The sequence below is a fragment of the Afipia sp. MLSD5-FHT05B12 genome (genome assembly GCF_058793355.1).
Genome location: NZ_JBXAFS010000011.1, coordinates 56,806 through 109,888, shown reverse-complemented (window position 1 = coordinate 109,888; position 53,083 = coordinate 56,806). Strand labels below are relative to the sequence as shown.

Genomic DNA, 53,083 nt, shown 5'->3' with positions numbered 1-53,083 from the left:
CTGATGCTGATGCGGAACGAGCGACTTGCCGGACTTCAGACCCGGTTCGACGATGCGAGCAACATTCTGACGATCAGATACAACAACACTGAAGCCGCGCGCGGCAACCTCGAAACGCCCGAAGGCCGCGCGGCCATCGAGACGTTCTTCGCGGACAATTTCGCAAGCGATCTGAGGGGGCCGCCGAAGATCCTGTCAGCTCCCGGCCACAGTTTCTCGGATGTCGCCGCCAGGGTCGTCTCGATCATCAATCTGGCCAGCGTATCGGCTATCGAGACCATCACCGGACAGCCGGTTCATCCGCTGCGCTTTCGCGGCAATCTCTATGTCCGCGGCTGGCCCGCGTGGCAGGAGTTCGATCTCCTGGGAAAAGAACTGACGATCGGCGATGCGCGGCTGAAAGTCGTCAAGCGGATCGTCCGCTGTGCCGCCGTCAATGTCGATCCGGTCACAGCCGAGCGCGACATGAACATTCCGCAGGCGCTGATGCAAATGTTCGATCACGCCGATTGCGGCGTCTATGCCGAAGTGATCACCGGCGGCACGATTGCCGCCGGCGATACAATCACAGAACTCAGCTCGACGGCATGACGTAGGCGTAGATGCGCCCGCGCGAATAGCTTGCCTCGGCGACGCGGTGGCCGTGGTTGCCCGAGATCACGATCGGATTGCCCTTGGCGTCGATGCCGCTGACGATGCCGACATGACCGCCACGGCGGCCACGCGACATCACCGCGATGGCGCCGACCTGCGGGCCGGAGATGCGCTGGCCGTAGCCCGCGAACGAACGCGCCATGTCGGAGCCGGTGCCTTTGTGGCCGGAACGCTCAAGAACCATGTTCATGAAGCGCGCGCACCAGAGGCTGGAGCGGCCTGTCGGATTTCCGCTGCCGATATAACGCCGCGCTTCGGCGACAACATTCGATCCTCCGAAGCCGCCACCGAAACCACCGAAACCCTGCGAAGCTGACGCTTCCGCAGCCGCTGCGTAACGCCCGCGCCGCGCATGATGGCGAGTGCGGTGGCCGTAATGCGTCTTGGCATGATGCTTGGAATGGTGAGCGTGAGTGTGCCGGCTTGCGCCGTGATGCGGCCTCGCCGAAGCCGGAGTTGCCAGTGCGACGATTGCCACCGAACACAGCGCCAACGCGGCGCCTCGAAGTGGCAGGCGAAGTTTACGCGATACAGTCATCCATTAGTCCTCGTGACACCCCCTGTGCCCATCGTTCGCACGCGAACGACATACCGCAGCGCAAAAAACGGGAGGATGTGACGAGAGCAAGACGCGATAAGGCACTCGCGGATTCATTTCGCGGCGATAGCGCGATCATTTCGTGGCGAGAATGCGAACATACACGGCCACATTGGAACCGCGAATGTTAATCGCGGCGCGTGAGCAGGAAGACACCCTGTTCGCCGAACATGTTCCAGAACCACCACGGCGCATTGAGCCGCAGCGGCCGGCCATAAAGATCGAGCGCGACGGCCCGCTCCATCTTGACGTTGATCTCGTTACAGAGCTGCACGAAATCCTTGATGGTGCAGAAATGGATGTTCGGCGTGTCGTACCATGTCGCCGGCAGATTATCGGTGCGCGGCATCTGGCCCTTCACCAGCAACTGGAGGCGCATTTTCCAGTGGCCGAAATTCGGAAACGACACGATGGCGCGGTGGCCGATGCGCAGCAGGTTTTCAAGCACCACGCGCGGCTGGCGTGTCGCCTGCAAGGTCTGCGACAGGATCACGTAGTCGAACGCATCGTCGGGATAATTGATCAGGTCGGTGTCGGCGTCGCCCTGCACCACCGCGAGGCCCTTGGCGACGCAGCGGTTGACGCCCTCGCGCGACAGTTCGATGCCGCGCCCGTCAACACCGCGCGTCTCCAGCAAACGAAGCAGATCGCCTTCGCCGCAGCCGACATCGAGCACCCGCGAGCCGGGCTCGACCATCTGCGCGACTAAAAGATGATCGGCGCGATAGCCGTTCTCGGTGACGGGAAGAACCGCGGTCGGCCGGAACGCCTGATCCTGAATTGTCATCTTGGCGCTCCTACCTGCTTGCCGAGGTCAGGCCGTGCGCCGACGCAGCCGATTCCAGGAATGCGCGGGAAATCTCGATGAACTCCGGCACATCCAGCAGGAACGCATCGTGGCCCCTGTCGGTCTCGATTTCCGCGAACGACACCCGCGCGCTGCCGGCATTCAGCGCATGCACGACCGCGCGCGCCTCCGATGTCGGGAACAGCCAGTCGCTGGTGAACGACACCACGCAGAAGCGCGTGCGCGTGCCGCGCCAGGCTTCCGCCAGCACGCCGTTGTGATCGGCGGCGATGTCGAAATAATCCATCGCGCGCGTCAGATAGAGATAGCTGTTGGCGTCGAAACGCTCGACAAATGACGAACCCTGATGACGCAGATAGCTCTCGACCTCGAAGTCCGCATCGAACGAGAACGTCGGCACCTCGCGATCCTGCAAGCGGCGGCCGAACTTGCGATGCAGCGCCGCGTCGGAAAGATAGGTGATGTGCGCGGCCATGCGCGCAACGCCAAGCCCGCGGTGCGGATGGGTGCCATCCTCAAAATAGCGCCCGCCGCGCCAGTCCGGATCGGCCATCACAGCCTGACGGCCGAGTTCGTGGAATGCGATGTTCTGCGCCGAATGCCGCGTGCTGCACGCCACCGCCAGCGCGGAGAACACGCGCTCCGGATAGGCCGCGGTCCATTGCAGCGCCTGCATGCCGCCCATCGAGCCGCCGACCACGGCGAACAGTTTCTCGATACCCAGATGGTCGAGCAGCATCGCCTGCGCCCGCACCATGTCGGGAATGGTGATGACGGGGAAATCCAGACCCCACAATTTGCCGGTCGCCGGATTTGTCGACGCGGGCCCGGTCGACCCCATGCAGCCGCCGATCACGTTGGCGCAGACGACATAGTAGCGATCGGTGTCGATCGGCTTGCCGGGGCCGACCAGCGTTTGCCACCAGCCGGGCTTGCCCGTGACCGGATGCACGTTCGCGACATGCTGATCCCCGGTCAGCGCATGGCAGATCAGAATGGCGTTGGAGCGATCGGCATTGAGCTGGCCATAGGCCTGATAGGCAATCTGGAACGGCGCGAGATCAATGCCGCAATCCAGCCGCAGCGGCTTGTCCACACCGAACAGCGCGACCAGCGACGACGGATGATCCGCCTCGTGCGCACGCTCGATAGACGCCTTATCACTCTTCAACGGTTTGACATTAACCATCTTGCTACTGGCCTCCTCAGCAGGTCACGAAAGACCAACATCGGAAATCAGGCCACAAAAAACCCGGCCTGAAACGAGGTTCGGCCGGGATCACTTACATCCCCGGCCTGTTTAGCGAGTTGTTTAACGTGGCTGCAAGCCGGCCGGCTCAAATGACCACGGAATGGCTAAGTTACTAATCACGAACGGCCTTTTCGTCAAGCTGCACCGCGATATCACATGCCTCTTCTGCCGCGGCTGGAGGCCGGAATTGCCAATGTTTTCTTTGCTTTCAGGCGCTCTCCTGCCTATCAATGCGGCCATCACATCCCCGCTTTCGATGAATTCCAGGCGGCCTTTGCGCCGCAATCAGCGTTCGGACCCAGGTTGAACCGATGACCAAGCAACCGCCATCACTGCAGGACCTGCGCCGCGAAATCGATTCCATCGATGAGCAGGTGCATGAGCTGCTGATGAAGCGCGGCGACATCATCGATCGCCTGATCTCGGTGAAGAAGACGCAGGAAGTCGGCTCGGCGTTCCGGCCCGCGCGCGAGGCCGACATGATGCGCCGTCTGGTGCAGCGTCATCGCGGCATCCTGCCGCTCGACACCGTCGAGAGCATCTGGCGCGTCATCATCTCGACGTTCACCTACGTGCAGGCGCCGTTCTCGGTGCATGCGGATCTATCCATCGGCGAATCCGCGATGCGGGATTCGGCGCGGTTTCATTTCGGTTTCACCGTTCCGTTCGTCGCGCATTTCAATGCCGAAGCCGCGGTCGAAGCCGTTGCCAGATCCAAGGGCGATCTCGCGCTGATCTCGGCTGTCAGCAGCCGTCTGCCATGGTGGATCGCGCTGGAGCCCGCAGCCGCGCCGAAGATCATCGCGCGATTGCCGTTCGTCGAGCGCGCCGATCATCCCGCCGCGCTGCCGGTGTTCGTGGTCTCGCGCGTCGCTGCCGACGCCATGGTCACCGAAGTCGGGATGTGGAGCGTTCGCGTCTCCGGCTGGAGCGCGGATGTGGCGCGGGCACTTTCGCCGTTCTCGGAAATCATCGCCGTCCCCGACACGGCATCCGACGGCGCGGCCTTGCTGATCTCGGTTCCGGGCCCGGATGGCTTAAAGAAAATCACCGCTGCGCTGATCGCAGCCGGAGCGTCGGTGCGTTCATCGGCTCTCGTCGGGAGCCATGCAACGCGCTATACGGTGCCGCCGACCACTGCGTCCAAATAGTCTTCTTTCGGAGTTCAAGTTGATGTCCCGTCCTGTGCCGAAGCCAGGCATTCTCGATATTGCGCCTTACACGCCGGGCAAGAGCGGCGCCGGGCTGACCGGCCGCGTCTTCAAGCTGTCCGCGAACGAGACCCCGCTCGGGCCGTCGCCGAAAGCCATTGCCGCCTACAAGGCCGCCGCCGATCATCTGGAGGATTACCCGGAAGGCACCTCGCGCGCGCTGCGCGAAACCATCGGACGCACCTATGGACTCGATCCCGACCGCATCATCTGCGGCGCGGGCTCCGATGAACTGCTGAACTATCTGGCGCACACCTATCTCGGCCCCGGCGACGAGGCGATCCACACCACCCACGGCTTTCTGGTTTACCCGATCGCGACCATGGGCAACGGCGCCATCAATGTGATCGCGCCGGAGAAGAACTACACCGCGGACGTCGACGCGATCCTCGGCGCGGTGACGCCGCGCACCAAGATGGTGTGGCTCGCCAATCCGAACAACCCGACCGGCACCTATGTTCCGTTCGACGAGGTCAAGCGGCTGCGCGCCGGATTGCCGCCGCATGTGCTGCTGGTCATCGATGCGGCCTATTCGGAATACGTTTCGAAAAACGATTACGAGGCCGGAATTGAAATGGTCGCGACCACCGACAACACGGTGATGACGCGCACCTTCTCGAAGATTCACGGCCTCGCATCGCTGCGTGTCGGCTGGATGTATGGCCCCGCCAACATTATCGATGCGGTGAACCGCATTCGCGGCCCGTTCAACGTCTCGACGCCCGCGTCGGACGCGGCGATCGCATCGCTGGAAGACGCCGAGCACCAGAACAGGTCCCGCGCGCACAACGACACGTGGCGCACCTGGCTGACCGATGAAATCGGCAAGCTCGGGCTTGAGGTGACGCCGAGCGTCGCGAACTTCGTCCTGATCCATTTTCCGCAAACGAAGGGCAAGACCGCTGACGATGCAGACGCGTTCCTGACCAGGCGCGGCCTGATCCTGCGCGCGCTGAAAAACTACAAACTGCCGCATGCGCTGCGCATGACCGTCGGTACCGAGGAAGCCAACCGTCTCGTGGTCGCGGCGCTTGCCGAATTCATGGGGCAGAAATGAGCGTCGCGCCTATGTTCGGGCGGATCGCGCTGATTGGCTTCGGCCTGATCGGCGGCTCGATCGCGCGTGCGGCGCGCGCCCAGGGGCTTGCAGGCGAGATCGTGGCAACGGCGCGCTCGCCCGCGACCCGCGCGCGCGTGCAGGACCTCGGCATCGTCGATCGCGTGGTGGAGACGAACGCGGAGGCCGTTAAGGACGCTGATCTCGTTATATTGTCTATCCCGGTCGGCGCCTGCGGGCCGGTCGCAAAAGAGATTGCGCCGCATCTCAAGCCCGGCGCGATCGTCTCCGATGTCGGCTCCGTCAAGGGCATGGTGCTGCGGGACATGTCCGCGCATCTGCCGAAGACCGTGCATTTCATTCCGGCGCATCCGGTGGCGGGCACTGAACATTCCGGCCCCGATTCAGGCTTCGCCGAACTGTTCATCAATCGCTGGTGCATCCTGACGCCGCCGCCGGACGCCGATCCGGCCGCTGTCGAGAAGCTCGCGGTTTTCTGGCGCGCGCTCGGCGCCAATGTCGAGACCATGGCCGCCGATCATCATGACCTCGTGCTCGCCGTCACCAGCCACCTGCCGCATCTGATCGCCTACACCATCGTCGGCACCGCCGACGAACTGGAAGATGTGACGCAGGCGGAAGTGTTGAAATTCTCGGCGGGCGGTTTCCGCGACTTCACCCGCATCGCCGCATCCGATCCCACCATGTGGCGCGACGTGTTTCTCGCCAACAAGGATGCCGTGCTGGAAATGCTCGGCGCGTTTCAGGAAGATCTCTCGAAGCTGACCCGCGCGATCCGCCGCGGCGACGGCGAGGCGCTGTTCGATCACTTCACGCGCACGCGAGCGATCCGCCGCGGCATCGTCAATCTCGGCCAGGAAACCGCCGATCCGGATTTCGGCCGCAAGCACGCGAACCTGCCGAAGCCGGCGGAAAAGTAATTTACCCCCACCCCGGCGCTATAGCGCGTCGAAGACGCGCGTAAACGCGCTTATGGCGCCGACCCTCCCCACAAGGGGGAGGGATAAAAGCATCGTTGACCAACCGCGCGCGCTATCCCTCCCCTCGATGGGGAGGGTGCGTAGGCGGCCTCTGGCCGCCGTTCTTAGAATAGAACGCCGATGCTTTGCATCGGCTATGCCAAAGGTCAGCCGGGTGGGGTGATGGCCGATAAACAACCTCCAAGATGGCGTTTTGACTTGCCTAAAACAGCGGTGCTGTCTGCGCGATCCGCAAAGGGCCGATGGAAATCACGCCCTCGGTGAATTTCAGCGGAAACGCCCGCGCCGGCTTGCCTTCGAGGGTCGAGGCCTGACCGAGCATGTTGATGCCGGCGACCACGCCGGCATTGGCGTTCTTGCGCGCGACATTGCCGAGGCCCGGAATCATCCGGTCGAGCGCGCCGATCACCTTGTTGACGTCCTGCGCGCTGATGCCGGGCGCGATGCGATCGACAGATGATTGCGGCACACCCTCCATCAGGAGCTTGTCGATGCCAAGCTGCGAGACGACCCGCTCGAGCCCGGCGACCGTCATGGTCAGTTCGCCGTCGAGATAACCTGTCGGTGTCAGCGCGAGCGAGCCTGCGGCGACCGCGATGGTCTCGCCCTGCTGCACGCGCGACTGGGTGAAGTCGAGGCGGCCGCCGGCGGCCTGAATTTCACGAAAACGCTCCGGCCAGGGTTTCGGCGCGAAGTCCTTCAGGCCGCGCAGCAGCGCGCGGATGTCCGCGTCGAACGGCTCGGCGAGAATCGGATGCAATCCTTGCAGGCTTCCCGCCGTCACCTGAAACGCGGTTTCCACCACCGGGTTGTTGGACAATGAGCCTTCCAGCAGGCGCGTGTGCAGTTCGAGATGCTTGGCGCGCAACAAAGGTGTCTGCACTGAAGCGTTCATGCGATCGAGCGCCGGATCGTCGAACACCAGCGAGACGCGCTGCGGCGTAGGCAGACCGGAGGCGCTGGCGCGGCCGGTGGTCCAGCCAGCGACAAAGGACGGCGCCTCGCCTCGGCTTGCGACGGTGGCAGGTCCGGTGAATTCGGCGATGATCTTCGCCGGATCGTAAACCTGCGCGACGACCAGAATATCCTTCAGCCGTGCGGTGAGCTGGGTCTGGTCGGCGGTTTGCGACGTCAGCGTCACCACCGGACTTTCGCAGCGAACCTCCATGCGGAACGGAAATCCCGCGACGGAGCGGTTGGCGCACTCGTAGGCGCGGCCGGACTTCGCCTCGCGCGTGCGCCATTCATCGAATTTCTCGTCGACATGAGACGCGGCATAGAACCAGAACCCGCTCCACGCCGCGGCTGCGACAAGGACAAGAACCGGCATTACGAAAACGGGCCAGAGACGGCGGCGAGGTGCGATGGGAGATGTCGGCATGGCAGGAGCTAGAACACCGGAATCAGGCAATTGAAAGATGCACCTTTCGCGCAAATCGCCTTGAAGTCCATAAGCTTGAGGCTCCTCAGGTTGCGCGCACGATGGTGGACTGGTAGGCGTGATCCATCAGGTGACGTCGCCATGGCTGCAAAAATCCTTTCAGAATCCGAGTTTCCCGAGGGCGACCTGTGGGTGTTCGGCTATGGATCGCTGATCTGGAAGCCGGGCTTCGCCTTCCTTGAGCAGAAGCCGGCGCGGCTGATCGGCGAGCACCGTTCGCTCTGTATCTACTCGATGGTCCATCGCGGCACGCCGGAAAAGCCGGGCCTGGTGCTCGGCCTCGATCGCGGAGGCGCCTGTCAGGGCGTCGCGTTCCGGGTGGCCGCGGCCGACAGAAAATCAACCGTCTCTTATCTGCGCGAGCGCGAGCAGGTCACCGGCGTCTATCGCGAGGTCATTCGTTCCGTCTGGCTTCAGGGCGATGCCCGCCAGAGGGTCAGCGCGCTCGCCTATGTCGCCGACCGCAGCCACGATCAATATGCCGGACGGCTGACCATGGACGAGCAGCTAAAACTGGTGCGGCAAGGTCACGGCGCCTATGGGCCGAATGACGAATATGTCATCGCGACGGTGACCGCGCTGGAAGCGCAGGGCGTTCGCGACGCGCCGCTGCATCGTCTCGCGGCGATGCTCCACGGCGAAGGCGCCCTGCATCGCCACACCTGATCGATACCTTCAGGATCGGACGGACGCGGCGACCGGCGCGGAAAACCCGATCAAGCGGACCTGCTCCTCGCGCCCCGCCTTCACCAGCCGATCGGTCGCCTCTTCGATCGCGGCTTGCAGGCGCGCGGTGAAGTCGTGCCGTTTGAGACCCGGCGGAATTGGATCAAGAAACTCGATCACGAGCGTGCCGGGGTAACGCAGGAAGGTCCGGCGCGGCCAGAACAATCCGGAATTGAGCGCGACGGGAATGCAGGGCACACCGGCCTCGCCATAAATCAAACTGACGCCGTTCTTGTAGTCCGGCTGTGCGCCGACGGCGCGCCGCGTTCCCTCGGGAAAAATCAGAAGCTGGCGGCCGCGCCGGATTTCCTGGGCGGCGCGCCTGGTGATGTCGATCAATGTGCGTCCGCCGGCTTTGCGATTGACGCCGATCATACCGGCCTTGCTGAGATACCAGCCGAACAACGGAAGCCAGAGCAGCTCGCGTTTCAGGATATAAAGCGGCTGATCGAAGAATTGCAGCAGCGCGAAGGTTTCCCAGGCCGACTGATGTTTCGATGCGGCGATCAGCGGGCCTTTCGGGATCTTATCGAGGCCGCGATACTCCACCTTCGTGTTGCAGATGATCCGCATCCACCAGATGCTCGTCTTGCCCCAGTTGGTTGCGATCCAGACGATACCCCAGCGCGGCATCGCATAGGTCGGAAGGCCGAGCAGCACCCAGAAGACAAGGTTCAGATAGAAAACGATATTGTAGAGCAGCGAACGCAAAAAAACCGAAACCATCGACAAACCCGCCCAGAGTGCAAATATCAGAAGCTGACAGCTAGTTAGCAGACACGGTGTGCGGCTTTGAGGGTGACGGATTCAGCGCACCGGCCTCCGGCATGCCGCCCTGCCCCACGCCGCCGAAAGCGACCCGCGTCTGCGCAAAAAGATACTTGGCGTATTCCGATAGCAGGAGCCGCAAGGCAGCGCCACTCGTCCACCACGGCTCTTCGCGCCATTTGTCGCCGACCACGGCAAACGGAACCAGTTCGATGTCCGGCATGGCGTGGGACAGTTCGACGATCGCGCGCGGCATATGATAGTTCGATGTCACCACGATCAGGGAGCGAAAACCGCGCTCAACCGCCCAGCGCCGCGTCTCCGTCGCATTGCTGCGGGTATTGACCGCTGACCGGTCCAGATCGACGCAGCAGGTGAGCAGACGCTGGCTGTCGGGCAGCGTGCGCTGGATGTCGCTGTAGCCGTTGGTCGGATGCACCCCGGAGATCAGCAGCCGGCGGCCGTATCCCACCGACAGCAATTCCAGCGCGTCGGAGACCCGCGACGAACCGCCGGTGAGGACCACGATGCCGTCGGCATTGCGCGACGGCTTTTCTTCGGCGGGCGGCACCCGCGACAGGAAATCGACGAAGCCCAGCCCGATAAAAAGAAGGATTCCGGCAACAGCAAGCATCACAACACGATGGCGCAAGCGCCCGTGCGTCGGCGTGGCATCGCGGTGGTGTGTGGTCTCGGGCAATCTCAACTCGCTCAGGCGCAGATCACGTTGTTGCGCAGGTTCCAGTCTATCTCAAAATCCGGCGTGGCTGTGGCCTCAAACCCCGCCAACACCATGTTTTGACGGGCTGTCAGCCAGTGCCGTCCCCCGCCTGAAAACACAATCAATCGATCTCTTCAAGGGTCGCAAACAGCGTCCGCCGCGAGGCCCATGCCGTGACCGCGGCGATCATCAGGGTCTGGGCAGCCAGCACCAGATAACCCGAGGCCGGCAGCGCGAACGTCCCCAGCAGCGCCGCGAACTGATCGCCCACCGGCGTCCCCGAGAACCAGCTTGCGATGGATTCCGAGAAGCCAAATGTCAGCATCGCCGCCAATCCGCCGATCAGACCGCCCTCGAGACCGAGCCGCAGAAAATGGCGCAGGAAACGGTTGGCGATATAGCGATCCTGCGCACCGACGAAATGCAGCACCTCGACGATCGGCCGGTTGGCCGCCATCGCACCTCGTGTGGCGAACGACACCGAGATCACGGTCGCCACAATTACAAGAACAAGAATCCCGGTGCCGGCCAGAACAATCGCGCCCGTCATCGATCGCATACGCTCGATCCAGGCGCGATGATCGTCGATGGTGGCGGACGGCGCCGCCTGGGCGACACTGCGGCGCAAGACCGCAAGGTCCGGCACCGAACCCGGCGCCACACGCACGACGATCACGCGCGGAACGGGAAGATCGTCAAGCGACAGTCCGGTGCCCAGCCAAGGCTCCAGAAGCCGCGCCGACTCAGCCTTGCTGAACGGCCGCACTTCCAGAATTCCGGGCTGCGCCCGTGCCGCCTCCGTGACGCTGCGGACGTCGCGCTCGATGTCGCGGCCCGGTGAGGGCCGCAACTGGATGGTGAGCTCGCTGGATACGTCGGACTGCCACTCGGCCGCCGATGCGCGCACCAGCAGCACCGCTCCGGTCGTCATCGATGCGAGATACGTCATGATGGCGACGACCGCGATCAACGCGCGCCCGGAGATCGAACCGCGCGGAACGATCGGCGACAGGTTGCGCGCATGCGCCGCGACTTCCGACGTGCTGTCGCCCAGATCCATCACGGGTTTGCGGTCGTCAATCATAGATGTGCAGCCGCGATTCATGCAGCACCATGCGCCGCGCCTCGTACTGATCCATCAATGCGATGTCGTGGGTGGCGATGATGACAGCGGTACCGGACTTGTTCAATTGAATGAAGAGACTGAGCAGCCGCCGCGCCAGCGAGGGATCGACGTTGCCGGTCGGCTCATCCGCCAGCAGCAGCTGCGGCCGGGCGATCACCGCGCGCGCAATCGCCGCGCGCTGCTTCTCGCCGCCCGACAGGATCGGCGGCAGCGCATCCATCCGCTTGCCGAGACCCACCCAGTTGAGCAGATCGATGACTTCCTTGCGGTAGCTGGATTCGCTGCGGCCCATGACGCGGAACGGCAGCGCGACGTTTTCATAAGTCGTCATGTGATCGAGCAGCCGGAAGTCCTGCAACACGATGCCAATGCGCGAACGCAGTTCGGCGCGCGCATCCTTGTCGAGCAGCGAGACATCCTTGTCGAACAGATTGACCAGACCCCGCGTCGGCCGCAGCGACAGGAACAGCATGCGCAGCAGCGAGGTCTTGCCGGCACCGGACGGCCCGGTGAGAAACTGGAACGAGCGGGCGGGGATCTGGAAGGTCAGGTCGCGCAGAACCTCCGGGCCAAGCCCGTAGCGCAAACCGACATTTTCGAACCGGACCAATCTCAGCTCCGTTCGACAAGACCGATGGAGATACCGTCCCGGGCGCCCCGTCCGGCCGGCAGCCGCAGGGGCGGATGCCATAAAACGCTTTTGCGGCCGTTATGGTTTCCGATTCGTTAACGGACGCCAGATAGGTTCTGGTGGTCCGATTCTGGCGCGTTGATTCTGGCGATTCCATGCATATCGTTTGCCCCCATTGTACGACATCCTACGCGGTCGATCCGGCCAATTTCAGCGCGGCGGGGCGCCGTGTGCGGTGCGCCCGCTGCCAGGAAGTCTGGCTCGCCGTGCCGCAGGAACTGGCCTCGGCCATGTCCGGATACGAGGTGGAAGAAGTCCCTCCCCATGATGATTTTGAAGCGCGGGACGGCGGATCGGGCGATTGGCGCAACAATGATATGCCGCATGTCGAAAGCCCGTCCATTTCCAGCGAGTGGTCCGAGCCTCCGGCTTCTCAACAAGCAACTGACCAGAACTGGACTGCATTGGCCCAGCAGGAGGCCATGACCGAGACAGGCCCGGCCAAATCCTCCCGGATCAGGAAAATCGGCTCATCCGTCGCACCGTTCCTGAAATCCGCGAACTGGGCGAAAGCCCTCCCCGGCGTCCTGACCCTGCCGACGGCCTGCATGGCGCTCGGCGCGGTGGTGTTCGCCCTGCTTGCCTGGCGCGCCGATGTGGTGCGCGCGATGCCGCAAACCGCTGCGTTCTTCAAGATGATCGGCATGGGTGTGAACCTGCGCGGTCTCGCCTTCGAGGATCTCAAGATCAGCACCGAGACGGTGAACAACAAGACGGTGCTGCTGATCGAAGGAGCACTCGTCGATATCGCACGCAAGTCGGTGGAGATTCCGCGGCTGCGGTTCATCGTGCGCGACGCCAATGGCGCGGACATCTATGCGTGGAATGCCGTGCTGGAGCAGCCCGTGCTCAATCCCGGCGAGCGCGCCTGGTTCAAGACACGGCTGGCGTCGCCGCCGGCCGAAGGCCGTGAAATAGCCGTGAGATTCTTCCACAAGCGGGATATCGCGACCGGAGGAACCTGAATGCCCCGTGTTTTGATCGCCGACGACGAGGAGTCGATGCGCCTGCTGGTGGCGCGTGCGATCGCCATGGACGGCCATGAAATCGTCACCGCCGAGGACGGCGCCGAGGCACTGGAGATCCTGAACCGTGACGAGGGTGCGTTCGATCTTCTGCTCACTGATATCAAGATGCCGGTGATGGACGGCATCGCGCTGGCGCTGGCCGCCGCGCGCGACTTTCCGCGCCTGACGATTCTCCTGATGACCGGCTTCGCGGACCAGCGTGAGCGGGCGTCCGGGCTGGAAGCGATTATCCACGACGTCATCACCAAGCCGTTCGCGGTGGCGGACATCCGCACCGCGGTCGCTGACGCATTGGCGTCGCGCGACGACTAGGTCACTCCGCCAGTTGCGAGACGGTGTTGCGCGGACCAAGCGTCAGCCGCGTCAGGATGAAAGCCGCGACCGCGCAGACGGCAATCGTGGTCACCATCGGCAGCGCCGTTCCATCGAAGAATGCGCTGGCAACGACGATCATCACCGCGCCCGTGATCATCTGCAACGTCCCGCCCAATGCCGACGCCATGCCGGCGATGGGGCCGTGATCTTCCAGCGACAGCACCATGGTCGAGGGAATCACGAGCCCCAGCCAGGCATTGGCGATGAACAGCATCACAACCAGCACAGCGAGGCTGTCGACACCGGCAGCGGTCACCGCAAACAGGGCAACCGTTGCCACCGCGAAGCAGGTCACGGCGACCGACACCACGCGCGTGATGCCGAAGCGCGAAGCCAGATATGCGCTGAACTGGGAGGCGCCGATGAAGCCGATGGCATTCACCGAGAACGTCAGGCCGTACTGGGTCGGCGTCAGCCCGAAGTGGCCGATGTAGATGAACGACGAACTGGCGAGGAAGGCGAAAAAACTCGCCATCCCGAAACCGCCGATGAAGGTCAGTCCAAGGAAATGCCAGTCGCGGAACAGTTCGCCAAAACCGCCCAGTACGCTGCGCACGCTGACCTCGACCCGCTCTTCTGGCAGCCGGGTTTCAGGAAGCACGAAAGCGACCAGCAGGAACGACAGGATGGACGCGATGGTCACGGCGGCGAACACCGCGCGCCAGCCGAACGGCACGATCAGGCCGCTGCCGACCAGCGGAGCCAGGATCGGCGAGACGCTGAACACCAGCATGACCAGCGACATCAACCGCGTCGCATCGACGCCGGTGTGGAGATCGCGGATCACGGCACGCGGTATCACCATCACCGCCGCCGCGCCGAGGCCCTGCACGAAGCGGAAGAAGATCAGCCACGCGATGCTCGGCGCAAGGCCGCAGCCGATGCTGCCGAGCGCAAAAACCACGATCCCGAAGTAAAGCGGCGGCTTGCGGCCCACCATGTCCGAGACCGGTCCATAGACGATCTGGCAAACCCCGAACGCCACGAAGAACGCCATCAGCGTCATCTGGGTGGCCGCTGTGGACGCCTGGAGATCCGATGCGATTGCCGGGAGCGCAGGCAGATACATATCGATGGCGAAAGGCCCGATCGCGGACAGCAGACCCAGAACGATCGCGTTTTTGGCAAAGCTGGAAGACGTAGAGCTGGAAGACATGGCGTGACATATCCTGAATATTCTTGTCGATTGTGTGAGCAGACGCGCGATCAGGTCACGCGGCTGGCATGCGAAGTTGTTGTGGCGGTCCGCGAAAAATGGTCAATGCCATGGAGAGCGCTGATGGCGTCAATCAAGAAACGGGACCGGACATGACCAAGGAACAACGGAAGGTGGCGCTGGTGACGGGCGCGGCGCGCGGCATCGGACTTGCCGCGGCGAAACGATTTCTGGCGGAAGGCTGGCAGGTCGTGCTGCTCGATATCGAAAAAGACCTGCTCGCCCAGACCTTCAAGGCGCTCGCCGCACCCGATACCACACTGGCGATCCATTGCGACGTATCGGATGCCGACGCGGTCGCCGCTGCATTCAGGCAGGCCGTCCAGCACTTCGGACGGCTCGATGCGCTGGTCAACAATGCCGGCATCGCCATCTTCAAGCCGCTGCTGGAAACGACGCAGGCCGACTGGGACCGCGTGCTGGCGGTGAACCTCACAGGACCGTTTCTCTGCACGCAGGCGGCAGCGCCGCTGATGCGGGAGACCGGCGGCGGCGCGATCGTGAACATCACCTCGATCTCGGCGCTTCGCGCCTCGACGCTGCGCACCGCTTACGGCACGAGCAAGGCCGGCCTGGCGCATCTCACCAAGCAATTCGCGGTGGAGCTTGCCACGCTCGGCATCCGCGTCAACGCTGTGGCGCCAGGCCCGGTCGATACCGCGATGGCGAAAGCGGTTCACACACCCGCCATCCGTGCCGACTATCACGACACCATTCCGCTCAACCGCTATGGCCTTGAGGAAGAACTCGCGGAGGCGATCTTCTTCCTGTGCAGCGACCGCGCCAGCTACATCACCGGACAGATGCTGTGCGTCGACGGCGGATTCGAAGCCACGGGCATTGGTCTCCCGACGCTGCGCGGCGAAGGCCGTAACGGCTGAGAACAGGTCACGTCCCCTATTCCGGGCGTTGAGCCGCTTATGCGGCCGCATCCCCCATGTGCATCGCTCCGCGGCTGGCTGTTCGCCGCGGACGGCCAGCCTCGATCCGGGATTGCCCCATGCCATCGGTAATATCCACGACCTGCTTCTGATACTCGGCAAACATCGCGGTCGAGATCCAGTCTTCGTAGTGATCCTCGGTGTCAAACACGCTGATGAGCAGAGCCGAGTTTCCATCGATGTCGCGATAGACCCGGCCACCGTGAAAGCCGGGAACGCGATCCGCGAATCGATTCCGCGCCGCCTCCAGCAGGTCCGCCAGTTCGTCGATCTTTCCCGGCTTTGGCGTGAAACTGTTGATGAGCACGAACGGCCGCGGCGGGCTGTCCTGCGATTGAACCCGATCCTGATACTTCGCTTCTGGCATGTTTCCATCTCTGATTGTCGGTCACTCACTGCATGGCAACGCTTGCGGCGGCGATGAGGGCAGCCTAAAACCTCAACCATAGTTGAGGTCAAGCAACGATGAAGCAAAACAGGCCGGCCGGAATTGCACGGGACCTGAGCGTCGGCGAGGTGGCGGAACGCTGCGGTGTCGCCGTCTCCACCCTTCATTTCTATGAATCGAAGGGACTGATTACGAGTTCGCGCAATCGCGGCAACCAGCGGCGCTATCCGCGCGCGGTGTTGCGCCGTGTCGCCGTCATCAAGGTGGCGCAGAGTACCGGATTGCCGCTGGCGACAATCCGCAATGCGCTGGCGTCGCTGCCTGACGGACGCGTCCCCACCGTCAAGGATTGGGCCAGACTGTCGGCGGCGTGGCGCGCCGATCTCGACGACCGGATCGCCACATTGACCCGCCTGCGCGATCAGTTGACCGGCTGTATCGGATGCGGATGCCTGTCGCTGAAGACATGCCCCTTGCGCAATCCGGGCGACAAGGCGAGAGAGCGGGGTCCGGGCGCGAGGTTGTTTGATCGATAGCGTGGACACCGCATCGCTCCGTTACTTCTCGGCGACCGCCTTCATGCTGGTCAGACCCTGTTGAAACTGACCGCCGACCATGCGGTCCATCTTGAAGACCATGTGCATGATCTTCGCCATGTAGGGCGCCGGACCATGCATCGCCCAGGTGACAGTCGTCGTGCTGCCCAGCGGCCGCATGGTGAACTCGGCGATGTTGTGAGCCTCGAACGGACTGAAGAAATCCAGTTTGATAACGACCTTCGACGATGGTGTTGCATCGAGGATCTCCATGCGGCCATGGCCGATGTTCTTGTTGCCGCTCCACTCATACACCGAGCCCTTGCCGCTCGGCGCGCCGCTGAAGGTCCGCTGCATGGCGGGATCAACATGCTCGTAGGGCGACCATGATCCCCAGTTCCTGTAGTCGTTGATCAGCGGGAAGATCTTGTCCGCGGGCGCGTTGATATCGATCGAGCGCTCGATCCGGAATGTGTTCGGCCGCAATGCGGCGAGGGCAAGAACGATAGCGATCACAATCGCGAGGAAGATGGCAATGTACATCAGGGTGGTCATGTCACTCTCCGTCTCAGACAGGATTTGAATTCTGGCGTCAGCGCCGCCAGGGGAAAATCAGACGCAGCCGCTCGTCGCGCAGGTAGAGCCCGCCCCAGAGCAGGACGCCGAGATAGACGCCAAACAGCGTGTGGCTGAACAGCGGGCTGCCGGCGCGAACATGCACATAGATCGCGCCGCCGAGATATCCGGTCAGCAGAATCGCGCCCAGTACCGAAGTCCGCGGATACGCATAGAGCAGCGTGCCGAGCAGCGTCAGCACGCCGAGAGTGACCGCGAGATGTGTCGGAATACCAAGCTGACGCGATGTCTCGATAACGATATCGAGCGGGATCAGCTTGATGGCGCCGTCGAACAGCAGGAACAGAACAACCAGACCGCTGAGGATGCGTCCGGTCCACTGCGCGGTCGCCGAAATCGGAACGAGTTCATTCATTGCAATCTCCCGTTGGATCATCCCGCCTTCGCCGGCAGTGGATGGCCAAAACTCCAGCCGTGACCGAACGGATCGCGCACCTCGCCGTAGCGCGCGCCCCAGAATGCATCCCACGGCTGCACGATGACTTTCGCGCCGGCATCCACCGCGCGTTTGACGGCCTCGTCGCAATTGGGGACTTCGAGATGCAGCAGGAAGCTGGAGCCGCCGAGCTCTTCGGGGGCCATGGTCTTGCCGTCGCCGTGACCGCTGTTACCGCGAAGCTCGGGAAAATCGTCCATCAGGAAGACGGTCGCGCCGTTGATGATGAGATGGGCGTGCATCAGGCGCTTGCCGTCCTCGGAGGGCATCCGCATCACTTCGGTCGCGCCCAAGGCCTTCTTGTAGAATGCGATGGCGTCGATCGCGCCCAGGACAACGAGATGCGGAACGAGCGGCGGCAGCGGCGGAATTTGTTCGGTCATGAATAGCTCCTCGGCTTCGGGTGTCTTTTAAATTGATGTCTTCAGATCGATTTCGCGGCAGCGCCGCCATCTCTATTTCCGGTGCGGCGCCCGCTTTTCTTTCCTCGGATGCCTCGGTTTTTTCGGCGCCATGGCCTTGCTCTTTTCCGCCGCCTGCAAGGTGCCGAGATATTCCTCGAGGCGATCCAGCCCCGCCTCCCAGAAGCGGCGATAGCTCTCAAGCCAGTCGTCGACTTCCTTGAGCGCCGCCGGTTCGATCTTGCACGGACGCCACTGCGCCTCGCGGCCGCGCGTCACCAGACCGGCATGCTCCAGCACTTTCAGATGTTTCGAGACCGCGGGCATGCTCATGGCGAACGGCTCGGCGAGTTCCGTGACCGAGGTCTCGCCAAGCACCAGCCGCGCAAGGATGGCGCGGCGGGTGGGATCGGCGAGCGCCGCGAACTTGATGCTGAGCGGGTCCATCGGCGCTTTCATATAACCATTCGGTTAAATAACCTTTTGGTTAAATACAACCGTTGCCTGAAACTGTCAAGCGTTCCTGATTCAAGAATCGGATGGGTTTCCGGCGGCCGACGGGACGTGAGCGGCGGCGCGCCTGAGCCTCAATAATCCTTGAGCAAACGCTCGATGTAATCGAGCTCGATCTGCGGCCGCTGCGGGTCCGCGAGACGGCGGCGCAGCTCTTCCAGGATACGCCGCACGCGCTGCACATCGATCTCGCCGGGAATCTTCACGGTGAGATCGTCACTCCACTCACGGCCGTTGAGCGGCCGCCCCAGCGGGTCGGTGGTGTTGCCGCTGTTCTGCTGACGGCCCATGCGGTTGCCCGGTCCGCCATCCTGCCCTTCGCCGGGCTGCATCGACTGCGCGAGATTTTGCGCGCCCTTGCGCAGGGCTTCAAGCGCACGGCCCTGCGAATCGACGGCGCTGTCGGCATTGCCCTGTCCAAGCTGGCTGCCCGCATCGCCCATCGCCGAATCGGCGTCGCCAAGCGCGTCGCCATCGTCCTGCTGGCCGTCCTGTCCCTGACCCGGCTGCTGACCCTGGCCCGGCTGGCCTTTATCGCCGCGCCGGCCCGGCATCATGCCGTTCTTCTTCATGTCGTCGAGCAGCTTGCCCAGCCGGTCGCGCAGCGCCTGCTGGTCCTGACGCAGCCCATCCATCGGATTCTGGTCGCCCTGCTCACCGCGGCTGCGGTCGCGGCGGGAATCCTGGCCCTGCTTGAACGTCCTGTCGCGCAACTGCTGCTGCTTGCGGATCATGTCGCCGAGTTCGTTCAGCGCCTGCTCCATATCGCCATCGCCCTGCCCCGGCTGCGCCATCTGCAGGTTTTCCAGCATCTGCTGCATCTGATCGAGCAGCGCCCGCGCGGCATCCTTGTCGCCGGAGCGCGACAGCCGCTCCATGCGATCGATCATGTTCTTGAGATCCTGCTGGCGCATCACCTTGGCGTTGGGATCGAGCGGCCGCGCCAGTTGCTGCGGATTGTTGCGCAACTGTTCGGCCAACTGGCGCATGAAGTTGTCCAGCGCCGCGCGCAGATTGTCGGTCAACTTCTTGATCTCTTCGTCGCTGGCGCCGCGCTCCAGCGCGTCCTTCAAGGCGTCCTGCGCGGCGCGCAGCGCTTTCTCGACATCGCTGATGTTGCCGTCCTCGATCGCCACCGCGAGCGCCCACAGGTTGTCGACGGTCTCGCGCATGGCCTCGCGCGAACTGGCGTGACCAAGCTGGGACGCAATGCTGCGCAAACCGAGATAATGTCCCAGCTCCGGCGAAAACGCCTCGGGTGCGATCATCAGCGCATCGAGCGCGATCAGCACCAATGGCTTCTGGTTGGCATCGAGCGCCAGATTGCGGCGCTGCTCGATCAGCGCGCGCGCCAGCGGTTTCACGAACAGCCGCTCCGGCAGCCTCATGTCGAATGGCTCGCTGCGCCCCTCGTTGCCGGCTTCGTCCTTCGCGGTCAGCGTCAGCGTAACATCGGCGCCGGCATAGGGATTTTCGCTGAGATCCTTGACGGTCTGGCCCACGCCGTTGCGGGTACGCACGTTCGGCAATCCGAGCGTGATCGACGGCGGATCAAACAGCGGCTGCGGTCCGGCGCTGTCGTCCCTGGCGTCATCCTGCTTCCCGGCGCGAGGCGCGAACTGCGCGCGTGCTTCGGTCACGCCATAGTCGTCTTCAAGCTTGTAGGACAGCAGCAACGCGCCCTTGGCCTGCCGTTCGGGATCCTTGGCGAGGGAGATACTCGGCGCACGATCCGGCATCGCCCTGAACGCCCATTGCGGCTGGCCCGATGGCGAGCGGACATGCGCGGTGCCGTCGCCTGCAATGGTGAAGTGCCGCTCGCTGGTGCCTTGCGGCGCGTTCGCGGCCGCCGGAACTTCCGTCACGCCACCGGCCGCGGAAACGTCGAGCCTGCCACCGCTGGAACGGACGATCAGCGTGCTACCCGCCGGAACAGCGACAGGCCCCATCTCTGATGGAGGTGCATCCTTGTTCAAGGAGTTCGACAGGATGATCGGCGGACGGCTGGTGTAAGGTGGCGGCGTCACCCACGCATCGACGCGAACATTCGCCGCGGTGAAAGCGCCGTCCCAGTCGAACGCCGCGACAACGCGGGCCAGACGATCGTTGCCGGCGGCGATGAAGGTCGCGACCATCAGCACGACCACCAGCGCGCGCAGCGCCCAGGGATCGTGAAGCGCGAGACGTGGCGACGGCAGACCGGCGCGGATGCGCTTGATCGACGCCAGCGTTCGCGCGTGCTGCTCCTGCCACAGCGCCTGGGTAATCGGGTCCTGCGACTTCAGCGTATCGGTCAATGCGGTCGCGGGGCGATGGGGAATTCCAGTTCCGCGATCAAGACGACGCAACGCATCCTCACGCGTCGGCCAGCGAAACCGGGCCGCCGGAACCAGGGCCGCAATTGCCAACAGCACAAAAACCGCGAAGGCGACAATGCGCACGGAGAAGGGAAACGCGACCCACAGCCCCGCCCATGACGCGGCCAGGAAGAGACCCGTCACCGTCAGCAATCGCGCGAGGTGCGGCCAGCCGCGCTCCCATGCGACCGCAAGCCGCGCCCGCCGCAAGGCCTGCGCGAGTTGAAGACGCCGGGCCTCCTCGGCAGTGCGCGGACGCTCGGATGGGTCTGGGGTCGGTCCGTTCAACAGGCTCTCCAGATTCAATTCAGTGCAGCCCAGTGATCCGGTTCTGGCAAAGCGAACGTCGGATACGGGACATTAGCACAGCGGCGGCAATGAGGCATGGTCTCAACGCCCTACCCACATGCAAAGCTGCGGCCAAACAGCCGAGCCGCCGCCGGAAAGCCGGGCTTCCGTTTCACAAAAGCGTGACGCCGAGGCACAGTTCCCGGTCTTGGCAGCACGTTGTTGCAAGCTACCTCACGCGCAGAACAAACCCGGAGACGCCAAATGAGTCCCAACGCCGGAAAGGCATTCGCCGGATTGCTGCGATCGCTGATCTTGATCGCAGCGCTGTTTTTCATCCCGGCGTGGTCCCTGAGATTCTGGCAGGGCTGGGTCTATATCGCGATCATGGGCGCCGCCTCCGCCGCCATCATCCTGTATCTCGCGAAATACGACGACGCGCTGATCGGGCGGCGGCTCAGGGCCGGTCCCTTTGCCGAAAAGGAAAGAAGCCAGAAGATCATTCAGACGTTCACATCGGTGGCGGGCATTGTTCTGTTTCTGGTGCCGGGTTTCGACTATCGCCGGCAATGGTCGCACGTTCCAATCGCGCTGGTCTCGATCGGCTTTACCGGCGCAGTGCTCGGTTTCTTCGTCATCTTTCTGGCGTTTCGCGAGAATCGCTTCTCATCGAGCATCGTCGAGATCGCCGAGGACCAGAAGGTGGTCTCCAGCGGACCTTACGGTGTTGTCCGTCATCCGATGTATGCCGGCGCGATTGTGCTGTTTCTCGCCACGCCGCTGGCGCTCGGCTCCTGGTGGGCGTTCATACCGGCGATCATCCTGAGCGCGATGATCGCCGTGCGCCTGATCGATGAGGAGAGATTTCTCGTCACCCGTCTGCCGGGCTACGACGCCTACCGTTCGAGCGTGCGGTACCGGCTGGTTCCGGGAGTGTGGTAGGGACTGGCGGGCGCCGTCCGCTCTGCTCATCAGTTGAGCTTCGCTCCGGCAGAGTCCACGACCCTGCCCCAGCGCTCGTAATCGGCGCGGATCGTCTGCGTGAAAGCCTCGGGCGTGGAAGTCGTGACGCTCAGGCCCTGCGCTTCAAGACGCTCGCGCACATCCGGCAGTTTGCTGATACGGATCACTTCCGCATTCAGACGCTGGACAATGTTCGCCGGCGTCGCCGCAGGCACGACGAGACCGAACCAGGAGTCGACAACGAAATCGGACACACCCGCCTCAGCCGCCGTCGGCACATTCGGAAGCAGCGGCGAGCGCTCGCGACTGGTCACGGCCAGTCCCTTGACCTTGCCATCCCTGATCTGGGGCGCCAGCACGGTCAATGTATCGAAGGCGAGGTTCACCTGATTGCCGAGCAGGGCATTGATCGCGGGCGCGCTGCCCTTGAATGGCACATGCAGCAGATCGGTTCCGGTCAGGCTCTTGAAGAGCTCGCCGCTCAGATGGCACAGCGTTCCCGGACCGCATGACGAATAAGTGAACTTGCCCGGCTCCTTCCTGGCCGCGGCGACAAGATCCTTCAGGCTCGACACCGGCGCATCCGGACTCGCCGCGACCACGTAGGGCACCGAGGCCAGCAGCGACACCGGCGTGAAACTCTTGAACGGATCGAAATTAATCGCGGTGTTCACGTGCGGCAGGATGGTCAACTGTCCCGCGGGAGCAAGCGACAGCGTGTATCCGTCAGGTTCGGCCTTGGCGACAAAGTCAGCGGCGATCGCCGTGCCGGCACCGGCCTTGTTCTCCACCACAATGGACTGGCCCAGCGCCTCGCTGAGCTTGTCGCTGTAGATTCGGGCGATGGTGTCCGCCGCACCGCCCGCCGGGAACGGAACGATCAGCTTGATCGAACGGCTCGGCCAGGTATCGGAAAAAGCCACCGTACTGACACTGACAAGCAAGCTGGAAGCGGTCGCGACCGCGACAAGAAGCCGATTAAATCCAAAGGAGCGCATGACGAAGTTCCCTGTCATCCGATCAGGATTCGTCGTGCGTCCCCTGTGTCCGCGTCACCCAAGAGCGAGGCGAAACACAGTCCGAGACAGTACTCCCGCTGCATTCTCGCAGCGAAAGGCGCGCTGATGACCTGACCGGCAGCGCAGCCGCTTCAAGAGAGCGGAGCGCATCGATTAAGGCCTAAAGATCGTCTCACGACGGCCTTTCAGCAATGAAATGCTATTGCGAAATGATATCGCGCTCTGGTCGATCCATCTCGCACCAGAACAGCGATGAGAAGATAATTTTCAGCTTCGGGAAGTGCCGCTCGCGAAATTTACAGAGGCTGCCCGGACGGAGCGTTTATGTCGCTACAGCCACGGCGCGGTGCGATCCATCGCGATCAGCGCTTCGGCGTCGATGCGAGGGCGCACCACGGCATACTCGCTGCCCTTGACCAGCACCTCTGGCACCAGCGCGCGGGTGTTGTAGGTGCCTGACTGCACGGCGCCATAAGCACCTGCCGTCATGATGGCGAGCAAATCGCCTTGCTTCGGCTCCGGCAGATTGCGGCCGACTGCAAGATAGTCGCCCGTCTCGCAAACCGGGCCCACCACATCCGCTACCAGCACCAGCGCGTCGGGCGCTGCGGCACGCACCGGCATGATCTGATGATAGGCCTCATAGAGCGTTGGACGAATCAGGTCATTCATCGCCGCATCGATGATGACAAAATTGCGCGCATCGCCGTGCTTCACGTAAATCACGCTCGACACCAGGATGCCGGCGTTGCCGACAATCATGCGCCCCGGCTCGAACATCAGCGTACAACCGAGATTGTGCGTCACGCGCTTGACCATCTCGGCATAAGCGACGGGCTCTGGCGGCGCGACACGGTCCTCATAATAGGGCACACCAAGACCGCCGCCGAAATCGACATGCGAAATCGTGTGGCCGTCCCCGCGCAGCACGGTGACAAATTCGGATAGCAGACGGAACGCCGCCTCCATCGGGCCGAGATCGGTAATCTGGCTGCCGATGTGCATGTCGACGCCAGTGACCTCGATGCCCGGCAGTTGCGCTGCGCGTGCATAAACCTCACGCGCCCGCGCGATCGGGATACCGAATTTGTTCTCCGACTTGCCGGTGGAAATCTTCGCGTGCGTGCCGGAATCGACGTCCGGATTGACGCGAATCGAGATGCGCGCGGTACGTCCCATGCCGGATACGATCCGGGACAGCGCCTCAAGCTCGGGCTCGGATTCGACATTGATACAGAGAATGTCGTGCGACACCGCAAGCTGCAGCTCGCCGGCGGTCTTGCCGACACCGGAAAACACAATCTTGTTCGCCGGAATGCCCGCCGCCAGCGCACGCTTCAATTCGCCGCCGGACACGACGTCTGCCCCAGCACCAAGTTTCGCCAGGGTGCGCAGCACCGACTGATTGGAATTCGCCTTCATCGCGTAGCAGACCAGATGAGGCGTTCCGGCGAAGGCATCGGAGAACACGCGGTAATGGCGCTCAAGCGTGGCGGTCGAATAGCAATAGAACGGCGTTCCCACCTCATCGGCGAGGCGGGCCAAGCTCACGTCTTCGGCGTACAGCACGCCGTTGCGATACTGGAAATGATTCATACTAGCGATCCGGTTCTGACATTCGTATCATAAGTTTCCGCAGGCACCCTTTACGAATGTCAGAACCAAAGGATCGCTAGAATTATTATTGCTAGTGTCCTTTCGTATCCGACGTTCGTAGGGAAAGCGCTGCGGGCTGAAACGAACGTCGGATACGGGACACTAGATCAGTCCAGAATCGCGTCGAGCGGAATCCGTTTTTTCTCTCCGCGCGGCGCAAGCGGCACGTTGGCGCTGCCGGGCGGCCGATAGACCTCGTTCTGGAGGTTCGCCGCCGAATTCCGGTCAGTCGTGGCGAAGTCCGAGTTCTGCGGGTTGGTCTGATCCGCGGATGCACCCGGAGGCGCGTCGAGGTAAGCCTTGCGGCCGCAGCCGGCAAGCGCGCACGACAATGCGATCAGCCCGACGGCTGTCAGCTTCGAGAAGGAGCGATTCGAACGAGAAGTCACGCGCTGGTGTCCCTGAAATTGCGCGCCACCATACAAAGAAGGTGCCGCTCTGGCGAGGCCCGCGAATTACCAATTTTTCCGGAGCATTTCCGGCAAAGTGGAGGCCGGTTTGCCGTCAGAAATGCTCCTAACTCATAATTGCGCGTATTCTATCGCAAAACCGGTGCCCACTTTTGCGGAATACGCGCGATCAGCCCGAATTTTGCTCTTTTTCAAGCCGCTTGAGCCAGTCCTTGGCCTGCTTGCGCACGTTATCCGGCGCGGTACCACCGTAGCTGGTGCGGCTCTCCACCGACGCCTGCACCGACAGGACATCGAATACCGACGCGGTGATTCTGGGCTCAACCGCCTGCATCTCCGCAAGCGGCACCTTGTGCAACGCCAGCCCCTGCTCCGACGCCTTCGCCACGATGCGGCCGGTCACATGATGCGCGTCGCGGAACGGCATTTTCAGCGTGCGCACCAGCCAGTCGGCAAGATCGGTCGCCGTCGCATAGCCTTCGCCGGCCGCGACCTTCATGCGCGCTTCTTCCGGCACGAGATCAAGCGTCATGCCGGTCATGGCGCGGATCGCAAGCGACAGCGCTGCGAAGGCTTCCATCGCGCCCTGCTTGTCTTCCTGCATGTCCTTTTGATAGGCGAGCGGCAGCCCCTTCATGACGATCAGCAACGCCGTGAGCGAACCGATGACGCGGCCGGTCTTGGCGCGCACAAGTTCGGCGGCATCCGGATTTCTCTTCTGCGGCATGATCGACGAGCCGGTGGTGAACTTGTCAGACAGCGACACCAGCCCGACCAGCGGCGATGTCCAGATCACGATCTCCTCGGCAAAGCGTGACAGGTGAACCGCCGCGATCGCCGACGCCGACAGCGTCTCCAGCACGAAATCCCGGTCGGAGACGGCGTCGAGCGAGTTCGCCATCGGGCGATCGAACCCGAGCGCGCTCGCGGTGGCGTGGCGGTCAATCGGGAACGATGTCCCAGCCAATGCGGCAGCGCCGAGCGGACTTTCGTTCAGCCGCTTGCGGGCGTCCGCGAACCGGCCGCGGTCGCGCGACGCCATTTCCGTGTAAGCAAGCAGATGATGACCGAATGTCACGGGCTGCGCGGTCTGCAAATGGGTGAAGCCCGGCATCACGGTATCGGCGTGCTCGATGGCGCGATCCACCAGCGCGCGCTGAAACGCGGCCAGCGCCCTGTCGATGTCGTCGATGACATCGCGCACATACAGCCTGAAGTCGGTCGCAACCTGGTCGTTGCGCGAACGTGCCGTGTGCAGACGGCCGGCCGCCGGCCCGATCAGTTCGCCGAGGCGGCTTTCGACATTCATGTGAATGTCTTCAAGCGCGCGCTTGAACGAGAACGAGCCCTTGCCGATTTCTGACAAAATCGTGTCTAGACCGCCGGTGATGTTTTTTGCATCGTTGGCCGTAATGATGCCTTGAGCGGCGAGCATGGCTGCGTGAGCCTTGGACGCGGCGATATCCTGGGCGTAAAGGTGCTGATCGACGTCGATCGAGACGTTAATCTCCTCCATGATCGCGTCGGGACTTTCACCGAAGCGGCCGCCCCACATCTTGTTGCTCATATTCTGGTACTCACGCGTTCCTGCTCAGAAATCCAACCGCCAGCCGAAGCTTCCGTCAGACGAGACCTCATGCCCGACATCGATCCATCGACGCCCAAGTTGCCCCGCAGGAATGCTTATCGCATTCGAATGACCGTCGTTTCCGTCATTATAGCGGCCGCAGCGGGAATGGGTGGGGTATACGGGATCGGCGGGTTCATGCGCAATGCGCAAGCGCAGGCCCAATGTGCGCCCGCGGTCGATCTGGCCAGGAAAATCGCACCTTTTGCCAAGGGTGAGGTCGCTGCATTAACCATGGCCACGGCTCCGCTTCAGTTGCCCGATCTCGCTTTCGAGGATTCCGAGGGCAAAACGAGAAAGCTGTCGGAGTGGAAGGGCCGCACCGTCCTTGTCAATCTATGGGCGACCTGGTGCGTCCCGTGCCGCAAGGAAATGCCGGCGCTCGACAAACTGCAGGAGACGCTCGGCGGCCAGGACTTCGAGGTGGTCGCGATCAATATCGACACCCGCGATCCCGAGAAGCCGAAGACCTTCCTCAAGGAAGCAAACCTCACCAAGCTGGCTTATTTCCATGACCAGAAGGCGAAGGTGTTTCAGGATTTGAAGAGCGCCGGCCGCGCACTTGGAATGCCGACCTCCGTGCTGGTCGACGGTGCCGGATGTGAGATCGCCACCATTGCCGGCCCCGCTGAATGGGCCAGCGACGACGCGCTGAAGCTCATCAAGGCCGCCACCGCGAAATAGCGCCGCAGTTCCATCTGACGCCGCCCTCTTGACGCCATCCTGGGCGCGCTTATACTTAACCGTATGGTTTACTATTCGACCGACCGTCTGAACCGCGTTTTTGCCGCCGTCGCCGACCCGACACGGCGCGCGCTGCTGGCGGAACTTGAAGGGCGCGAGAGCGTCACAATCAGCGAACTCGCGAAACCGTTCGCGATGTCCCTGCCCGCCGTGATGAAGCATCTCGATGTGCTGTCGGACGCCGGGCTGATCACCAGGAGCAAGACAGGCCGCACGGTCACGTGCCGCCTGACCGCGGCGCCGATGGAGCAGGCAATGGAATGGCTCAGCCGCTACCAGCGATTCTGGACCGCGCAACTCGATCGTCTCGCCGCTTTTGTGGAGAAGGATTTATGCTCACCCAGCCCAGCCTCACCCTCGCCCGACGGCTCAAAGCCCCAGCCTCCAAAGTCTTCGAAGCGTGGACCGACCCCGAGAAGATCGTCCAGTGGTTCGGACCCGGACACACCATAGGCGACAGCGTCAAAGCCGACATGGATGTGCGTGTCGGCGGCCACTTCCGGATCAACTTCAGCACCGATGACGGTCAGTCGCATCAGGTCGGCGGCAAGTATCTCGAAGTGACGCCCTATCAGCGCCTGGTCTTTAGCTGGGCGTGGCACTCGACGCCGGAGCGCGTCTCGCAGGTGACCGTGGTGCTGCGCGAGGAAGGCGACGTGACGCTGCTCACGCTGACCCATGACAAGTTCTTCGACGAAGCCGCACGCGACGGCCACAAGCGCGGCTGGACCGGAACGCTCGACAAGCTTGAGAAGTTTTTCACCTGAGATCAACAACGCTGCCGGCGCCCAACCGCAGGCGGCAATCGTGGAAACCACCCAAGGAGTTTTGAAATGCAGTATGTCGATGGATTTGTGTTGCCGGTCCCGAAGAAGAACATCAAAGCCTACACATCCCTGGCCAAGACCGCCTGCAAGGTCTGGCTTGAGCACGGCGCGCTCGACTACCGTGAATGCGTCGCCGAAGACGTCAAACCCGGCAAGCTGACGTCGTTCCCGCAGAGCGTGAAACTGAAGACCGGCGAGACCGTCGTCTTTTCCTGGATCACCTACAAGTCGCGCAAACATCGCGACAAGGTCATGGAGAAGGTGATGAAGGACCCGCGCATCACAGCGATGATGGACCCGAAGAAAATGCCGTTCGATACCAAGCGCATGTTCTTCGGCGGCTTCGACACTATCGTCACGGCCTAACGCAACATCCACCCATCTCTGACAACGGAGTAGATTCATGCAAGCGATCGTGCCCTGCCTGTTCTTTGACGGAAAAGCAGAAGACGCCGTCAACTTCTACAAATCCGTATTCAAGTCCGCGAAAATCGGCCACATCACCCGCTATGGCGACAACATGCCGATGCCGAAAGGCTCGGTGATGACCGCGGAGATCGAGATCGAGGGACAGAAGTTCCTCGCCCTCAACGGGCCGCCGATGTTCGCGTTCACGCCGGCGATCTCGTTCATGGTCAATTGCGAAACCCAGCAGGAAATCGATCACTACTGGGACCAATTATCCGCAGGTGGCGAGAAGCAGCAATGCGGCTGGCTCAAGGACAAGTTCGGCATGTCGTGGCAGGTGGTTCCGGCCGTGATGGAGCATTTGATGAGTGGAGCATCGGCAGCGCAGACGCAGAAAGTGATGGAAGCTGTGATGCGGATGACGAAGCTCGACATCAAAACCTTGAAGCAGGCTTATGACCAGGCGGCCTAGTACCGCTCACCTGCACGAGTGCCCTGGCCGGAATGACGGCAACATCATTCCGGCCCAAGGGGGCGCAACCAATCTCTACACCCGCGCGTTTCATTGCGCGTGGGCGCAAGCCGAAACCATCGTGATGCAAAGGAGCGCAGCCATGTTGAAAGCAAGCCATGCATTCAGCGGCTTCTCGGCCAACGATATCGGGAAGGCAAAGGAATTCTACGGCCGCACACTGGGACTAGAGGTCTCCGAGGACCACGGGATACTGAACCTGCATCTTGGCGGCGGCGCCAACGTGCTGATCTATCCAAAGGCCAATCACGCACCCGCGACCTTCACCGTTCTGAACTTTCCGGTCGATAACGTCGACAAGGCGGTCGATGAGCTTAGCAAGCGCGGCGTCCGTTTTGAGATCTACAACGAGCCGGAATTCAAGACCGACGCGAAGGGCATTTCCCGCGGCAATGGCGGCCCGACCATCGCATGGTTCAAGGATCCGGCCGGCAATATCCTGTCCGTGCTCGATACCAATGGCATGATGTAACGAGGACATCACCATGACGCTTCACGGCCATTTCCACTGGAACGAATTGATGACGCCGGACCCGGAGCGCGCCAAGCAATTCTATCAGAAAGCCATCGGCTGGACCTTCGAGGGGATGCCGATGGAGGATGGCGCGACCTACTGGGTGGCCTATGCCGATGGTGAAATGGCCGCGGGAATCTTTCCGACCAACCGCCCCGCGTTCGACGGTGTGCCGGAAGGCTGGATGTCCTATCTGGCTGTCGACGATGTCGATGCGCGGGCGAAGGCGGCGGTTGCAGCCGGCGCGCAACTGATGCGGCCGATTTTCGATGTGCCGCAGGTGGGCCGCATTGCCATCCTGACCGAACCGGGCGGCGCGGGCATCGGGTGGATCACACCGGTCGATTGAATGGCACTAAAGCGCGTATTCTAGTCGCAGAACGGGGCCACTTCTGCGGAATACGCGCGGGTCAGACTGAAATATCGAGATTGCCGCCGACGCCCGGCGCATTGTTCGCGGCGGGCTGGAGCAGTTGCAGCACCGACTTCTCCGAATCGATGTTCTGCTTCAAGACGCTGGTCGCGATCTGCTGCTGGGTGTTGGCAGCCTGCATAGCCATCATGCTGCTGACGATACTCATCACATCCATGGAAAGGCACGCTCCGCGACTCAAGCTGAGATGAACCTAGTCCGAGGCGGTTAACAAATTTTAGCTGAAGCGAACGGTGCGAAGCGCGGCGAATTACCGCGTCGGGACCGGCTTGTCGCCGCGATAGTCGTAGAAGCCGCGCTGCGACTTGCGCCCCAGCCAGCCGGCTTCGACATACTTCACCAGCAGCGGGCACGGGCGATACTTCGAATCCGCCAGCCCTTCGTGCAGCACCTGCATGATCGACAGACAGGTATCGAGGCCGATGAAATCGGCCAGCTCCAGCGGGCCCATCGGATGATGCGCGCCGAGCTTCATCGCGGCATCGATGGCTTCGACGTTCCCGACGCCTTCGTACAGCGTGTAGATCGCCTCGTTGATCATCGGCAGCAGGATGCGGTTGACGATGAAAGCCGGGAAATCCTCCGAGACGGCAATCTGCTTGCCCATCGCGGTGACGAACTCGCGCGCGGCGTCGAACGTCGCGTCGTCGGTGGCGATGCCGCGGATCAGTTCGGCCAGCTCCATCACCGGAACCGGGTTCATGAAATGGATGCCGATGAATTTCTCGGGCCGGTCGGTCGTGGCCGCAAGCCGGGTGATCGAAATCGAAGACGTATTCGACGCGATGATCGCCTCGGGCTTCAGCACGGCGCACAGATCGTGGAAAATCTTGCGCTTGATCTCTTCCTTCTCGACCGCGGTCTCGATCACGAGGTCGCAGGCAGCAAGCCCATCGAGGCTGTCGGCCGAGGTGATCCTGGTGAGAGCCTTCTTGTGCGCGTCTTCGGTGATGGTCTTCTTGGCGACCTGACGCGACAGATTGCCGTTGATGGTGGCCATCGCGGACTTCAGGCGATCGGCGGACACATCGTAGAGGATCACATTAAAGCCCGCGAGCGCGGCAACATGCGCAATGCCGTTGCCCATCTGCCCCGATCCAATCACGCCAACCGTCTTGATTGTTGCCATTCGCTTCCGGTCTCTGTGCTCTCGCTACCGCAGGATGCGGCGATCACCTTGCCGCACCCTCTTTAACATTATGTCAAACACCTGCCGGGGGTTCGAAATTCCCGCCGGGCGCCCAACATAGCAGGTTCCGGGCGCATCGCGCGCCCGGAAGTTGGTCTCAAAGTGCCGCGGTCAGTTCAGGAACCGCCTGATAGAGATCGGCGACCAGACCGAAGTCCGCGACCTGGAAGATCGGCGCGTCTTCGTCCTTGTTGATCGCGACGATCACCTTGGAGTCCTTCATGCCGGCCAGATGCTGGATCGCGCCGGAAATACCGATGGCGATGTACAGTTCGGGCGCGACCACCTTGCCGGTCTGGCCGACCTGCCAGTCGTTCGGCGCATAGCCCGCGTCCACCGCGGCGCGCGAAGCGCCGACGCCGGCGCCGAGCTTGTCCGCCAGCGGCTCGATGTACTTGGTGAAGTTCTCACGGCTCTGCATGGCGCGGCCGCCGGAGACGATGATCTTCGCCGAGGTCAGTTCGGGACGATCGCTCTTGGCGACTTCCTCGCCGACGAAGCTCGACAGGGCCGGATCGGCCGCGGCCGCGGCGTTCTCGACCGAGGCGCTGCCGCCCTCTCCGGCCGCACCGAAGGTCGAGGTGCGCACGGTGATGACCTTCTTGGCGTCCTTCGACTTCACGGTCTGGATCGCGTTGCCGGCATAGATCGGCCGCTCGAACGTATCGGGCGAAACCACCTTGATGATCTCAGAAATCTGCATCACGTCGAGCAGGGCTGCGACGCGCGGCATCACGTTCTTGAAGCGCGAGGTCGCAGGCGCGACGATCGCGTCATACGATCCGGCCAGCGAGACGATCAGCGCGGCCAGCGGTTCGGCCAGATCGTGTTCGAGGCTGGCGTTCTCCGCGAGCAGGACCTTGGTGACACCCTTCAGCTTCGCCGCCGTTTCGGCAGCGCCCCTGGTGCCCTCGCCGCCACCGGCCACGAGAACGTGGACATCGGCGCCGAGCGCGGCCGCGGCCGTCAGCGCCTTGTTGGTGGAATCCTTCAGCGCAGCGTGGTCGTGTTCGGCAATCAGCAGTGTGGTCATCAGAGCGCCCCCGCTTCCTTGAGTTTCGACACCAGTTCAGCGACGTCCTTGACCTTGACGCCAGCCTTGCGGCCCGGGGGCTCGGTTGTCTTGAGAATTTCGAGACGCGGCGAGAGATCGACACCGAAGCTGTCGGCGGCCTTCTCGTCGATCGGCTTCTTCTTCGCCTTCATGATGTTGGGAAGGCTTGCATAGCGCGGCTCATTGAGACGCAGATCGGTGGTGACGATCGCCGGTCCCTTGACCTTGACCGTCTGGAGGCCGCCGTCGACTTCGCGCATGACCTTGAAGTCCGATCCATCGACTTCGAGCTTCGACGCGAAAGTCGCCTGCGCCCAGCCGAGCAGCGCGGCCAGCATCTGGCCGGTCTGGTTAGAGTCGTCGTCGATGGCCTGCTTGCCGAGAATGACAAGACCCGGCTTTTCTTCTTCAACGACGGCCTTGAGAATCTTGGCAACGCCAAGCGGCTCGACGGTGCTGTCGGTCTTCACGAGGATGCCGCGGTCGGCACCCATGGCAAGACCGGTGCGGATCGTCTCCGACGCCTGCGCAGGTCCGATCGACACCACCACAACCTCGGTCGCCTTGCCGGCCTCCTTCAGGCGCAGGGCTTCCTCGACGGCGATTTCGTCGAACGGGTTCATCGACATCTTGACGTTGGCGAGCTCGACGCCCGTCCCGTCGCTCTTGACGCGAATTTTGACGTTGTAGTCAACGACGCGCTTAACCGGCACCAGAACCTTCATCGGTTCCCTTTCGTCCTGAAATGGTTGATCACATCCACTCTAAAGCGGTTGGCGGCGGAACCTAATGGTCCCGCCAATCCGGGTCAACGCGCGAAAACTGGAAAACAAGGAAGGTATACCTAATATCACCGCTCAGCGGTTCTGGCCCGGGACCCAGAGCACGTCGCGTGCGCCGTTGTCATTGACCGACCGGCCGGCCACGAAAAGAAAATCCGACAGCCGGTTCAGATATTGCACGGCTGCATCGCTCACCGGCTCGTTCGGCTGGGATGCCAGTTCCACCACCATCCGCTCCGCCCGGCGGCAAACCGTGCGCGCCAGATGCAGATGGGCCGCGGCTGGTGTTCCGCCAGGCAAAATGAACGAATTCAGCGGCGCCAGATCGGCATTCAGCGCGTCGATGTCCTGCTCCAGACGCTCGACCTGCGTGGCCAGCACACGCAGCCGCTCAGCCTTCCCTTCCCGCTGCGGAACAGCCAGATCGGCGCCGAGATCGAACAGATCGTTCTGCACCCGCCCGAGCATGGCATCGATCGCCGGGGCCTGCGCCAGATGAAGACGGGCCACGCCGATGACGGCGTTGGTCTCATCGACGGTTCCGTAAGCGCTGACACGAAGATCGTATTTCGGACGGCGCTCGCCGCTGCCGAGCGCTGTCGTCCCGTCATCGCCGGTGCGCGTGTAAATGCGGTTGAGAATGACCATCGCGTTGATCCATTTTCGCGGTTGAAGTTCGATCCACCCCCGTCAATCAGCTCTTGCCGAGCGCCCAGACGGCAAGCATCGCGATGACGATGGCGATAAACTGAAACAGCACGCGCAGCCGCATCAACCGTTGCGAGGTGTTGGGCGAGCCGCCGCGCATCATGTTGAACAGGCCGAGCAGCAGCACGATCGTGACCGCTGCCAATGCGATGGGGAGAGCAATGCTCGAGAGGAACGATGTCATGAGGGGTACATAACACCGCCCACCGTTTCGCGCCATTGCCTGCCGTAAAATGCCGGTGGGCTCCGAAGGCGCAGAAAATACAGCGAACTTCGGATTCGGGGCGCTGGCCCTACATGACTTTAGGTGCCCGGCGCGGTACATCTTGAGGGCGATGAATCAGGGTGACACGTGAGGCTGATCCGAGACGCTTTCAATGTCGCACTCGATGCGTTCTACACGTTTCTGGCCGATGACGGCTGGGCGATCGCGAGCCATATCGCGCTATCGGCGCTGATGGCGCTGTTTCCGTTCCTGATCGTGATCACATCCCTCGCCGGCGTGTTCGGGTCCAAGGACCTGGCCGACCGGGCCGCCGAAATGATGCTGGACACCTGGCCTTCGCAGGTCGCCGATGCGCTGTCCGGTGAAGTTCACAATGTGCTGACCCAGTCGCACAGCGGCGTCCTCACCATCGGCGTGGTGCTGGCGCTGTACTTCGCATCGAACGGAGTCGAGAGCCTGCGCGTCGGCCTCAACCGCGCCTACGGCGTGGTCGAACAGCGCCGCTGGTACTGGCTGCGGCTCGAATCGATCGGCTACACCATGGTCGCCGCCGTCACATCGCTGGCGATGGCGTTTCTGATTGTACTCGGTCCGCTGATCATCGCCACGGCGCGGCGCTATGTTCCACTGCGGGTCGAGCCCAACGAAGACCTTCTGAACATTCTGCGTTATGGCCTCACGATCGTGGCGCTGATCGTCGCGCTCGTGATCCTGCACAAGTGGCTGCCGGCCGGCACCCGACGCATGCGCGAGATCATGCCGGGCATCGTCTTCACCATGATCGGATCGCTTGTCTCCGGCGTGGTGTTCGGACAATACCTCGCGCGCTTCGCCAGCAACTACGTCACCACCTATGCCGGCCTCGCATCGGTGATGATCGCGCTGGTGTTTCTGTATTTCATCGCGGCGATTTTCGTCTACGGCGGCGAACTCAACGCGTCGATCGTCAAATGGCAGAAAGCTTCAAAATAAGCCTGCGCGTACTCTGGTCGCAAAACCGGTTTCCACTTTTGCGGAGTACGCGCTAACGCCCCATCGCCTGAAGAAGCGCCGTCGCCAGCGCGCGCGGGCTGACCGGCTTGGTCAGGAACGCATCGGCACCCGCGGCGCGCGAGGCCTGTTCATCGTCCGCCCGCCCCGAGACGCCAATGATGGCGATGCGTCCGTAGCTCCCTTCGAGCGCCCGGACGCGCCGGATCGCTTCAACGCCGCCGATGCCCGGAAGCACCATATCCATCAGCACCGCGTCAAATTCGCCCTGCGCGATCCGCTCCGGCGCGGCCTCGCCGCGCCCGATGAATTCGGTCTGATGGCCGAGTTCGGTCAGAATGGCATTAAGTACAACGCGGCCGAACGGATTATCTTCGATGCTGAGAATGCGAAGGCCCTGCGACGCGCGCGGCTGCGCATCCGATCCAAGCCCGGACGGCTTCAGCGCCTTGGCCCGCTTCAGTGTAACAGTCAGCACGAATGTCATGCCGCCGCCGGGCCGCTGGCTTGCCGTGATGTCGCCGCCCATGGCGCGCGCAAGCTGCTTGACTGACGACAGTCCGAGACCTGCGCCGCCGAAGCGGGAGGCGATGCTGACATTCGCCTGCGAGAACGGCTTGAACAGCCGCTTGATCTCCGCGAGCGAAAGACCGATGCCGCTGTCTGACACAGAGAACGTCACATCCAATCTGTCGCCCCGCCCCGCGCGAGCCGCGACATCGAGCGCGACCGCGCCCTGCTGGGTGAACTTGACGGCGTTGTCGATCAGGTTTTCCAGCGCCGCCCGCAGGCGCACCGGATCGCCGGTCACGAAGACCGGCAATTTCGCGGCGATCCCGACCTGCGATCGCAGTCCCTTCGCCGTGGCCCGTCCGGCCAGGGAATCCCCCATTGCCCGTGACAGCGCCTGAAGGTCGAAAAAATCCTGACGCACCGCCAGCCCGGCGCTGTCGTGGCGTGCTGCATCGACGAACAATGTGGCCAGCGCAGCGAGATGCTCAGCGCCGACCTTGATCGTGTCCACCCAGCGCCGCTCGCGCTCGCCGAGCTCAGACGTCGCCAATAGTGAACTGATCGCCAGAATGCCGGTCAGCGGCGTGCGGACCTCATGGGCGAACGCCGCCAGCGCGGCCTCGACGATCCGTGATTCCGATTCCAGCCGGCTGACCCGCTTTACCGACGGCTTCGTGGCAGCCTTTTTGGGAGCGGCCTTTTTCGAGGCAGCCGGCTTTGCCCCACGCGTCTTCCGCGCAGGCGTCTTGCCGCCGCGCTTGACGCGCGTCTTCAGGCTACGCTTGACGCGTGATTTCGCCGCCATGATTCCCCACCCATCCAACTCCAACATGACATGTCGGAGGCTGCTGAGTCACGCCGCGGCGGGTTCAAGCGGGGTTAATACCAACAAGACGCCGCACCTGCGCCGGCATGGTCCCACCGGCCCGCAAATCCCGGATTGCCGTGGACCGTGTCGATTTCGACAGCTTCTGCCCGGCCTCGTCCAGCACGAGGCTGTGATGGCGGTAGACCGGCTGCGGCAGCCCGAGCAATTCCTGCAACAGACGGTGGACGCCGGTCGCCCAGAACAGATCCTGGCCTCGCACGACGTCGGTTACACCCTGCAAGGCGTCGTCGATCACAACCGACAGGTGGTAACTCGTTGGCGTATCCTTGCGGGCAAGGATCACGTCGCCCCACTGCCCAGCCCTCGCAGGCACCTGACCTGTCTCACCGCCAGGACCCGCGCCTTGCTCCGTCCAAAACACCGTGCCGGCACGCGTCACGGCCGTTTCCATATCAAGCCGCAAGGCGTAAGGCGCTCCCGACGACATTTTCCGGTCGCGCTCCTCGGCCGCCAGATGCCTGCCGGTCCCGGGATAGACCGGAGCGCCATCGGGATCGCGTGGCCAAATGCCCGCCCGGTCCTTGCCATCGACCATCCGGGCGATGTCGGCGCGGCTCTCGAAGGCGGGATACAGAAGGCCCTCGTGCATCAAGCGGTCGACGGCCTCGCGATAGAGCGCAAAGTGCTCCGACTGCCGCCGCACCGGCTCTTCCCACGTCAGGCCGAGCCACGCGAGATCCTCATAGATCGCCTGCTCGTATTCAGGCCGGCAGCGGACGGCGTCGATGTCCTCGATGCGCAGCAGCAAGCGTCCGCCGCTCTGCCGGGCGAGATCGAAATTCAGCAGCGCCGAGCGCGCGTGTCCAAGATGGAGAAATCCATTCGGACTTGGTGCAAAACGGAAAACGGGTGGTGGCATAGCTCGGCTTTGTTCGACGTGCGGCAAGACATTTGCAACCGCGTCAGATTCCCTTCATGCTCGCGGTCCGGTTCTGACATTCGTATTATATTCTTCGCAGGCACTTTAACGAATGTCAGAATCAAAGGATCACGAGAATCATGATTTGCGAGTGTCCTTTCATATCCGACGTTTGCTCGGTAGGCGCCGCAAAATGAAGCAAACCTCGGATACGGAACACTCGTAAATTGAATGACAGTCCATCTCAACACGCAAGCGGACCTTGAAAACGCTGTTCACGCGCTGGTCCGTTTTGATCCCCGGCTCGGCCCCGTGCTCGACATCGCAGGGATGCCGAACCTGCGGCGGCGCGAACCCGGCTTCGCGGGTCTCGCAGCCATTGTCTGCGGACAGCAGTTGTCGACAAAGGCCGCCGCCGCCATCTGGGGACGCGTCAGCGCGACATTCAATCCCTTTCATCATGACAAGCTCAAGAGCGCGCGCGCGGACCGGCTCGGGCGCCTTGGATTGTCGGCAGCGAAGATCAAATCGCTGAAGTTCATCGCCCGCGAACTGAGCGAAGAACGGCTCAATCTCGAAGTACTCGCGGAAGAAGACGCCGACGCTGCACACGCGACGCTGACCAAGCTGCACGGCATCGGGCCATGGACCGCCGACATCTACCTTCTGTTCTGTCTCGGTCATGGCGATGCGTGGCCGGCCGGCGATCTTGCCATTCAGGAAGCCATGCGGATCGGCCTCGCCCTGAAGTCGCGGCCGACAGTGAAGGAGATGCATCCGCTGGCGGAGCCGTGGCGGCCGTTTCGCGGCGCGGCGGCGCATCTGTGGTGGTCGTACTATCATGCCGTCAAGAAGCGTGAAGGCGTAATTGCGGGAACCGCGACAGCGTCGCCAAAGGCACCAGCAAAGACAAAATCCGCAAAAGCGAGATCCGTTTCAAACACCAAACCCGTTTTAAACAAATCCCGCGTCGCAAAAACGTCAGCGAAGCCGGCGAAGAATGCGCTACGAAAGAAAGCAGTTAAAAAGGCGGGAACACGGAAATGACATCGTCCACTCAATTCATCGTGGAGCGCAACGATCTGGCGAAATGCCGATTGATCGAAACGCCGCTGCCAAGCGTGATGCAATTGCCTGAAGACGGCCTGCTGGTGAAGGTCGAGCGTTTCGCCTTCACCGCGAACAACATCACCTACGCGATGCTCGGCGACCAGTTGAAGTACTGGCATCTGTTTCCCACCCCCGAGGGCTTCGGCAACATTCCGGTCTGGGGATTCGGCCGTGTCATTGAATCGCGTCATCCGGACATCGCCGTCGGCGAAGTGCTGTTCGGCTATCTGCCGATGGCGACGCATCTCGTGATCGAAGCCGCCGACGTCAGGAAAACAGGTTTTCGCGACGCCGCCGCGCACCGGCAGAGCGTCTCGCCGGTTTACAACGCCTATGCCCGCGTCACTGGCGATCCGGCTTTCGAAGGCCGCGAAGGCGATTATCAGGCGCTGCTGCGGCCGTTGTTCATGCTGTCGTTCCTCGTGGATGACTTCCTCGCCGACAAGGACTTCTTCGGTGCGAAAACCGTGATCCTCTCCAGCGCATCAAGCAAGACGGCGTTCGGGCTGGCGTGGCTGCTGCACAGCCACCGCAAGCCGGTGCGCGTGATCGGCCTCACCTCGGCCGGGAACGTGGACTTCGTCACGTCGCTGGGCTGCTACGACGAGACCGTGACCTACGACAACATCGAGACCATTCCCGCGGATCAGCCGGTCGCCTTCGTCGACATGGCGGGAAATCCCGATCTGCGCACCCGGCTGCACAGGCACTTCGGCGGTCAGCTGGTTTACAGCGGACGGGTCGGCCTCACCCATCAGGACGCAGCGCCCGACGACGACAATCTGCCCGGTGCCAAGCCGACATGGTTCTTTGCACCGGACCAGATCCGCAAGCGCGCCAAGGAATGGGGGCCCGGGGGAATCGACCAGCGATTCGGCGCGGTCTGGTCCGGCTTCACCGCCGCGATGGGCCCCAAGCTCGACGTGATCGAAAGCCGGGGTTCCGACGCGGTCCAGCGGGTCTATCTGGATACGCTGAAAGGCCGCGTAAAACCGGCACAAGCGCACATGCTGTCGATGGCCGATTGAGGCGAGGCGCTCACCGGCAGGTGAGCGGAAACGCTCTTCACAATCCCGTCACGCTGCCTGTAGTATGTCATCCCAAGCTGCTTCGCAGCCAATTGGGGTTGGGGCCAGGAGCGTTACTTGAACGCACATGTGTCACAAGGCGGTTGGCCGGTACTCGTGCTGAATGCGGACTTCCGGCCGCTGAGCTATTATCCGCTGTCGCTCTGGTCATGGCAGGACGCTGTCAAGGCCGTGTTCCTCGACCGCGTCAATATCGTTGCCAACTACGACCACGCGGTTCACAGCCCGACCTTCGAGATGCAACTGCCGAGCGTGGTCTCGCTCAAGTCGTTCGTAAAGCCGACGACCCATCCCGCCTTCACGCGGTTCAATGTGTTCCTGCGCGACCGCTTCTCCTGCCAGTACTGCACCTCCCAGGACGACCTGACCTTCGATCACATCATCCCGCGCTCGCGTGGCGGCCAGACCACATGGGAAAACGTCGTCGCGGCTTGTTCACCGTGCAACCTGCGCAAGGGCAACATGACGATGGCGCAGGCGCGGATGCACCCGCGCCAGATGCCGTTCGCGCCGACGGTGCATCAGCTTCATCGCAACGGCCGGTTGTTCCCGCCGAACTACCTGCACGAAAGCTGGCTCGATTATCTTTACTGGGACACCGAACTCGATCCGTAAGCGCGGCTGCCTCAGGCTCGCTGCTCAAACGGATAATCCGTATATCCTGCCTCTGCCCCGCCATAGAACGTCGCGCGGTTGTACGCATTCAGCGGCGACTTGCGCTTGAGCCGGGATGGCAAGTCCGGATTCGAAATGAAGTGACGGCCGAAAGCGATCGCATCCGCCTTGCCTGATGCGATGGCATCTTCCGCGGTTTCTCCGGTGAAGCCGCCAGCGGTGATCAGGACGCCGGGCCAGAGCGGCCTGAACAACTCCATCGCCGACGGCACATTCTGGTGATTGACCTCGGCGCGGCCCGCGCCGCTGCTGCGCGGCTCGATGAAATGCAGATAGGCGAGACCGCGATTGCTCAGCATTTTGACGACATGACTGTAGAGCGGCATCGGATCGGCCTCGCCGGTGTCGTTGGCGACACCGTAAGGCGACAGACGCACGGCCACGCGGTCAGCACCCCAGACGCCGATGGCCGCATCGGTGACCTCTAGCAGCAGCCGCGCGCGATTCTCGATCGATCCTCCGTATGCATCTGTTCGCTGATTGATGCGCGACTGTAGAAACTGCTCAATCAGATAGCCGTTCGCGCCGTGAATCTCGACGCCGTCGAAACCTGCCTCCAGTGCATTCCGTGCGCCCTCCCGGAAAGCGTCGACGATTCCCGCGATCTCGCTGGTTTCGAGTGCCCGCGGTGTCTCGTAAGGTACCTGCTTTCCCTCGGCGGTCATGGCGCTGAAATTGCCGGAGATGGGAACGGCGGACGGCGCGACCGGCAAGGCCCCGCCAGGCTGGAACGACGAATGCGAAACACGCCCGACGTGCCAGAGCTGCAAGAAGATGATGCCGCCCTTGGCATGCACCGCGTCGGTGATTTCGCGCCATCCTGCAATCTGCTCGCGCGAATAGATGCCAGGGGTTCTGGGATTTCCACGCCCGGTCTGAGTGACTGGCGATGCTTCGGCAATGATCAAGCCGCCCTGCGTGGCGCGCTGCTCGTAATATTCCAGGTTCAACGGATGCGGCGCGTTATCCTGCTGCGCGGCCCGCATCCGCGTCAGCGGAGCCATGACGACGCGATGGCTGAGCTGATACGGCCCGACTTTCAGCGAAGAAAAAAGCGAGGAAGACATCACGCAAGCTCCGGGTTCTGCATCAAGGATTTGACGCGTTATCACAGCCCGCGTGCTTTCTCCTCATTTTGAGCATGCATGGCAGACCCACGCTCCGATTACGCAGCGGTCGACATACGTGCCGCACGTTTGATGGCCTGGGGCGGCTGGCCGAACGCCCGCAGAAACGCACGGCGCATTCGTTCGGGATCGGAGAACCCGGTCTCGCGCGCGATCACATCGACGGGATGCTGCGCTTCTTCCATCAGAAGCCGTGCGGTTTCGACACGAAGGTTCTCGATAGCCTTCGCTGGCGACTGTCCGGTTTCAGAGCGGAACGCGCGGCTGAACTGGCGGGGGCTGAGCCGCGCGGCTTCCGCCAGAACCTCGACCGACAGATCGCTTCTCAGATTCTTCTTTGCGAAAGCGAGGGCATCCTGAATGCGGTCGGACTTCGGCTGTAGTTCCAGCAACGCCGAGAACTGCGATTGCCCCCCGGTCCGGCGATGATAGACCACCATCTTTCGGGCCACACCGCGCGCGACGTCAACGCCGAGATCGCTCTCGATCATCGCCAGACAGAGATCGATGCACGACGTCATGCCCGCAGACGTCCATACCGATCCGTCGACGATGAAAATCCTGTCTTCCTGAACTTTGACCTTCGGAAACTGGGCCTGCATGTTTCGCGCAAACGCCCAGTGCGTGGTGGCGCGCCGTCCGTCGAGGATGCCGGCTTCGGCAAGCACGAAGGCGCCGGTGCAAATGCTGGCGATCCGCCGCGACGACTTGCTGGCCGAGCTCATGAAAGCAAGAAGCGCGGGAGAAGATGGAAGAGGCGACATCCAGCCAGCCACCAGGACGGTATCGAACTTGGCCTTGCTGAAGGGTTTGGTCTCGACCGGAACGCCGGACGAACTGGCGACCGGCCCGCCATGTTCCGACAAAAGCTGGATCTCGTAAGCCGGCCCATTCGCCGACATGTTCGCCAGCTCGAACACCGAGAGCGCGGCGAGATCAACGATTTGAAAGCCCGGAAAAACAACAAGACCGATGCGCTTCATGGCGGCGACCTCTCTGATGTTTTAAAACGTCAATGTCTCAAAACGAGGTATATATGACATTTAGGACACACGGGTAACGCTCTAGGCTGGTCCCGTCAAGGTCGGCCACCGCCGGCCTCAATGGATCAACACAGGACGAACCACAATGTCTCAGCAACAGACCAAAGGCACGGCCCTCGTAACTGGCGCGTCCTCGGGCATCGGAGCCCTTTACGCAGACCGGCTGGCCCGGCGCGGATACGACCTCGTTCTGGTGGCGCGCGACAAGGCGAAGCTCGATACCCTCGCAGCCAAACTTGCCAGGGACACCGGCCGCAAGGTTGAGGTTCTGGCCGCCGACCTCAACGCGAAGGCAGATTTGCGCCGCGTCGAGGACAGGCTGAAGTCCGATGCAAACATCACCGTTCTGGTCAACAACGCCGGGATCGGCTCCGCAGGACCGCTGCTGACCTCGGATGTCGAACAGATGGACGCGATGATCCAGCTCAATGTCGTGGCGCTGACAAGGCTGGCGCTCGCCGCCGCACCCGCTTTCGTCGCGCGCAAGAACGGCACCATCGTCAATGTCGCCTCGATTGTCGCTCTCGATCCAGACGTGCTGAACGGCACTTACAGCGGCACCAAGGCTTATGTCGTCAATTTCACCCAGGCGCTGCACAAGGAATTCAACGGCAGCGGCGTGAAGGTTCAAGCAGTGCTGCCGGGTGCGACCGCGACGAATTTCTGGAATCTCGCGGGCGTGCCGGTCGCCCATCTTCCAGCAGCCATTGTGATGCAGGCGGACGAAATGGTCGACGCTGCGCTCGCGGGTCTCGATCTCGGCGAACTCGTCACCATCCCGTCGCTGCCCGACGTGCAGGAATGGGAAAACTATGACGCGGCAAGAAAAGCGCTCGGTCCGAAGCTGTCGCGAACGCACGCGGCGAGCCGTTACAAGACCGCGGCTGCCAAGCTCTCCGCCTAGCCTGGCAAGGCCCTCGCCCATCGGCGGGGGTCCTTTCTCACCGGAGCAGCAGCGTGGCTGCGACCGGTACCAGCAGCGATGTCACCAGTGCATTGAGTCCCATCGCGATGCCGGCGAATACGCCCGCGACTTCGTCGACCTGAAAGGCCCGCGCCGTTCCGATTCCATGCGAGGCGAGCCCCGCCGCGAAACCCCGCGCCCGAAAGTCGGTGATGCCCAGCCGGTTCATGGTCGGGGTGACGACGATCGCGCCCATGATGCCGGTCAGCACGGTTGCGACCGCCGTGATGGCGGGACTGGCGCCTAGCGTTTCGCTGATGCCCATGGCAACGCCCGCCGTCACCGATTTCGGCGCCAGCGACAGCACGATCTCCCGCGGCAAGCCAGCCGCCTCCGCGAACAACACCACGGACACGATCGCCGTGACGCAGCCCACCACCAGCGCCATCAGCATCGGGACAATCGCCGACATCACGGTCTTGCGGTTCTCATAAAGCGGCACCGCGAGCGCGACGGTCGCGGGGCCGAGCAGGAAATGCACGAACTGCGCACCGCTGAAATAGGCCGTGTAGCTGGTCCCGGTCAGGTGGAGAAACATGCCGACGATCCAGATCGAATGCAGCACCGGATTCATCAGCGGGTTGCGATGGGTCGCGAGCGAGGCCGCGTCAGCTATCGCGTAGACCACGAGCGTCACGGTCAGCCACAGCAGCGGCGTCTGAGACAGATACACCCACAACGAAAACGGATTGCCGCTCATGATGCGCTACGTCCCCGGCGCATCATGCGGCTGGTAACCAGAAAGGTCCCGACGGTGACAACCAGCGTCACCAGGACCGACGCAGCCAGGATCACGAAGATCGCAAAACCGCGCTGCGCGATGAGATCGAGCTGCTGCACCACGCCGACGCCGGCAGGCACGAACAGCAGCGACAGATGCGCCAGCATGCCTTTCGCAGTTCCTTCCACCGCGTTGTCGCGCAGCGGCCCTCGCGCCATGACCGGGAAACGATCGCGCGTAATCAGCACCGCGAACAGCAGCACCAGACCCACCACCGGCCCCGGCACCGGCGCCCGCAACGCGCGAACGATCACCTCGCCAATAAGCTGACAGATCAGGATGACACTCAGGCTGGCGATCATGGACGGCTCCAACGCGGATACGCTGCATAACACGCGAGACGGCTCGCCGCTGTCAATCGCAGCACGAGCATGGAGGCACCATCACTGCTGCGAACGCCGATAAAGCTCCGCAATGTTTTTCCAGATCGTATCCTTGAGTTCGTTGGCGGCTGGTCCTGTAAGAACAGCAGGCGGCCTGTGGCGCTTGATGCAGCCTTCGACCAGCCGCAGCACCCAGACCTCGCCATCGGTGTAGTAAAGATCGCCCCCGCCGTTACGCCCGCGCAGCGTTGGCCCTACCCCCGCGACGGTATAACGCGCCTCGATCATGCCGGCGGCTTGCAGATCGGTTTCGATCAACTGCCGCTCCGCATCGACATCCGGCGCGATGTGATGCGTGATCGCGCCGGTATAATGACTGAATCCGACGCTTCGATCGAACGTCACCGCGGCGAGCCAGACCGGGCGCTTCTCTTCGCCATCCTTGAGTACCATCCACAACCGGATGTGATGACGCTGGTCGGCGCTCTTGCCGACGGGCTTCTCAAACGCGAGATCCTCGCGGCGGCCATCGTAAAACAGCGGACTGACCGGCGCATCGGGATAAGGCCTATCCAGCAGCACGCTGCCCGATATTTCCAGCGAAGAGCGCAATGTAACCGGGTCGGCCGGAAACCATCCTGCCTCGCGCATGGCGCAGAGAACGTCATTCGACGATCCGACCAGCCCGACATTGATCGGATCGGCAGGGATTCCCTGCGCGGTGACTGTCACCATCGGCAGGCCGTCGAGTTTCTTCTGATGTTCGTAATGCCGCCAGAACGACGGCAATAACAAATAGGCGATTGCGCCGTAGACAACGAGAAACACACCAAGCGCGATGAGCGCCCGTTTCATGGCGCGCGACCGCGATCGCCCCGCCGGACCAGCCGGACTCACGCCCGGCTGGTCCATAGCCGCTCGACCGATCTCAGCCTTTCAGCCGCTTGGTGCATTCGCTGTAGTAGCCGCCGCCCTTTTGAATCCACTTCAGACCGCCGTTCGCATTGGTCGCCTTGTTGGCGTTGTATTGGTCGACGCAGGTGTGCATGCGCGCCTTGCCCGCGGTCTCGCTTGAATACTTTGGCGCAACGGCGGTCGGGAAGACCGCCGCTCCTGCGGCGGCGGGGGCCGCGGCAGGCTTCGGCGCTTCAGCGGCCTTCGGTGCTTCCTTCGGAGCGGCAGCGGCTTTCGGCGATTCCTTGGGGGCCGCGGTTGTCGCCGCGGCCGGCGTCGCATCGGCGCCGCATTGCGCCTTGCGGAAGTCATTCCACTTCTGATCGCCAAGCGTTCCCGCGGTCTTCGCGGCCTGATACTTGGCGCTGCATTCCTGGGCGGTCAGAGCCTGCGCCGGCATCGCGGCGAAGGTTGCTGCACCAGCCAGCAGCGCCGCACAGAACAGATTGGCTCGGATTGTCATCGAACTCTCCTGAATGAGGAATCTCGAAAGCGACACATCCTAGCTCACGCCGATTTGCATTCAACGCGCATCACCCACGGCAATCAAAAAATAATGACCGGCGAAGGTCATTCCGCGCTGCGGCGTTCACCGGCGGTTCATCCTCGCGAGCCAAGGCTCGCGCCCATCCGCAACGCGAGACTTCACCCATGATCACTTTCTCTTCACGCATCCTTGCCACCACCGTCGCCTCATTGATGCTTGCCGGCTCCGCCTTCGCGCAGACCGCAACGCCAGCCACTCCGGCGGCGCCAGCGGCCAAGACGGAGCCGGCCAAAACCGCGCCTGCCAAGACGGCAACACCCAGGGAGAAGCCCGAACGCACCGCGGCTTCCCTCGAATGTTCGAAGCGGGCCGATGCCAAGGGACTGCATGGAAAGGAGCGCAGGAAATTCCGCTCCGAGTGCAAGAAAAGCGCTGGCAAGGCCAACTAGCGCAGCGACGCAAGGCGAGCCGGCCACCGGCTGGCCCGCCCCTTCTATCTTCACCGCGCCTTGCATGGAGAGTGCGTGAGCCATGCTCGCACTCCGTTTGCGGAGCGTGGCCGGATTTGTGATAACGGCGTTGCCGTTCCTCAAATCCCGCCGCAATGACGCCCGTCCTTCACAAGCTGTCGCGAGTTCTTCGCAGCGTCACTTCGCGCAACATTCTCCATACGTTTGAAACACTCCTGATCGGCCTGGCCGGAGGAGCCTTGTTTCAATGGCTGGAATTGCCCGGCGGATTGATCTCGGGTGCGATGATCGCGGTGGGCGCAGCGGCGATCGCGGGGCGCCCCATGGGCCTGCCGCCGCTGATGGCGCATATCATCCTGATGACGCTCGGCCTGTCGCTGGGCTCGATGGTGTCGCCGCAAATGCTGACCAATATGGCGACCTATCCGGTCAGCATCGCGATCCTCGCCGCGTCCACCTTCTGCGCCACGCTCGGCAGCAGCTTCTATCTGCAACACGCCCACAAATGGGACCGCACGTCCGCCCTGCTCGCGGGCAGCCCCGGCGCGCTGTCGCAGATCATCATGCTCGCCAACGAACGGCGCGCCGACGTCGCCGGCATCGCCGTGGTGCAGACCATGCGCGTCATCATTCTGACGGCGGCGCTGCCGCTGGTCCTCGCGGCGGCCGGGCTGGCCCAGCACGGCGGCTCCCCGATCCACGCGGCGCCAGCGACGCCGCTTGCGCTCGCTGTCCTCGCCGCGGTGTGCGTGGCGACATCGCTGCTGCTGCGTCTCGTAAAGTTTCCTGCGAGCTGGATGTTCGGCGCCATGCTCGGCTCCAGCATCCTGCACGGCACCGGATCGATCGAAGGAGGCTTGCCGGGCTGGGCCTATGCCGCCGCCCTGATCGGGATCGGGGCGCTGATCGGCACCCGGTTTGCAAGAATCTCAGCGCGTACCTTGCTGAGCCATATGGCCGCAGCGATCGGATCATTCACTGTTGCGATCGTTATTTCAGCGATTTTTGTCGCACTCGCGGCACTGACCACGCATGCGCGGTTTGGCGACATCGTGGTCTCCTTCGCGCCGGGGGCGATGGACGCCATGCTGGCGCTTGCGCTGACGCTGCACATCGATCCGATTTTCGTCGGCGCCCATCATCTGTCGCGGTTCGTTTTCGTCTCGGTGGCGACGCCGGGCATTGTTCATCTGTTCGGCCGTCAGCAGATCGACGCGGATGACTAGGTATTATCCCGCAATTTTTCGCGCAGTGCTTACTCCCCATGCGGCCAGCGCGGCCATGGCAAGCGAGATCAGCACATTGTAACCGGCGAGCGACAGCCCGAGAAAACGCCACTGCACCTCATCGCAGCGGATCACCTTCACTTTGTTCAGGCTATCCAGCAGATTTCCAGTGTTGCCGAAATCGACAATCGGCCCGCTGCAATCGGTCGGGCCCTGCCAGAATCCCCATTCGACACCGGCGTGATAGGCGCCGAGACCCGCATTGGCGAGCAGCACGAGCCCGAGAATGATAAGACCCGCACCGAGCAGGCCCCGGGAAACGCCCTGCGAGGCGCCAATCGCGACCAGCGCCGCCAGCGGGATGGCGAGGTAGTAGGCATAACGCTGCTCAAGGCACAGCGGACAGGGCCGGATATCGAGTACCAGCTCGAAGAACCACGCGCCGGCGATGGTCGCGGCTGCAATGGCCGCAATTCCCGCACTGGCGATAAATATCGCATCGCGAGCGTGGCGAATGTGTCCCGATGCCGTCGTGATGCCGTTTGACACGCGAAATCTCCTGTCCGGGCATGGGTCCTAGCTCGCCCGCCGTCCGCTGTCGACGTTTGTCACGATCACAGGCGGTTGACCGCCACCGCGCGCGAGCTATATTCCGCCCGCTTCACGACCCTGCCCTCGGGCGGTGGTCTGTTGGCCCCTGTGGCGGAATTGGTAGACGCGCTCGACTCAAAATCGAGTTCCGCAAGGAGTGCTGGTTCGATTCCGGCCAGGGGCACCAACCAGGCTGTTCAAGCCCGTTCCGAAACGTCCGCAACCGTCCGCACCGTGCTCGGAAAGCCTTGAAAAATAGGCACTTCCGCGTACGTTCTAGTTCGTCACCGTTTGTTCTCCTCCGATCCCAGCCGCCCGATTTGCTGGTATTTTTGCTGGTATCGGGAGAACAAACGTTCACGGCGACTTTCGCTTTGCCGAATGAAGGAATTGAGCCGATGGGCGGCAAGAACGACGGCGCGTGCGCCAATCCCAAGCAGATTAAGACCGACGTCGACTGCCGCGCCGCCCGACCGAAATTCGACAATGGCGCGTGGAGTCCCGCTAAGATTTCCGACGTGACCGGCGGCTGGCTCTATCTCTTCGTCACGCCGGACGTGAGCAGGCCCGGCAACGCTGCCTCCAAGCTCTGGCGGATGGACTACCGTTTCCACGGCCGCCAGAAAACCTACTCCATCGGCCCCTACGGCAACGGCAGGGATGGCACGTTCTCGCTCGCAGACGCGCGGCGCGAGCGCGACAAGGCCAAAGACCTGCTCAAGGAAGGCAAAGACCCGAGCATCGAGAAGCAGCTCGACAAGCACAAGCAGGCCGCCGCCCGGCCTTTCGCGCAATGGGCCGATGAGTGGCTCGCCAAGAAGAAGGTGGAGAAAGTCAAGCGCGGCAGGATCGTCGCAGTGCGCGACCCCAAGACCGTCGAGGTGCTCGAGCTGCGCGTCGGCTACGTCAAGGCTCGCTTCGGCAAGCTGTGCAGGCAGGACATCAAGCGTCCCGACGTGCTCGCTTTCATGCGTTCATATGAAGCAGAGGGAAGGCTGGAAACCCGGGACCGAGTGCGCAGCATCGGCGAGCAGATCTGCGACTATGCCGACGTCGAAGGCGACGGCTACAATCCATTCCGCAACCTGAATGGACAGATGATTGCCAACATTTCGACGCCGCGTCCCGGTGTCACCGAACCACGCGACGTCACGCGCGTCTTCAAACTTATCAGCGCACCGTGGACGAGAGCGAGATTTGGTGACGTCGTTGGCCTTGCCTTGCGCTTCAATGCGCTGACCATTCCCCGCCCCGGCATGGTCAATGAAATGGAATGGGGCGAGGTCGATTGGGATGCCAAACGCTGGACTGTTCCAGCTCCCAAGATGAAGACCGGTTGGGACCATGTTGTGCCCTTGTCACGACAGGCACTCGCGATCCTGCGTAGCGTCCAGAAGCTGACCGGCCATCGCCGGTACGCGTTTTCCTGCTCGAAGGACGCGCCGCTATCAAACAATACGCTCAACAAGCGCTTGCGGCTGCTTGGCATTGATACCAAGACTGATCATTGTGCCCACGGATTCCGGACCACGTTCTCGACTCTATCTCACCACGAAGAGATCAAGGACGCCAAGGCATGGGATGGCGATGTCGTCGAGCTGCAGCTCGCACATCTCGATAACTCTACTGTGGAAGGTCTCTACAAGAAGCACGGACCCCTCGCGCTGATCGGCTCGCGCACGAAGCTGATGCAGCATTGGGCTGATCGGATCGACCACTGGCTCGATCCCAAGAAGGTGATGCCGATCAAGGGAGGCGCGCAGGCTTGAGTCGCCTATCATCAGGCCTGTTAAGTTGCCCAATTCAACCCGTCGCAAAGCTCATGTGATAATCGTCGACGCTTGTGCATCTCGTGCTGGAAGGATCGATTTCGCATCCGTTGCATCGCGTTGCGCTTGTCCGCCTGAGATAACCGCAACAGCCGTTGTCGCCTAGATCCAATGCTTTGCCGTGGCTTCGAACGGCCGGATACAATGGAGAAGCAGTGCGACGGAGAGAGTGTCAGTCAGCCCCCGCTGAAAGATAAAGCATTTTCGACCTTCCTGGACTACGGCCACGTCCGAAATATCATCTCCGGCAGCCGAAATTACCGGAAGGGTCATAATACTGTTTCGAAGAGGGGATGGTTGCGGGGGGTGCAACACCCGTATTAGTTCGAGGGCAATCCCACGGCCCGCAGCATGGCCCTGCTAATCGGCCCAATGTCGGATGTGGCTACCGGCCATAAGCGAAGCGGGGTGTCCAGCTTCGCTCCAATTCAGCATCCTCATCCTCCTCATCGAGAGGGGCTTCGGGCAGCCCCTCGCTGGTCAACACGGTCAAGGTGTAGCCGTATTTGCCAAGGCCGATGATCTCTTCATCAAGAGTGATCCGACCCGGGCCGTCGAACCATGTCGCCAAGTCGGTTTCACCAACGGCGCGTTCGGCGCGAAGGACATTCGCCGCATCCGCGTTGAACCTCTGCGTCGCTCCGTCGGGCAAAGGAGCGCCTTTTCGCAAGAACGCTAGCTTGCCGAGATTCTTGAAAGACTCCGAGGTAAACGCATATGCGATCTCGTTGCCCTTGCTGACGATGATCGCCATCGGATAGCTGCCGCACTCCGCGGCCCGAATCGCGGCAGCCGTGATCGAACAATGGGCCTTCTCAGCCAGCTTGAGAATGCCGTCGAGGCCGATCTGATAATTGGAGAGCAGGTTGCGTGTGAGATTGGACGGCAAGAGAAGGCCGCTGGCGAAGTGGTCAGCCTCCAGCTCGATCGACGTATTCTGTGTAAAATTGGCGCGGGACATGTGCGCGCCGCCGGCCTTGATAATCTCCTCGGGATGGCCCGGCAGGAACCAATGCCCCAGCTCATGGCCAATGGAGAAATTCTCGAAGCCTTCGTTGCCGTGCTCGGTGGAGTAGATGATGGTGGCCGAATCACCGGCGAAGATGATCGCGCCGGACACGCCCGTCACTTCGGCTGGTTTCGCCTGGATGACAATATCCCTGGCCTTGGCGATCTCTCGAGGTCTAACTGGAAACTGATTGAAGCCAAATTCCTCAGCGACCTTTTCGCCGTGCTGGGTTGCCATCTTCAACCGAAAGCCCGCCATGTTTCGCCCCCTATTTCTTGTCCTTAATCATTGTGTCGATGATGTTCTGAATAAAAAGTCGATCTTTTGCGCTCAGCTTGTCTTCGTCGCGAAAGGCGGTCGTCGCGGCTTGCGCCCCGAGTAGGTAGTCGGCCGAGACCTTCAGCGCCTTCGCGAGCGCTCGCACGTTGTCGAACGACGGCTTGCGGCGCCCAGCCTCAAAATGGGCGATGGCCGAAGGTTGCATGCCGGCTTCCCTGGCCAGTTCGGATTGGCTTAGCTCCCGCGTTTCGCGCGTTTTGCGCAGGCGAGAGGCGAAGTCTTTTGGTGCGCTTGACTCGGCCATGACAGATCGTATAGAGTTCCATGTCTAGATCGTCGACAGCCCCGCGGGGCTATTTCTTCGGCTCAGGCTATGACAGAGCGTATAGCTACTTATTACGATTTGCGAATCAGGTCAAGGAATCAGGAGTTGTGAGCATGGCAGGCAAGAATCAGCATGTCGTTCCGCACGGTGACGAATGGGCCGTGCGTGGCGAAAGGAATGAGAGGGCAACCTCGATCCATCCGACCCAGGGAGATGCCGAACGGGCTGCACGGGAGATCGCGATCAACCAGCAGAGCGAAGTCGTCATTCATCGGCCGGACGGTCGGATTCGCGACAAGAATTCCTACGGGCACGATCCCTATCCTCCGAAGGGCTAAGCGACATGACGCAGGTTGCAGTTCCTTCAGATAAACCGCCGATTCGTCGAATTCTCTCGATTGACGGCGGCGGCATCATGGGAACGCAGCCGGCGTCCTTTCTTACGTCTCTGGAAGAGGATCTCGACCGGCCCATCGGAGAGTATTTCGATCTGATCGCAGGAACGTCCACGGGCGGCATTCTGGCGATCGGATTGGCGATGGGTCTTCCCGCGCGTGATCTCCTTGACCTCTATGTCCGTCGCGGCCCACACATTTTTGGACAGTCGGGCGGCGCTCTGGCGAGCTTCGCCGGCGACGCGTGGCGTCGCCTCAAGCACATCGTCACCCCGAAGCATGACGCTGATCTGCTGCGGAGCGAACTCTCTACAGTTCTCGGCAGCAGGCGCATTGGGGATGCGAGAACGCGACTGGTGATTCCCGCATGGGATGCCGACCATCGCGGTGTCTATATTTTCAAGACAGCGCATCATCCCCGCCTCAAGACCGATTACAAGCGCCTCGCCGTCGATGCCGCGATGGCGACGGCCGCCGCGCCCACCTACTACAAGCGCCACCGGACCGCCGAGGATGTCGGTCTGCTCGACGGCGGCGTATGGGCCAACAACCCGATCGCGTTGGCGGTGGTCGAGGCCGTCACTTTGCTCGACTGGCCGGCCAGCAGTCTGCGAGTGCTGAGCCTGGGCTGCGTCAACGAGGTCTACATGATCGGCGAGGCGCCTGGTTGGGGCGGTCTCGCAAAGGATGTGACCCGCCTGTTCATGGACGGCCAGTCGCATGGCGCGCTTGGTATGGCGAAGTTGCTTACCGGCCATCAATACGAACGTGAGGCGATTTTCCGGTGCTGCCCGGATGTGCCGAAGGATTTCTTCAATCTCGATGACACGCGCAAGATCGCGCAACTCAAAGGCATGGGCGCCTCATCAGCTCGTAAGGAGCGTCCTCGCATTGA

General features: G+C 62.4%; 63 protein-coding genes, 1 tRNA gene and 1 riboswitch (2 of these 65 running past the window's edge). Of the genes, 28 read left to right on the top strand and 36 right to left on the bottom strand.

What is annotated here, in order from left to right:
- Positions 1-591, top strand: partial view of an MOSC domain-containing protein gene (locus tag AC1Q6J_RS15555; RefSeq protein WP_492280118.1) — the 3' portion only. 192 nt of this gene lie to the left of the window's left edge; 591 of the gene's 783 nt are visible here — the last part of the coding sequence; its start codon lies off the left edge, out of view; it ends in the stop codon at positions 589-591.
- On the opposite strand, the gene AC1Q6J_RS15550 is transcribed toward AC1Q6J_RS15555, so the two are convergent.
- The 3 genes from AC1Q6J_RS15550 to metX form a co-directional block, all read right to left on the bottom strand.
- The gene (locus AC1Q6J_RS15550; RefSeq protein WP_492280117.1) at positions 575-1,192 is read right to left on the bottom strand and encodes a TIGR02594 family protein; all 618 of its coding nucleotides are present in this window, start codon (positions 1,190-1,192) and stop codon (positions 575-577) included. The genes AC1Q6J_RS15555 and AC1Q6J_RS15550 overlap by 17 nt on opposite strands.
- Positions 1,193-1,379: 187 nt before the next feature.
- The gene (gene metW / locus AC1Q6J_RS15545; protein ID WP_492280116.1) at positions 1,380-2,039 is read right to left on the bottom strand and encodes a methionine biosynthesis protein MetW; all 660 of its coding nucleotides are present in this window, start codon (positions 2,037-2,039) and stop codon (positions 1,380-1,382) included.
- A gap of 10 nt (positions 2,040-2,049) precedes the next feature.
- Positions 2,050-3,249, bottom strand: coding sequence for a homoserine O-acetyltransferase MetX (gene metX, locus AC1Q6J_RS15540; protein WP_492280115.1), 1,200 nt, complete (start codon positions 3,247-3,249; stop codon positions 2,050-2,052).
- A 90-nt stretch (positions 3,250-3,339) separates the two neighbouring features.
- A riboswitch (SAM riboswitch) is annotated at positions 3,340-3,419 on the bottom strand.
- 204 nt (positions 3,420-3,623) lie between these two features.
- On the opposite strand from metX, the gene AC1Q6J_RS15535 reads away from it, so the two are divergent.
- Genes AC1Q6J_RS15535 through AC1Q6J_RS15525 form a run of 3 tightly spaced genes read left to right on the top strand, consistent with a single transcriptional unit; the run spans position 3,624 to position 6,521 of the window.
- On the top strand, positions 3,624-4,463 hold the full coding sequence (locus AC1Q6J_RS15535; RefSeq protein WP_492280114.1) for a chorismate mutase: 840 nt from the start codon (positions 3,624-3,626) through the stop codon (positions 4,461-4,463).
- A 22-nt stretch (positions 4,464-4,485) separates the two neighbouring features.
- Positions 4,486-5,580 (top strand): histidinol-phosphate transaminase, encoded by a 1,095-nt coding sequence (gene hisC, locus AC1Q6J_RS15530; RefSeq protein WP_492280113.1) that lies wholly within the window; start codon positions 4,486-4,488, stop codon positions 5,578-5,580.
- Entirely contained in the window at positions 5,577-6,521 is a 945-nt protein-coding gene (locus AC1Q6J_RS15525) for a prephenate/arogenate dehydrogenase family protein (protein ID WP_492280112.1), read from the top strand. The genes hisC and AC1Q6J_RS15525 overlap by 4 nt, the downstream gene beginning before the upstream one ends.
- A 262-nt stretch (positions 6,522-6,783) precedes the next feature.
- Here AC1Q6J_RS15525 and AC1Q6J_RS15520 read toward each other — a convergent pair whose 3' ends face one another.
- Positions 6,784-7,911 (bottom strand): DUF2125 domain-containing protein, encoded by a 1,128-nt coding sequence (locus AC1Q6J_RS15520; RefSeq protein WP_492280111.1) that lies wholly within the window; start codon positions 7,909-7,911, stop codon positions 6,784-6,786.
- 192 nt (positions 7,912-8,103) lie between these two features.
- On the opposite strand from AC1Q6J_RS15520, the gene AC1Q6J_RS15515 reads away from it, so the two are divergent.
- Positions 8,104-8,688 carry a gamma-glutamylcyclotransferase gene (locus tag AC1Q6J_RS15515; RefSeq protein ID WP_492280110.1) on the top strand — a complete coding sequence of 195 codons (585 nt, stop codon included), beginning with the start codon at positions 8,104-8,106 and terminating at the stop codon, positions 8,686-8,688.
- Between the two features lie 9 nt (positions 8,689-8,697).
- Here AC1Q6J_RS15515 and AC1Q6J_RS15510 read toward each other — a convergent pair whose 3' ends face one another.
- The 4 genes from AC1Q6J_RS15510 to AC1Q6J_RS15495 all read right to left on the bottom strand — a co-directional run bounded on the left by AC1Q6J_RS15510 (position 8,698) and on the right by AC1Q6J_RS15495 (position 11,973).
- Positions 8,698-9,474 (bottom strand): lysophospholipid acyltransferase family protein, encoded by a 777-nt coding sequence (locus tag AC1Q6J_RS15510; RefSeq protein ID WP_492280109.1) that lies wholly within the window; start codon positions 9,472-9,474, stop codon positions 8,698-8,700.
- Between the two features lie 40 nt (positions 9,475-9,514).
- The gene (locus tag AC1Q6J_RS15505; protein ID WP_492280159.1) at positions 9,515-10,150 is read right to left on the bottom strand and encodes a YdcF family protein; all 636 of its coding nucleotides are present in this window, start codon (positions 10,148-10,150) and stop codon (positions 9,515-9,517) included.
- Positions 10,151-10,358: 208 nt separating this feature from the next.
- Positions 10,359-11,321, bottom strand: coding sequence for a cell division protein FtsX (locus tag AC1Q6J_RS15500; protein ID WP_492280108.1), 963 nt, complete (start codon positions 11,319-11,321; stop codon positions 10,359-10,361).
- Positions 11,314-11,973, bottom strand: a complete 660-nt coding sequence (locus AC1Q6J_RS15495) for a cell division ATP-binding protein FtsE (RefSeq protein WP_492280107.1) — start codon at positions 11,971-11,973, stop codon at positions 11,314-11,316. The genes AC1Q6J_RS15500 and AC1Q6J_RS15495 overlap by 8 nt, the downstream gene beginning before the upstream one ends.
- Before the next feature lie 176 nt (positions 11,974-12,149).
- Between AC1Q6J_RS15495 and AC1Q6J_RS15490 the strand changes: the two genes are divergently transcribed.
- Positions 12,150-13,019 (top strand): MJ0042-type zinc finger domain-containing protein, encoded by an 870-nt coding sequence (locus AC1Q6J_RS15490; protein ID WP_492280106.1) that lies wholly within the window; start codon positions 12,150-12,152, stop codon positions 13,017-13,019.
- Entirely contained in the window at positions 13,020-13,394 is a 375-nt protein-coding gene (locus AC1Q6J_RS15485) for a response regulator (RefSeq protein WP_492280105.1), read from the top strand. It begins immediately after the preceding gene.
- Position 13,395: 1 nt separating this feature from the next.
- Here AC1Q6J_RS15485 and AC1Q6J_RS15480 read toward each other — a convergent pair whose 3' ends face one another.
- Positions 13,396-14,613, bottom strand: coding sequence for a multidrug effflux MFS transporter (locus tag AC1Q6J_RS15480; RefSeq protein ID WP_492280104.1), 1,218 nt, complete (start codon positions 14,611-14,613; stop codon positions 13,396-13,398).
- 152 nt (positions 14,614-14,765) lie between these two features.
- Between AC1Q6J_RS15480 and AC1Q6J_RS15475 the strand changes: the two genes are divergently transcribed.
- Positions 14,766-15,554: an SDR family NAD(P)-dependent oxidoreductase gene (locus AC1Q6J_RS15475; RefSeq protein WP_492280103.1), complete on the top strand. Its 789-nt coding sequence runs from the start codon at positions 14,766-14,768 to the stop codon at positions 15,552-15,554.
- 37 nt (positions 15,555-15,591) lie between these two features.
- Here AC1Q6J_RS15475 and AC1Q6J_RS15470 read toward each other — a convergent pair whose 3' ends face one another.
- Positions 15,592-15,981 (bottom strand): antibiotic biosynthesis monooxygenase family protein, encoded by a 390-nt coding sequence (locus AC1Q6J_RS15470; RefSeq protein ID WP_492280102.1) that lies wholly within the window; start codon positions 15,979-15,981, stop codon positions 15,592-15,594.
- Between the two features lie 98 nt (positions 15,982-16,079).
- Here AC1Q6J_RS15470 and soxR point away from each other — a divergent pair, with 98 nt between their 5' ends.
- Positions 16,080-16,538 (top strand): redox-sensitive transcriptional activator SoxR, encoded by a 459-nt coding sequence (gene soxR, locus AC1Q6J_RS15465; RefSeq protein ID WP_492280101.1) that lies wholly within the window; start codon positions 16,080-16,082, stop codon positions 16,536-16,538.
- Positions 16,539-16,559: 21 nt separating this feature from the next.
- Here the strand turns inward: soxR and AC1Q6J_RS15460 are convergent, their stop codons facing one another.
- From AC1Q6J_RS15460 to AC1Q6J_RS15440, 5 genes are all read right to left on the bottom strand, one after another.
- Positions 16,560-17,093, bottom strand: coding sequence for an SRPBCC family protein (locus tag AC1Q6J_RS15460; protein ID WP_492280100.1), 534 nt, complete (start codon positions 17,091-17,093; stop codon positions 16,560-16,562).
- 37 nt (positions 17,094-17,130) lie between these two features.
- Complete coding sequence (locus AC1Q6J_RS15455) at positions 17,131-17,529, bottom strand: DoxX family protein (protein WP_492280099.1); 399 nt, start codon at positions 17,527-17,529, stop codon at positions 17,131-17,133.
- Positions 17,530-17,546: 17 nt separating this feature from the next.
- Positions 17,547-17,993: a VOC family protein gene (locus AC1Q6J_RS15450; protein ID WP_492280098.1), complete on the bottom strand. Its 447-nt coding sequence runs from the start codon at positions 17,991-17,993 to the stop codon at positions 17,547-17,549.
- Positions 17,994-18,065: 72 nt separating this feature from the next.
- A complete protein-coding gene (locus AC1Q6J_RS15445; protein WP_492280097.1) occupies positions 18,066-18,458 on the bottom strand; it encodes an ArsR/SmtB family transcription factor in 393 nt (130 codons plus the stop codon).
- A 140-nt stretch (positions 18,459-18,598) separates the two neighbouring features.
- A complete protein-coding gene (locus AC1Q6J_RS15440) occupies positions 18,599-21,169 on the bottom strand; it encodes a TIGR02302 family protein (RefSeq protein WP_492280096.1) in 2,571 nt (856 codons plus the stop codon).
- Positions 21,170-21,433: 264 nt separating this feature from the next.
- Between AC1Q6J_RS15440 and AC1Q6J_RS15435 the strand changes: the two genes are divergently transcribed.
- A complete protein-coding gene (locus AC1Q6J_RS15435) occupies positions 21,434-22,111 on the top strand; it encodes a methyltransferase family protein (RefSeq protein WP_492280095.1) in 678 nt (225 codons plus the stop codon).
- A 29-nt stretch (positions 22,112-22,140) separates the two neighbouring features.
- Here AC1Q6J_RS15435 and AC1Q6J_RS15430 read toward each other — a convergent pair whose 3' ends face one another.
- The 4 genes from AC1Q6J_RS15430 to argH all read right to left on the bottom strand — a co-directional run bounded on the left by AC1Q6J_RS15430 (position 22,141) and on the right by argH (position 26,784).
- The gene (locus AC1Q6J_RS15430; protein WP_492280094.1) at positions 22,141-23,130 is read right to left on the bottom strand and encodes a Bug family tripartite tricarboxylate transporter substrate binding protein; all 990 of its coding nucleotides are present in this window, start codon (positions 23,128-23,130) and stop codon (positions 22,141-22,143) included.
- Positions 23,131-23,481: 351 nt separating this feature from the next.
- The gene (gene lysA, locus AC1Q6J_RS15425) at positions 23,482-24,747 is read right to left on the bottom strand and encodes a diaminopimelate decarboxylase (RefSeq protein WP_492280093.1); all 1,266 of its coding nucleotides are present in this window, start codon (positions 24,745-24,747) and stop codon (positions 23,482-23,484) included.
- 167 nt (positions 24,748-24,914) lie between these two features.
- Positions 24,915-25,196 (bottom strand): lipoprotein, encoded by a 282-nt coding sequence (locus AC1Q6J_RS15420; protein ID WP_492280092.1) that lies wholly within the window; start codon positions 25,194-25,196, stop codon positions 24,915-24,917.
- Between the two features lie 190 nt (positions 25,197-25,386).
- Positions 25,387-26,784 (bottom strand): argininosuccinate lyase, encoded by a 1,398-nt coding sequence (argH, locus tag AC1Q6J_RS15415; protein WP_492280091.1) that lies wholly within the window; start codon positions 26,782-26,784, stop codon positions 25,387-25,389.
- A gap of 69 nt (positions 26,785-26,853) precedes the next feature.
- Here argH and tlpA point away from each other — a divergent pair, with 69 nt between their 5' ends.
- The 7 genes from tlpA to AC1Q6J_RS15380 all read left to right on the top strand — a co-directional run bounded on the left by tlpA (position 26,854) and on the right by AC1Q6J_RS15380 (position 30,218).
- The gene (tlpA, locus tag AC1Q6J_RS15410; RefSeq protein WP_492280090.1) at positions 26,854-27,528 is read left to right on the top strand and encodes a thiol:disulfide interchange protein TlpA; all 675 of its coding nucleotides are present in this window, start codon (positions 26,854-26,856) and stop codon (positions 27,526-27,528) included.
- A gap of 63 nt (positions 27,529-27,591) precedes the next feature.
- Complete coding sequence (locus AC1Q6J_RS15405; RefSeq protein WP_492280089.1) at positions 27,592-28,041, top strand: ArsR/SmtB family transcription factor; 450 nt, start codon at positions 27,592-27,594, stop codon at positions 28,039-28,041.
- Positions 28,008-28,355, top strand: a complete 348-nt coding sequence (locus AC1Q6J_RS15400; RefSeq protein ID WP_492280158.1) for an SRPBCC family protein — start codon at positions 28,008-28,010, stop codon at positions 28,353-28,355. The genes AC1Q6J_RS15405 and AC1Q6J_RS15400 overlap by 34 nt, the downstream gene beginning before the upstream one ends.
- A gap of 66 nt (positions 28,356-28,421) precedes the next feature.
- Positions 28,422-28,781, top strand: coding sequence for a DUF1428 domain-containing protein (locus AC1Q6J_RS15395; RefSeq protein ID WP_492280088.1), 360 nt, complete (start codon positions 28,422-28,424; stop codon positions 28,779-28,781).
- 37 nt (positions 28,782-28,818) lie between these two features.
- Positions 28,819-29,295: a VOC family protein gene (locus AC1Q6J_RS15390; protein WP_492280087.1), complete on the top strand. Its 477-nt coding sequence runs from the start codon at positions 28,819-28,821 to the stop codon at positions 29,293-29,295.
- 142 nt (positions 29,296-29,437) lie between these two features.
- The gene (locus tag AC1Q6J_RS15385; RefSeq protein WP_492280086.1) at positions 29,438-29,827 is read left to right on the top strand and encodes a VOC family protein; all 390 of its coding nucleotides are present in this window, start codon (positions 29,438-29,440) and stop codon (positions 29,825-29,827) included.
- A 13-nt stretch (positions 29,828-29,840) separates the two neighbouring features.
- Positions 29,841-30,218 (top strand): VOC family protein, encoded by a 378-nt coding sequence (locus AC1Q6J_RS15380; RefSeq protein ID WP_492280085.1) that lies wholly within the window; start codon positions 29,841-29,843, stop codon positions 30,216-30,218.
- Positions 30,219-30,279: 61 nt separating this feature from the next.
- Here the strand turns inward: AC1Q6J_RS15380 and AC1Q6J_RS15375 are convergent, their stop codons facing one another.
- The 6 genes from AC1Q6J_RS15375 to AC1Q6J_RS15350 all read right to left on the bottom strand — a co-directional run bounded on the left by AC1Q6J_RS15375 (position 30,280) and on the right by AC1Q6J_RS15350 (position 34,219).
- The gene (locus tag AC1Q6J_RS15375) at positions 30,280-30,459 is read right to left on the bottom strand and encodes a YjfB family protein (RefSeq protein ID WP_492280084.1); all 180 of its coding nucleotides are present in this window, start codon (positions 30,457-30,459) and stop codon (positions 30,280-30,282) included.
- A 93-nt stretch (positions 30,460-30,552) separates the two neighbouring features.
- Positions 30,553-31,431 carry a 3-hydroxybutyryl-CoA dehydrogenase gene (locus AC1Q6J_RS15370; protein WP_492280083.1) on the bottom strand — a complete coding sequence of 293 codons (879 nt, stop codon included), beginning with the start codon at positions 31,429-31,431 and terminating at the stop codon, positions 30,553-30,555.
- 157 nt (positions 31,432-31,588) lie between these two features.
- On the bottom strand, positions 31,589-32,524 hold the full coding sequence (locus AC1Q6J_RS15365; protein WP_492280082.1) for an electron transfer flavoprotein subunit alpha/FixB family protein: 936 nt from the start codon (positions 32,522-32,524) through the stop codon (positions 31,589-31,591).
- Complete coding sequence (locus AC1Q6J_RS15360) at positions 32,524-33,270, bottom strand: electron transfer flavoprotein subunit beta/FixA family protein (protein WP_492280081.1); 747 nt, start codon at positions 33,268-33,270, stop codon at positions 32,524-32,526. The genes AC1Q6J_RS15365 and AC1Q6J_RS15360 overlap by 1 nt, the downstream gene beginning before the upstream one ends.
- A 132-nt stretch (positions 33,271-33,402) precedes the next feature.
- Positions 33,403-33,975, bottom strand: coding sequence for a cob(I)yrinic acid a,c-diamide adenosyltransferase (locus tag AC1Q6J_RS15355; protein WP_492280080.1), 573 nt, complete (start codon positions 33,973-33,975; stop codon positions 33,403-33,405).
- Positions 33,976-34,021: 46 nt separating this feature from the next.
- Positions 34,022-34,219, bottom strand: a complete 198-nt coding sequence (locus AC1Q6J_RS15350) for a twin transmembrane helix small protein (protein WP_492280079.1) — start codon at positions 34,217-34,219, stop codon at positions 34,022-34,024.
- A gap of 168 nt (positions 34,220-34,387) precedes the next feature.
- Between AC1Q6J_RS15350 and AC1Q6J_RS15345 the strand changes: the two genes are divergently transcribed.
- Positions 34,388-35,233: a YihY/virulence factor BrkB family protein gene (locus AC1Q6J_RS15345; protein WP_492280078.1), complete on the top strand. Its 846-nt coding sequence runs from the start codon at positions 34,388-34,390 to the stop codon at positions 35,231-35,233.
- Positions 35,234-35,285: 52 nt separating this feature from the next.
- Here AC1Q6J_RS15345 and AC1Q6J_RS15340 read toward each other — a convergent pair whose 3' ends face one another.
- Both AC1Q6J_RS15340 and gluQRS read right to left on the bottom strand, forming a co-directional pair.
- Complete coding sequence (locus AC1Q6J_RS15340) at positions 35,286-36,569, bottom strand: ATP-binding protein (RefSeq protein WP_492280077.1); 1,284 nt, start codon at positions 36,567-36,569, stop codon at positions 35,286-35,288.
- A 64-nt stretch (positions 36,570-36,633) separates the two neighbouring features.
- Entirely contained in the window at positions 36,634-37,512 is an 879-nt protein-coding gene (gluQRS, locus tag AC1Q6J_RS15335) for a tRNA glutamyl-Q(34) synthetase GluQRS (protein WP_492280076.1), read from the bottom strand.
- 231 nt (positions 37,513-37,743) lie between these two features.
- Here gluQRS and AC1Q6J_RS15330 point away from each other — a divergent pair, with 231 nt between their 5' ends.
- From AC1Q6J_RS15330 to AC1Q6J_RS15320, 3 genes are all read left to right on the top strand, one after another.
- Positions 37,744-38,559 carry a DNA-3-methyladenine glycosylase family protein gene (locus tag AC1Q6J_RS15330; protein ID WP_492280075.1) on the top strand — a complete coding sequence of 272 codons (816 nt, stop codon included), beginning with the start codon at positions 37,744-37,746 and terminating at the stop codon, positions 38,557-38,559.
- Positions 38,556-39,650: a DUF2855 family protein gene (locus AC1Q6J_RS15325; protein WP_492280074.1), complete on the top strand. Its 1,095-nt coding sequence runs from the start codon at positions 38,556-38,558 to the stop codon at positions 39,648-39,650. The genes AC1Q6J_RS15330 and AC1Q6J_RS15325 overlap by 4 nt, the downstream gene beginning before the upstream one ends.
- 117 nt (positions 39,651-39,767) lie before the next feature.
- Positions 39,768-40,325, top strand: a complete 558-nt coding sequence (locus AC1Q6J_RS15320; protein ID WP_019199958.1) for an HNH endonuclease — start codon at positions 39,768-39,770, stop codon at positions 40,323-40,325.
- Positions 40,326-40,336: 11 nt separating this feature from the next.
- On the opposite strand, the gene AC1Q6J_RS15315 is transcribed toward AC1Q6J_RS15320, so the two are convergent.
- Together AC1Q6J_RS15315 and AC1Q6J_RS15310 are read right to left on the bottom strand one after the other, a co-directional pair.
- Positions 40,337-41,452 (bottom strand): alkene reductase, encoded by a 1,116-nt coding sequence (locus AC1Q6J_RS15315; protein ID WP_492280073.1) that lies wholly within the window; start codon positions 41,450-41,452, stop codon positions 40,337-40,339.
- Positions 41,453-41,550: 98 nt separating this feature from the next.
- Positions 41,551-42,495, bottom strand: a complete 945-nt coding sequence (locus tag AC1Q6J_RS15310) for a GlxA family transcriptional regulator (RefSeq protein ID WP_492280072.1) — start codon at positions 42,493-42,495, stop codon at positions 41,551-41,553.
- A gap of 145 nt (positions 42,496-42,640) precedes the next feature.
- On the opposite strand from AC1Q6J_RS15310, the gene AC1Q6J_RS15305 reads away from it, so the two are divergent.
- The gene (locus AC1Q6J_RS15305; protein WP_492280071.1) at positions 42,641-43,459 is read left to right on the top strand and encodes an SDR family NAD(P)-dependent oxidoreductase; all 819 of its coding nucleotides are present in this window, start codon (positions 42,641-42,643) and stop codon (positions 43,457-43,459) included.
- A gap of 37 nt (positions 43,460-43,496) precedes the next feature.
- Here AC1Q6J_RS15305 and AC1Q6J_RS15300 read toward each other — a convergent pair whose 3' ends face one another.
- The 4 genes from AC1Q6J_RS15300 to AC1Q6J_RS15285 all read right to left on the bottom strand — a co-directional run bounded on the left by AC1Q6J_RS15300 (position 43,497) and on the right by AC1Q6J_RS15285 (position 46,040).
- On the bottom strand, positions 43,497-44,219 hold the full coding sequence (locus AC1Q6J_RS15300) for an LrgB family protein (RefSeq protein WP_492280070.1): 723 nt from the start codon (positions 44,217-44,219) through the stop codon (positions 43,497-43,499).
- The gene (locus AC1Q6J_RS15295; protein ID WP_492280069.1) at positions 44,216-44,602 is read right to left on the bottom strand and encodes a CidA/LrgA family protein; all 387 of its coding nucleotides are present in this window, start codon (positions 44,600-44,602) and stop codon (positions 44,216-44,218) included. Before AC1Q6J_RS15295 ends, AC1Q6J_RS15300 begins: the two co-directional genes overlap by 4 nt.
- An 81-nt stretch (positions 44,603-44,683) precedes the next feature.
- The gene (locus AC1Q6J_RS15290; RefSeq protein WP_492280068.1) at positions 44,684-45,478 is read right to left on the bottom strand and encodes an LssY C-terminal domain-containing protein; all 795 of its coding nucleotides are present in this window, start codon (positions 45,476-45,478) and stop codon (positions 44,684-44,686) included.
- Between the two features lie 73 nt (positions 45,479-45,551).
- Complete coding sequence (locus AC1Q6J_RS15285) at positions 45,552-46,040, bottom strand: hypothetical protein (RefSeq protein WP_492280067.1); 489 nt, start codon at positions 46,038-46,040, stop codon at positions 45,552-45,554.
- A gap of 188 nt (positions 46,041-46,228) precedes the next feature.
- Here AC1Q6J_RS15285 and AC1Q6J_RS15280 point away from each other — a divergent pair, with 188 nt between their 5' ends.
- Both AC1Q6J_RS15280 and AC1Q6J_RS15275 read left to right on the top strand, forming a co-directional pair.
- Positions 46,229-46,513: a PsiF family protein gene (locus AC1Q6J_RS15280; protein WP_492280066.1), complete on the top strand. Its 285-nt coding sequence runs from the start codon at positions 46,229-46,231 to the stop codon at positions 46,511-46,513.
- A 155-nt stretch (positions 46,514-46,668) separates the two neighbouring features.
- The gene (locus AC1Q6J_RS15275) at positions 46,669-47,760 is read left to right on the top strand and encodes an AbrB family transcriptional regulator (protein WP_492280065.1); all 1,092 of its coding nucleotides are present in this window, start codon (positions 46,669-46,671) and stop codon (positions 47,758-47,760) included.
- Positions 47,761-47,763: 3 nt separating this feature from the next.
- Here AC1Q6J_RS15275 and AC1Q6J_RS15270 read toward each other — a convergent pair whose 3' ends face one another.
- The gene (locus tag AC1Q6J_RS15270) at positions 47,764-48,309 is read right to left on the bottom strand and encodes a disulfide bond formation protein B (protein ID WP_492280064.1); all 546 of its coding nucleotides are present in this window, start codon (positions 48,307-48,309) and stop codon (positions 47,764-47,766) included.
- 144 nt (positions 48,310-48,453) lie between these two features.
- On the opposite strand from AC1Q6J_RS15270, the gene AC1Q6J_RS15265 reads away from it, so the two are divergent.
- Both AC1Q6J_RS15265 and AC1Q6J_RS15260 read left to right on the top strand, forming a co-directional pair.
- Positions 48,454-48,538, top strand: a tRNA-Leu gene (locus AC1Q6J_RS15265).
- Positions 48,539-48,749: 211 nt separating this feature from the next.
- Positions 48,750-50,120 (top strand): tyrosine-type recombinase/integrase, encoded by a 1,371-nt coding sequence (locus tag AC1Q6J_RS15260; RefSeq protein ID WP_006018774.1) that lies wholly within the window; start codon positions 48,750-48,752, stop codon positions 50,118-50,120.
- A 445-nt stretch (positions 50,121-50,565) separates the two neighbouring features.
- Here the strand turns inward: AC1Q6J_RS15260 and AC1Q6J_RS15255 are convergent, their stop codons facing one another.
- Complete coding sequence (locus AC1Q6J_RS15255; RefSeq protein WP_492280157.1) at positions 50,566-51,426, bottom strand: ImmA/IrrE family metallo-endopeptidase; 861 nt, start codon at positions 51,424-51,426, stop codon at positions 50,566-50,568.
- A gap of 31 nt (positions 51,427-51,457) precedes the next feature.
- On the bottom strand, positions 51,458-51,772 hold the full coding sequence (locus tag AC1Q6J_RS15250) for a helix-turn-helix domain-containing protein (RefSeq protein WP_013500416.1): 315 nt from the start codon (positions 51,770-51,772) through the stop codon (positions 51,458-51,460).
- A gap of 134 nt (positions 51,773-51,906) precedes the next feature.
- Between AC1Q6J_RS15250 and AC1Q6J_RS15245 the strand changes: the two genes are divergently transcribed.
- Together AC1Q6J_RS15245 and AC1Q6J_RS15240 are read left to right on the top strand one after the other, a co-directional pair.
- Entirely contained in the window at positions 51,907-52,131 is a 225-nt protein-coding gene (locus AC1Q6J_RS15245; RefSeq protein WP_006018771.1) for a DUF2188 domain-containing protein, read from the top strand.
- A gap of 5 nt (positions 52,132-52,136) precedes the next feature.
- On the top strand, positions 52,137-53,083 hold the 5' portion of the coding sequence (locus AC1Q6J_RS15240; RefSeq protein ID WP_006018770.1) for a CBASS cGAMP-activated phospholipase. It continues 70 nt past the right edge of the window; only the first 947 of its 1,017 coding nucleotides appear in the window; the start codon lies at positions 52,137-52,139; the stop codon falls past the right edge of the window.

Bases quoted from the DNA above. Each gene is read 5' to 3' on its own strand.
- AC1Q6J_RS15550 (WP_492280117.1), bottom strand. From the start codon at position 1,192: ATGACTGTATCGCGTAAACTTCGCCTGCCACTTCGAGGCGCCGCGTTG.
- metW (WP_492280116.1), bottom strand. From the start codon at position 2,039: ATGACAATTCAGGATCAGGCGTTCCGGCCGACCGCGGTTCTTCCCGTC.
- metX (WP_492280115.1), bottom strand. From the start codon at position 3,249: ATGGTTAATGTCAAACCGTTGAAGAGTGATAAGGCGTCTATCGAGCGT.
- AC1Q6J_RS15535 (WP_492280114.1), top strand. From the start codon at position 3,624: ATGACCAAGCAACCGCCATCACTGCAGGACCTGCGCCGCGAAATCGAT.
- hisC (WP_492280113.1), top strand. From the start codon at position 4,486: ATGTCCCGTCCTGTGCCGAAGCCAGGCATTCTCGATATTGCGCCTTAC.
- AC1Q6J_RS15525 (WP_492280112.1), top strand. From the start codon at position 5,577: ATGAGCGTCGCGCCTATGTTCGGGCGGATCGCGCTGATTGGCTTCGGC.
- AC1Q6J_RS15520 (WP_492280111.1), bottom strand. From the start codon at position 7,911: ATGCCGGTTCTTGTCCTTGTCGCAGCCGCGGCGTGGAGCGGGTTCTGG.
- AC1Q6J_RS15515 (WP_492280110.1), top strand. From the start codon at position 8,104: ATGGCTGCAAAAATCCTTTCAGAATCCGAGTTTCCCGAGGGCGACCTG.
- AC1Q6J_RS15510 (WP_492280109.1), bottom strand. From the start codon at position 9,474: ATGGTTTCGGTTTTTTTGCGTTCGCTGCTCTACAATATCGTTTTCTAT.
- AC1Q6J_RS15505 (WP_492280159.1), bottom strand. From the start codon at position 10,150: ATGCTTGCTGTTGCCGGAATCCTTCTTTTTATCGGGCTGGGCTTCGTC.
- AC1Q6J_RS15500 (WP_492280108.1), bottom strand. From the start codon at position 11,321: ATGATTGACGACCGCAAACCCGTGATGGATCTGGGCGACAGCACGTCG.
- AC1Q6J_RS15490 (WP_492280106.1), top strand. From the start codon at position 12,150: ATGCATATCGTTTGCCCCCATTGTACGACATCCTACGCGGTCGATCCG.
- AC1Q6J_RS15485 (WP_492280105.1), top strand. From the start codon at position 13,020: ATGCCCCGTGTTTTGATCGCCGACGACGAGGAGTCGATGCGCCTGCTG.
- AC1Q6J_RS15480 (WP_492280104.1), bottom strand. From the start codon at position 14,613: ATGTCTTCCAGCTCTACGTCTTCCAGCTTTGCCAAAAACGCGATCGTT.
- AC1Q6J_RS15475 (WP_492280103.1), top strand. From the start codon at position 14,766: ATGACCAAGGAACAACGGAAGGTGGCGCTGGTGACGGGCGCGGCGCGC.
- AC1Q6J_RS15470 (WP_492280102.1), bottom strand. From the start codon at position 15,981: ATGCCAGAAGCGAAGTATCAGGATCGGGTTCAATCGCAGGACAGCCCG.
- soxR (WP_492280101.1), top strand. From the start codon at position 16,080: ATGAAGCAAAACAGGCCGGCCGGAATTGCACGGGACCTGAGCGTCGGC.
- AC1Q6J_RS15460 (WP_492280100.1), bottom strand. From the start codon at position 17,093: ATGACCACCCTGATGTACATTGCCATCTTCCTCGCGATTGTGATCGCT.
- AC1Q6J_RS15455 (WP_492280099.1), bottom strand. From the start codon at position 17,529: ATGAATGAACTCGTTCCGATTTCGGCGACCGCGCAGTGGACCGGACGC.
- AC1Q6J_RS15450 (WP_492280098.1), bottom strand. From the start codon at position 17,993: ATGACCGAACAAATTCCGCCGCTGCCGCCGCTCGTTCCGCATCTCGTT.
- AC1Q6J_RS15445 (WP_492280097.1), bottom strand. From the start codon at position 18,458: ATGGACCCGCTCAGCATCAAGTTCGCGGCGCTCGCCGATCCCACCCGC.
- AC1Q6J_RS15435 (WP_492280095.1), top strand. From the start codon at position 21,434: ATGAGTCCCAACGCCGGAAAGGCATTCGCCGGATTGCTGCGATCGCTG.
- AC1Q6J_RS15430 (WP_492280094.1), bottom strand. From the start codon at position 23,130: ATGCGCTCCTTTGGATTTAATCGGCTTCTTGTCGCGGTCGCGACCGCT.
- lysA (WP_492280093.1), bottom strand. From the start codon at position 24,747: ATGAATCATTTCCAGTATCGCAACGGCGTGCTGTACGCCGAAGACGTG.
- argH (WP_492280091.1), bottom strand. From the start codon at position 26,784: ATGAGCAACAAGATGTGGGGCGGCCGCTTCGGTGAAAGTCCCGACGCG.
- tlpA (WP_492280090.1), top strand. From the start codon at position 26,854: ATGCCCGACATCGATCCATCGACGCCCAAGTTGCCCCGCAGGAATGCT.
- AC1Q6J_RS15405 (WP_492280089.1), top strand. From the start codon at position 27,592: ATGGTTTACTATTCGACCGACCGTCTGAACCGCGTTTTTGCCGCCGTC.
- AC1Q6J_RS15395 (WP_492280088.1), top strand. From the start codon at position 28,422: ATGCAGTATGTCGATGGATTTGTGTTGCCGGTCCCGAAGAAGAACATC.
- AC1Q6J_RS15390 (WP_492280087.1), top strand. From the start codon at position 28,819: ATGCAAGCGATCGTGCCCTGCCTGTTCTTTGACGGAAAAGCAGAAGAC.
- AC1Q6J_RS15385 (WP_492280086.1), top strand. From the start codon at position 29,438: ATGTTGAAAGCAAGCCATGCATTCAGCGGCTTCTCGGCCAACGATATC.
- AC1Q6J_RS15380 (WP_492280085.1), top strand. From the start codon at position 29,841: ATGACGCTTCACGGCCATTTCCACTGGAACGAATTGATGACGCCGGAC.
- AC1Q6J_RS15375 (WP_492280084.1), bottom strand. From the start codon at position 30,459: ATGGATGTGATGAGTATCGTCAGCAGCATGATGGCTATGCAGGCTGCC.
- AC1Q6J_RS15370 (WP_492280083.1), bottom strand. From the start codon at position 31,431: ATGGCAACAATCAAGACGGTTGGCGTGATTGGATCGGGGCAGATGGGC.
- AC1Q6J_RS15365 (WP_492280082.1), bottom strand. From the start codon at position 32,524: ATGACCACACTGCTGATTGCCGAACACGACCACGCTGCGCTGAAGGAT.
- AC1Q6J_RS15360 (WP_492280081.1), bottom strand. From the start codon at position 33,270: ATGAAGGTTCTGGTGCCGGTTAAGCGCGTCGTTGACTACAACGTCAAA.
- AC1Q6J_RS15355 (WP_492280080.1), bottom strand. From the start codon at position 33,975: ATGGTCATTCTCAACCGCATTTACACGCGCACCGGCGATGACGGGACG.
- AC1Q6J_RS15350 (WP_492280079.1), bottom strand. From the start codon at position 34,219: ATGACATCGTTCCTCTCGAGCATTGCTCTCCCCATCGCATTGGCAGCG.
- AC1Q6J_RS15340 (WP_492280077.1), bottom strand. From the start codon at position 36,569: ATGGCGGCGAAATCACGCGTCAAGCGTAGCCTGAAGACGCGCGTCAAG.
- gluQRS (WP_492280076.1), bottom strand. From the start codon at position 37,512: ATGCCACCACCCGTTTTCCGTTTTGCACCAAGTCCGAATGGATTTCTC.
- AC1Q6J_RS15330 (WP_492280075.1), top strand. From the start codon at position 37,744: ATGACAGTCCATCTCAACACGCAAGCGGACCTTGAAAACGCTGTTCAC.
- AC1Q6J_RS15325 (WP_492280074.1), top strand. From the start codon at position 38,556: ATGACATCGTCCACTCAATTCATCGTGGAGCGCAACGATCTGGCGAAA.
- AC1Q6J_RS15315 (WP_492280073.1), bottom strand. From the start codon at position 41,452: ATGTCTTCCTCGCTTTTTTCTTCGCTGAAAGTCGGGCCGTATCAGCTC.
- AC1Q6J_RS15310 (WP_492280072.1), bottom strand. From the start codon at position 42,495: ATGAAGCGCATCGGTCTTGTTGTTTTTCCGGGCTTTCAAATCGTTGAT.
- AC1Q6J_RS15305 (WP_492280071.1), top strand. From the start codon at position 42,641: ATGTCTCAGCAACAGACCAAAGGCACGGCCCTCGTAACTGGCGCGTCC.
- AC1Q6J_RS15300 (WP_492280070.1), bottom strand. From the start codon at position 44,219: ATGAGCGGCAATCCGTTTTCGTTGTGGGTGTATCTGTCTCAGACGCCG.
- AC1Q6J_RS15295 (WP_492280069.1), bottom strand. From the start codon at position 44,602: ATGATCGCCAGCCTGAGTGTCATCCTGATCTGTCAGCTTATTGGCGAG.
- AC1Q6J_RS15290 (WP_492280068.1), bottom strand. From the start codon at position 45,478: ATGAAACGGGCGCTCATCGCGCTTGGTGTGTTTCTCGTTGTCTACGGC.
- AC1Q6J_RS15285 (WP_492280067.1), bottom strand. From the start codon at position 46,040: ATGACAATCCGAGCCAATCTGTTCTGTGCGGCGCTGCTGGCTGGTGCA.
- AC1Q6J_RS15280 (WP_492280066.1), top strand. From the start codon at position 46,229: ATGATCACTTTCTCTTCACGCATCCTTGCCACCACCGTCGCCTCATTG.
- AC1Q6J_RS15275 (WP_492280065.1), top strand. From the start codon at position 46,669: ATGACGCCCGTCCTTCACAAGCTGTCGCGAGTTCTTCGCAGCGTCACT.
- AC1Q6J_RS15260 (WP_006018774.1), top strand. From the start codon at position 48,750: ATGGGCGGCAAGAACGACGGCGCGTGCGCCAATCCCAAGCAGATTAAG.
- AC1Q6J_RS15255 (WP_492280157.1), bottom strand. From the start codon at position 51,426: ATGGCAACCCAGCACGGCGAAAAGGTCGCTGAGGAATTTGGCTTCAAT.
- AC1Q6J_RS15250 (WP_013500416.1), bottom strand. From the start codon at position 51,772: ATGGCCGAGTCAAGCGCACCAAAAGACTTCGCCTCTCGCCTGCGCAAA.
- AC1Q6J_RS15245 (WP_006018771.1), top strand. From the start codon at position 51,907: ATGGCAGGCAAGAATCAGCATGTCGTTCCGCACGGTGACGAATGGGCC.